The sequence below is a fragment of the Corallincola luteus genome (assembly GCF_004336975.1).
GTDB lineage: Bacteria > Pseudomonadota > Gammaproteobacteria > Enterobacterales > Neiellaceae > Corallincola > Corallincola holothuriorum.
Genome location: NZ_SJXE01000004.1, coordinates 1 through 57671, shown reverse-complemented (window position 1 = coordinate 57671; position 57671 = coordinate 1). Strand labels below are relative to the sequence as shown.

Sequence of the window (57671 nt, the reverse complement as noted above, 5' to 3'; positions counted from 1 at the left end):
GATAAATTGCTGCATATGTACGAATTAAATCGTCGTCACCGTCCTCAAATGCATAACTCATCCCTACTGAGACTGCCTGTTCATTTACCGCTAGCGCTTGACTGATAAACTGTCGGTCGTCATCTTCATCTGGCGTGGCGAGCATGCCCAATTCTTTTGCTGATAAAACGCTTCCCTGATCATCTAACTGCCATTGATAAGCGCGTAGCTGATAGTTTAGCGCTCGAGTACATACTGCTAAGGGAACATCCTGATCGGGGCAGCTATCTTCCGCGTATTCACGGCTCGATTCTGTCAGATCTATGCTCGCATAACCGACAACTAAGTTACTGTTATTGATATCTGAAGCTACACTGACACCACCATATTCTATATTTGGTGCCAACAGAGGCAGGGCTTCATCGGTGACATAGACATAACCGCGAGCCTGGAAGTCACGAGCAAAGTAGGTGAGCTCATCGCCGTCTTCCTCTGTGTAAGGAATGGCATAATAAGGAGCGGTACCCATGCCGACGAGCATTTGCGCATCGTTAATAGCAAAAGCGATATCATTGGTGCTACCCGAAAGCTCGCCGGTCTCCTCTTCTATGACGTCAAAAATAACCAATCGCTGTGTGACATTACCATCTGTGGCAAATGCAACTTCATTACCTTGAGGAGGCTCTAAATAGTCAGAGTCTTCGTCCTCATCGTCTTCGTTATCTTCGATTTCGTCGTTGATGTCGTCGTTAATGTTGTCGTCTATATCATCGTCAAGTTCATCATCACCATCCTCCGGATCTGTGCCGAGGTTGGGCTCGAATCGATCCTTTGCGGTTGCGGCAACGTCGCCTGCAGCATTACTCTTCATTGCGTAACTGCTTTTTACATTGTCCACAGTGCCAAGGTCTTCGACTGTGTAGGTAACCGCTGTTGCGCTCAGAGGAATAAAACTGAGAAGAAAAGAAGCGGTTGATAATTGTTTTATACGCATTGGTCTACCCTAAATTTCAGCTAACCGTTGGCTTGTGAATCAAGCTCTTCCCATCGTTCGAAAGCACTTTCAAGCTCTTTCTCCACTGCATTGAGTGAATCAAGAACCGGCTGCGTTTTAGCGACAGGTTGGGAAAAAAATTCGGTCTCACTGATCTGTGTTTGTAATTCGGCTACTTGTTGCTCTAAGACCTCAATGCGTTGCGGCAATCCGTCCAGCTCAAGCTGCAGCTTGTATGATAACTTTTTGGTTTTTGGTGCAGAAGCCTTAACCGTTGGTTTTGGTTTCGTTTCGGCGCTTGCTTCACGTTTTAGGCCATTTTCCAACATCGGCAGCTCTGAATACCCGCCGACATGAATATTAAGGCCTGCGGTACCTTCAAAGCGCCAGCAACTTGTTGCCACATTATCGATAAAAGCACGGTCATGACTTACCAATAAAACCGTACCGGGATACTGAGCAACCAACTCTTCTAGCAACTCCAGCGTTTCGACATCCAGATCATTTGTAGGTTCATCAAGAATTAACAAATTAGAAGGCTTTAGGAAAAGCTTTGCTAACAGCAGTCGGTTTTTTTCGCCGCCGGATAGAGCTCTAACGGGTTGTAACGCCCGTTTCGGTGCAAACAAAAAGTCCTGAAGATAGCCAAGCACGTGACGCATACGCCCTTGGTACTCGAACTCTTGGCGACCGTCAGCGACCGTATCGACTACAGTTTTATCCGGGTCTAACTGATCACGGTATTGGTCGAAGTAGGCAGTTTGCAGTTTCGTGCCACAACGGAATGCACCTTGAGTGGCGGAGATTTCGCCAAGAAGCATCTTAATTAAGCTCGATTTACCGCAACCATTGGGGCCAACCAGTGCGATACGATCACCGCGCATGATTTGTGTCGTCATACCATCAAACAGCAACTTATCCCCACGGGACAATGCGACCTCTTTAAGCTCGAAGACCAATTTACCCGACTTCTCACCTTCATTAATCTGCATCGCTGCGCGACCCTGGCGTTCGATACGTTCGCTACGCTCCTGCCGCATCGCTTTGAGCGCCCTCACCCTTCCTTCATTTCTAGTGCGTCGCGCTTTGATCCCTTGGCGGATCCACTTCTCTTCTTCTGCTAACCGTTTATCAAACTCAGCTTGATGTTTCGCTTCAGTCTCCAGCCAGGTCGCCTTACCTTCCAGATACTTGTCATAATTTCCCGGCCAGCTCGTTAGCACGCCTCGGTCAAGATCAACGATACGAGTTGCCAGCTTACGGATAAATGTTCGGTCGTGACTAATAAAGATGATCGCACCCTTAAACTGGGTGATAAATTGCTCTAGCCAGAGTACTGCGTCGATATCCAGATGGTTAGTTGGCTCATCAAGTAGCAACAGATCGGGTTGCGTGACCAATGCGCGAGCAAGCGCGACTCGCCGCAACCAACCACCACTGAGGCTGGCCAGATCAGCGTTAATATCCAATTCAAGTCGCTTCGCAATTGTTTCAATCTGGCTTTGAAAGCTCCAACCATCAACTGCATCGAGTTTACTTTGCAAATCAGCAAGTTTCGACATGGCGGCCGCATCATCAGCATCCATCGACAGGCTCAATGCCTGAAAATCACGCAGATGATTACCAGTGTCTCCTAGTCCGCCAGCGATGTAGTCGAAGACGGTAACATCAGCTTTCGCCGGCGGGTCTTGATCTAAGCGTGCCATGCGCACATCGCTTCGCAATTGCAGTCGGCCATCATCCAGCTGGACATCACCACAAATCACTTTCATTAAGCTGGATTTTCCAGCGCCATTGCGGCCAACCAAACAAACTCGCTCGCCAGCTTCAATGGTAAAGTTTGCGTTTTCTAACAAAGGTACCTGGCCGTATGCCAGGCAAGCGTCCTCTAAAACAAGCAGGGTCATGAAATACTCTCAATAGAATGCTGGACACGCTGAATATCAAACGGCCAATCAAGTTCAATAGAATGGTTTAGTGCCAATACTGGAATACGAATGCGGAAACGCTGCAAGTCGTCATCATTATCCATTATGTCAACGACTCTCAGCTGCATGCCATTATCAACCAAAGGTGCTAATAACTGCTGCGCCTCCTGACAAAGGTGACAACCATCAGTGCTATAGAGGATTGCCTCAATCAACGCTCACACTCCAATAGGAAACAGTGGTGAATTCGTTGATTTCGTTTAAAATCTTCTGGCAGGCTGGCCTCTGTCACGTCTTGTATAGACAAGTCGTATTTTGCCAGTTTTTCGCTATCTAGCTTAAAGCCGCGAAGGTTGTTAGAAAATACGATCACCCCTCCAGGGGTTAACAATTCTCTTGCGTAAGCTAGCAATTCCACATGGTCACGTTGCACATCAAAATGCCCTTCCATCTTCTTCGAATTGGAAAAGCTTGGCGGATCTATAAAAATCAGATCAAAACGGTCAGAAGTTGAAACTAACCACTTCATGCAGTCAGCCTTAATTAGCTGGTGCTGTTTTGGATCCATGCCGTTGAGTTCAAAGTTTCGAGCTGCCCAGTCCAAATAGGTGCGGGACATGTCTACGCTGACTGACGAAGTTGCGCCGCCTTTGGCTGCATGGCAGGTCGCAGTGCCGGTGTAACAAAAAAGATTCAGTACCCGTTGGCCCTCGGCCATGGCACCAAGTTCCATGCGCACGGTGCGATGATCAAGGAATAGACCAGTGTCTAGATAATCAAGCGGGTTGATCCAGAAGCGGCACTGTCCCTCGTTAACTTTAAACCAGACGTTAGCTTGTTGCTGGCGCTCATATTGCTGTGCGCCCCGTTGCCGCATTCGGGTTTTCAGTGCGATCTGGCGACTGTCCACTTGCGGTAGGTCTGCTAGTGCGACTAGCGCATCATTTAGCCGGTTTTGGGCTTTCTTTTCATCTATCGTTTTTGGTGCCGCGAACTCCTGAACAATCACCCAATCACCGTAGAAATCGATAGCCAGGTTATATTCGGGTAAATCTCGGTCATAGACACGGTAGCAATCGGTATCCGACTGTTTAATCCACTTATTCAATCGCTTCATGTTCTTTTTCACACGATTGATAAAGTCTTCTGCGATAGGTTTCGGCTCACTGCTACTGATCTGATAGCTGGCTAACGTGCCTTTCAGTTGACCGTTGTATAGTGTGTGCCTTTTATCTGCCCGCATGCGCAACTGGTTCAATAAGCTGCCATCAACGTTATATATCAATGCACGCCAGTCACCAAAGTGTGCCTTTAACTGGGTGCCGAACTGATAATGCAAGGCAAGCACTTCAGCCAACGTACCAAGACGTTCGCCATATGGCGGATTAGAGATAACCGTCCCTTGTGCGCCGTACTTATTGGTCAAGTCTGCTATGTCACCATAAGCGAAATTGATCAGGTGACCGACACCTGCTGCATGGGCATTATCTTTTGCCAGCCCGAGTACGCTGCGGTCGAGATCTAAGCCAAAGAAGCGTTTGCCAGTTGTTGCGCGCCCTTCTTTCGCCTTTATCTCTGCTTCATCTCGTACCGACTTCCATTCATTTTGATTTGCCAATGGCCAGCGTTGAAATGGGAAGAAATCTCGTAGCAAACCTGGGCCAACATTCGCCGCCATCATGGCCGCTTCAATCAGAATAGTGCCACTACCGCACATGGGATCGACTAAAGGCTGCTCATCACTTGCTTGCCAATTACCGCGCATCAACATGGCTGCGGCAAGTGTTTCGCGCATCGGTGCTTTACCTGCTTTGTCGCGATAGCCGCGCATATGCAGTGGCCCGGAGAGATCGATCGCCAAACTGATCCGATCACGATGCAAATAAGCATGAATACGCAGGTCAGGATGGGTTTTATCAACATTAGGCCGTGGCAACCCTGCATCACGCATATAGTCAACAACCGCATCCTTAACTGTTTGCGCACCAAATTGGGTATTCCGCATCCAATCATTGGTACCATCGAAATGAACTGCGATCGTCGCATCTGCATGCATATGCTGTTGCCAATCGATCTGTTTTGCCGCCGCATGCAGTGAATCAGCGCTATTAACGTCATATTCACCTAATCGAAATAGTAAACGAGAAGCGACTCGGCTATTAAGGCAAAAACGATAAATGAATGCCGTTTCCGCCTCGACTCTAACGCCAGCACGCGTAACTTTTACTTCGGCGGCACCGTACTGTTCGGCTTCGCGCGCTACAAGGTCTTCAGTGCCTAAAGGGGCAGTAATAAAAAATGGCAGGGTCATAAATGTTCGGCTGCGAGAAAAAGGACAGCGCATTATAGAGAAAACCACATAGAATGTCTTTGTCTGGCTAAAGATGCAGCAAACGATTAACTAGTGCTTGCATCTCACAGATCACTTCCCTATGATGCGTCCCTCTCAGACGCGGGATGGAGCAGTCTGGTAGCTCGTCGGGCTCATAACCCGAAGGTCGTCGGTTCAAATCCGGCTCCCGCAACCAATTTCCTGAATCATTCAGGTATTTGGTTGCCGAATATATGCAAAGAGTAGTGTCTTCGGACGCGGGATGGAGCAGTCTGGTAGCTCGTCGGGCTCATAACCCGAAGGTCGTCGGTTCAAATCCGGCTCCCGCAACCAATTTCCTGAATCATTCAGGTATTTGGTTGCCGAATATATGCAAAGAGTAGTGTCTTCGGACGCGGGATGGAGCAGTCTGGTAGCTCGTCGGGCTCATAACCCGAAGGTCGTCGGTTCAAATCCGGCTCCCGCAACCAACTACTTGCTTACAGTGATACACCTCCTCGGACGCGGGATGGAGCAGTCTGGTAGCTCGTCGGGCTCATAACCCGAAGGTCGTCGGTTCAAATCCGGCTCCCGCAACCAATTTTCAGCAATATCCACCTTAACTCAGCAATGAGTATTCTCCCCTTACCTTAAACTAGCTATTCCCTGCCATAGCAGTTATGCGTTAACAAAATGTGCGTCCCTGCGCATAAACATAAACGATCGGGCTGCCACCTTTTCCCGCTGACTTGTATACTCTGTTTTAATATTGTTAACAAAACTCTTCTAAAGTAGCTAATAAATGAATGCGGTTGACCATAGCGAGCTAGATAACCTTCCAGGCCTAAATGTCCTGATCATTGATGACAACCCTATCGTTCATGACACGCTCAAAGCTGCATTCGAAGGAATGGGGATAAGGAACATCAAAAGTGCACAGAACGCCTTCCATGGTCTGCGTCTGTGTGAAGAAAATAACTTTCACGTCGTTGTCTGTGCTTTCAATGTAAATAGTGATAAAGATGGCTTCCACCTGCTGGAAGAGTTGAAGTTTAAAGGGTACGTCAATAAGCGAACCGTACTTATCTTCCTTAGCTCTGAGACCAGTGAAGCGCTTGTTAATAGCATTGTTGAACTTCAGCCAGATGATTTTTGGGTAAAACCTCTATCCGCAAAAGCAGTGCAATCACGACTAGAGGCGACACTGCTGATCAAGCAGAAGCTATTCAATATCTATCAAGCTATAGATTGTGGTAACTACTCTAAGGTCATCTATTATGCGGAACGCCATCTTCTTTCTCCTGAACTAAAAAAATATCAGGCCAATTTGCTGCGCATGAAAGCGGAAGCGCTGTTGAATTTGCGTGAATTCGGCAGTGCCGAACTATTCTACCGTGATCTTCTTTGTAGCTATAAATACCCCTGGACCTACATCGGTTTTGTTAAGTCATTGCTAAAGCAGGAGAAGTTAGCTGAAATTGACGAGTTACTGGCGAAGCTAACCACCCAGCCGGAGACGCGCTTTGCGACTTATGAGATGTTAGCTGAGTACTATATTGAAGCGGAAGACTATGAACGCGCCTACAGCGAGATAAAAAAGGCAACCGCCCTCGCCCCTCGAAATATTTAACGCAATAAGAAGTCATGGGACTTAGCTCGTTTAACCCATGATCATGAAGGGCAATATATTGCGACTAAAAACATGGCGCAATATGCACGCAACTCAATACATGACTCACCGGAGCTACAGCTGAACGTGATACGTGCCGGGATCGATTTTGCTAACTCATTGACAGATAGCCGAGCGACAACGATCTTGGCAGAAACAGAACGGAAGCTAAACCAAATTGAACAAGATTACGAAGATGCTCATTACTTTAAAGAACAGATAGTGATCTCAAAGGCACGCTTGCACAATGCACGCAACGAAGAAGATAAAGCTAAAAAAATGGTCGAAAACCACGTTTCCTTGCGTCCAAGCATCTCTATCGAAGATAATCTTGATAAAGTAAAAGTCTTCCACGAACTCAACATGCGCGAAGAATCCATGAAGCTACTTGAAGCGATAAAGCGTCAGATAGGCGGTGACACGCTGACCAGCCAGGTGGTAGGAAAGTATGTTGAACAGGAAACCGATGAGCGTGAAGAGATCCACTTTACGCCGAAGCGGCTTAATTCCATGGCCGTGGAGTTCTATAAAAAGAACAAACTGACTCCCGCCGCCAATGTCCTTGAGCAAGCACTTCAGTTATCACCGAAAAACTATAAGTTAGCCATTAGCTTATTAAAGGTGCTTATTAAAATCAGGCGCAGTGAGCATCACAATCAAAGTCAGCTCGATCTCGCAGAATCTACTATCTCGCGGTTAAAGCTTTTAGAACTGCCCGGCAGCGATGCGCAGGTGTTCAATGAGTTAAGTCAAATGTGGGAACGGATAAATAAGTTGCACTAACTAATATAACTATTTTTTTTATAACGTATTGTTTAGCTTAAAGGATTAAATTGAAGTGAGCGTTATTCGGTTATCAGGGAACAGATCGTTTTCAATGGCACTCTTATTGGCTTTGTGGCAGCTAGCGTTGCCATCTAATGCAGCAGAGAGTGTCAGTTTTTCCGAAGCATGGCAGGCGCTGCTTAAAAACAACGACGGCCTCGCCGCTGAGCGTGCCAATATTGATAAGAATAAACACTTACAAGACGCTGCAGGTGATCTCTACCTACCTAAAGTCGATCTCCGTGGTCGATACACCTACTTTGATGACGACATAGAATTAAAGCCTTCTCAAATCCTTGATCGCATGAACAATGCGCCAGATCTTGGTGAGTTGTTCCCAAATGTAGCTGGTGAACTTAATGAGGCCCTCACGACACAGATCGCCAAACAGAGCCAGTTCAAAAGCTCTGTGACGGCTATTTGGCCTGTTTTTACTGGGTTTAAGATCGAAGCAGCACAAGATATTGCCCACTATCGGACAGAAGAAGCTAGGCATCTGTTAGAGATGGAACAACACGCTAAGTTTGAAGACTTAGCAAAAATCTATTTTGGGACGGTATTGGCGAAAGAGGTATTACGCACACGGGTACAGGTCGAAGAAGGCCTGCAAAAACATCGCAACATCGCCTTGAAATATGAGGCACAAGGTCAGATCGCTAAAGTTGAACGGCTGCAGGCTGAGGCTTCCCTTGATAGAGCAACCGTTGAGCGGAAAAAAGCGGAGCGCCAAGTCGAAATTGCTCAAATAGCATTAACGCAAATGATTAAGTCACAGGACAATACCATCCCCAGCAGTACGCTGTTTACCAATGAAACTATTCCGCCAAAGTCAGACTTCTTACGCAATACTTTAGCGACCTACCCCGGCCTCAATTTATTATCAGCCAAACGTGAGCAAGCCAAGGGATTAGTGAAAGTAGAACAAGGTAATTATTATCCCGACGTTTACCTCTTCGGTGAGTACAATGTTTATGAAGATGACTCCATTGTTTCCGACCTAAGACCAGACTGGATTGTCGGTGTTGGAGTCAGTGTGCCATTGTTGGATCCTGGTGGGCGTTCCGGCAAGCTTAATGCGGCACACAGCACAGTGACGCAAGTGGATTACCTGCGCGCTCAGGCGACACGAGACCTGACGACGCTGGTAGAAAAAACATACCGTGAGTCGCAGCAGGCACTCGAAGAGTATGCGGGTTTAAAAAGCAGTATTGAGTTGGCAGAAGAAAACCTTCATCTACGTAGCAAAGCATTTTCCCAAGGGTTAGCCACTTCTATCGATGTTATTGATGCAGAGCTTTTTTTAGCCTCTATAAAAACTCAACGTCTTGTCGCCTCATATCATTATGTTATTTCACTCTCTCAGTTAATGGCCATCAGTGGTGGAATTAACAACTTTGAAAGCTACCAAAACAAATCTGCGCCCGAGGTTCAGTAATGCGCCAATTTAAAATAGTCGCCATCATTACAGCTCTACTCCTGATAGTTTGTTGGCTCGGTTACCGCTTTTACCTCGCCTATCAACCGCAACCGATGCGACTACAAGGCCAGATTGAAGCGCGTCAGTATAGTGTCTCTTCCAAGGTGCCCGGTCGTATCGGTGAACTTCTGGTAAAGAAAGGGGACTCTGTCACGGTCGGCCAAGCAATATTTACCATCAACAGTCCTGAACTCGCCGCTAAGCTGTCCCAGGCAAAGGCTGGCAACGAGGCTGCGTCAGCGCTGGCTGATGAAGCCCTAAATGGTGCCCGCCGCCAGGCGATCGCAGCAGCAAAAGATCAATGGCTTATGGCAAAAGCCGCCGCCGAACTATTTGAGAAGACTTATCAGCGGATCGATAACCTTTACCAAGATGGCGTTTTGGCGGAGCAGAAACGCGACGAAGTGTATACCGAGTGGCAGGCAGCAAAATATACCGAGAGTACAGCACGGCAGTTATACGAGATGGCGCAGGAAGGCGCGCGGAAAGAAACACAACGGGCGGCGCAAGCCAATGCCAGAATGACGGCAGGCATCGTTGCCGAGGTTGAAGCCTATGTTGCGGATACTCAGGTTAACAGTCGTCACAGTGGTGAAATCAGTGCCATTTTATTGCGTCCAGGCGAACTTGCGCCCCAGGGGTTCCCTGTCGTCACACTGATCGATATGAACGACGCCTGGGCGGTGTTTAATGTTCGCGAAGATCGCCTTAAACACTTTAATAAAGATAGTGAATTTGAAGCCGTTATCCCGGCGTTAGGGGAGCAAAGCATTACCTTTAAGGTGCACCATGTTGCAGTCATGGGCGATTTTGCCACGTGGCGTAGTACGGACAGTAGCCAAGGTTTTGATATGCGCACATTTGAAGTTGAAGCTAGGCCTGTCACACCCATTCCAGGGTTGCGAGCAGGCATGAGTGTGCTTGCTAGCTATTAATATGGAAGGGTTTAAATCAAAATGGCATGCAGAGTGGCAGCTTATTCGCGGCGACTTTTGGCTTAAGGCGCTCCTATTTTGGTTACCACCCCTGCTGTTTCTAGCCTTCTGGTATATTTTTTCCGCCAGTGTGGCCAGTGATGTCAAAGTAGGCGTGGTTGACCTCGATAAGTCGGCCATGTCTCGGCAGCTTGTGCGTTACTATGATGCCAACTCGGTGATCGCTATCAGCGATGAATACGATGATGTGGCATCAGGCACACTTGCGCTGCGGGGCGGTGAAATATATGCGCTGATTGTTGTGCCGGTTGGTTTGGAAAAGAAGACCATCAAAGGTTTCCCTCCCCAAGTCACTGCATTTACTAATGGTCAGGTGCTACTGGTTGCCAAGTTAGTTAATTCTGCATTGATGCAAGCCCATGGCACCTTTTCTGCTGGCGTTGATCTGTTTAAAAACATGGCTAATTCAAGCCCAGAAATTAAACAGGCTTTCGCGAAAGCGGTGCCGATCCGCGGACAAATATCACCACTGTTTAACAGCAACAGTAACTACGGGCACTTCCTTGTTACCGCTGCAATCCCGGCCATCTGGCAAATTGTTATTGTCGTAACAGCCGTTCTGGCGCTGAATGCGAGTATCAAGGCTGGTCAGCTGCACACTTGGTTAAACGGTACACCGATCTTAACCTTAACGGCTAAATTACTGCCATACACCCTTCTTCATCTGGCAATGGGCGTTGCTTTTCTCATCTTTATGTATGATTTACTTGGCTGGCCAATGCATGGCAGTTGGCTAATTTTATTGCTTGGACAACTGCTAATGATTATTGCCTGCCAGGGTGTGGGGTCGATGCTCTTTCTGATATTTAAAAATGCATCACATGCCATGAGCCTTGCTTCTGGCTACACAGCCCCAGCGTTTGCATTTATGGGGGTAACTTTCCCATCCTCCGACATGCCGTTAATGGCTCAGATCTGGCGCAACATGTTACCGGTGAGCCATTATGTTGAACTTCAGATTATGCAGGCTAATTACGCTGCGACATTGATGCAATCTTTGCCGCAGCTGGTTTGGTTAGGAGCACTGTTTACACCGCTTTGCGCCGCGTTTGTTCTGGTGATTCTCACCGACAAGGCGAATCAACATCAGTCGGTGGAGTGCTAAATAGTGACTTGGTTACAGTTATTGCGACTCGAATTTAGGGCGATTTTAAGTGACTTCTCAGTTGCTTTTACCATCTTCGGAGGCATTGTTGCCTATTCGTTTCTTTACCCCTTGCCCTACTCCAACCAAGTGCCACGTGAACAGCATACTGTGATTGTTAATGAGGATGGCAGCCAACTTAGTCGCAAGTTAGAACGGATGCTAGATGCCACGCCGGAAGTTAAAGTGGTGAAGCGCGTGCATACCATCGCGGAAGCGCGAACAATGCTGCTCAGTGGTGAAGCCGGTGGCATATTGGTCATACCAAGCGACTTCTACCGCGACCTGTTGCTTGGTAAAAGCCCCGTGCTTGGCTATGCTGGCAACGCCAGCTATTTTTTGATTTACAGCACCGTCGTTGAAGGGATGGCGAAAGCTGCAGGTACGCTGGGAGCTGAAGTTAAGGTGTTAAACCACATACTATCCGGCGATGCACTACCCCGTGCAGAAAAACAGTACTCACCGCTACAACTCAATGTTAAACCGGTATTCAACACCACCATGGGTTACGTCAATTATGTCGTCCCTGCAGTCTTTGTACTTATTTTGCATCAGACGTTGTTGATGGCCGTCGGCGAATTAGGCAGTCATCAAAACCACAGCAAGAAGCGGAGCGAAGGTTATTGGTTGCAAGTACCAATATGGCGGTTACTTATCGTTCGTGTGCTGACCTTTGGGGGAATTTATGCACTCGGAGCGCTCTACTATTTTGGTTTTGCCTTCGAGTTTTATGACATCACCCGGTTAGCTTCGCCATTAGAGCTGTGGGGATTAATAATTCCATTCATCTTATCCGTGATTGCTTTGGGCGTTGTACTTGGGCAGCTGATTCGACGACCAGAGATCTTATCTCTACTAGTGCTACTCAGTTCTTTAATTCTGGCCTTCAGTGCTGGCTTTATCTGGCCACTATCCTCAGTCCCGCCGCTGTTAGTTTGGTTAACCAATCTCGTACCATCAACCCCGGCGATCCAAAGCTTTCTTATGCTCAACCAGATGGGCGCAGATTTTTCGCAGATCCTTCCTCAATACTCGTTGCTTTGGTTACAAACGATTGGCTACGGAGGATTAGCTTATTGGCTGCTTAACAGAAGGGATATTGAAGACGCCTAACCGGATAGAGATAAAAATGGTTAGGCGATTTGCGAGCCGGTAAAAGATTGACTGGTACTTACATAACCCACTACGCGATCGTTCATCACTTTGATGCAATCAAACATCTGCATCGATTTACTATCACTCAAAGCGATTGAATCATCTAAAAGCATACACAGACATGCCTGCTCCGTTGTTTCCAACACCAAAAATTGCCCAACCGCCCCACTCAGACACTGCAACTCAACCAACAGATCGTTATGAACATTAAGTTGTGCTGCACCAGGAGTAAAAAACCAGCTTTTCGGCATCATGGGCAATAAGAAACGTTTTGCCGCAACGGCATTAAGCGCACACTGGACAAGCAGCGGCTGAGGCAACAGCTTATAGGCCAGAAGCACTTCCAAAATCTGGTGGTACTCTTTTGCATCATCCGTTGAGAATGGTTGCGACTGAAGCGCAACGGGACAAAGCTGTTTACGACGAAAATGCGTCTTAAAATGCATATCATCGTCTAGAGCGACACATAAGCGATCTGCCGACTCATCGAAGTACCAGCGCCATCCCTGTCTAGGCTGCATTAACATCTATTTACTCTATTCTATTAGTTTTATTGTATTTTTTATATGCGGCCATTGTCTTTACCATGGCCAAGTTAAGCAAGTGTTTTAATAAAAAAGTGTGATAAAAAATAACGTGGCCGTTAAGCCACGTTATTTAATTAACTATCAGTTTAGAGTTTCAGTCGGTTGACGATATCTTTAATTAGCGGTGGGCCTTCATAAATAAAGCCGGTATACAGCTGTACCAAACTGGCGCCAGCGTTGATCTTGTCTTGTGCGGCTTCAGCACTGTCGATACCACCGACACCAATTATCGGTATTTCGCCTTTTAACAGGGCACTTAGTTTACTGATTATTTGTGTGCTGCTTTGTGCTACTGGACGCCCGCTAAGCCCCCCTGCTTCATCGGCATGCTTATGTCCTGCTACCGCCGATCTTTCTAGTGTCGTGTTCGTCGCAATGACACCATCGATATTGTGATTGATCAAGGATGTCGCCACTTGCGCGAGCTCCTCATCATCAAGATCGGGGGCGATTTTAACTGCCAACGGCACGTATTTACCGTGGATTTTAGCTAACTCGCTTTGTCGCAGCTTTAATGCAACGAGCAGCTCATCGAGCGCTTCACCATATTGCAGGCTTCTTAAACCCGGCGTGTTAGGTGATGAGATATTGACAGCGATATAGGATGCATGCGGATACACTTTATCCATACAGATGAGATAGTCATCTTTGCCCTGCTCGACTGGTGTGTCTTTATTTTTACCGATATTTATTCCCAAAACACCTTTGAAGTTGGACTTTTTCACTTCATCAACAAGGTGATCAACGCCTTTGTTATTAAAGCCCATGCGATTAATCAACGCATGATGCTCCACTAAGCGGAAGATCCGAGGAGAATCATTACCCGGCTGTGCTCTAGGAGTAATGGTGCCTATCTCCACGAAACCAAAACCTAACGCATCCCATACATTGATGCATTCACCGTTCTTATCAAGGCCCGCAGCCAAGCCCACGGGATTAGGGAATTCGATCCCCATCACCTTGACCGGTTTAGCTGGCAGGTTTTGGCGTAATAGCGACAACAGACAGCTATCACGCAATTGGCTGAAGCGGTGGATCGTAAAATCGTGAGCCCATTCCGGATCACGAGCGAAAAGAAAGGCACGCGCAAAATTATACAGCATCATTAACCGTTATCTGTTGCGGGTGCCGCGATGGCACCCAGCTCTTATTTCGGTTCGCAATTGTGACTCAGAAGCATAAGCTCACGCAAGGCGACTGAGAACTTAGCGAACTCATGGCTTTGACTGGTACGGAACTCACCGAGCATATGGAACCAGCGCTGGATCTCTTTTTCATGCTCGGTAAACCAGGTATCCAGCATTTTTAAAGGCTCGCATAGGCCGCTACAGTATCGCAACACCACAATAGATAAAGCGCGCTGCTGCCAATCAAGTTCCTCTCTAAAAGAGGCTCGGGCTAACGCTTGCCAGTGGTTCGAGACGGGTTGCTCCGAGATCTGTTTCAGGAACCAGTGCAGATCAAGTCGGGCACCGAGTTTGAAATAGACATCCGCCACCAATGTGATTGGACGGTCTGATTCAATGACAACTTCGGCGATGTCCAACGCTGAAAATAGTGTACTAAGCTGCCCCATGTGGGTAGCAACCTCTGTCGACAGTCCTTCGCGCTCCAATTGCGAAATGGCTTGAGAAAGCTCTGCAACCTCATCATCAATCAGGTACATGGCGAGGTTGTTGCGCAGTTCATCAAAGGTCGGTTGATAACGCTTTATCGTCTGCTCAATAGTGAGTGTTCTATCGCGGTGGCGCAGAAACCAACGTGTGGCGCGGCGGATAATTCGACGCATTTGAAACAGTAATTCACTTTGTACGATCGCCGGGATCTTATTGTCGCAAACAGACACTGCTTGCCATAAGTGTTCCAGCTGAAACACTTCGCGGGCCATGGTATAGCAGTTCGCGATTTCGGCCTCTGATGCACCCGTTTCGTCTTGTAGTCGGCCGACAAAATTAAAGCCCACATCATCAACCAAGGCATTGGCGATCTGTGTCGCAATGATCTCTGCCCGAAGCGGATGATGCTGCATCTGCTTTTTGTATTTCTTTTGCAACTGAGCTGGGAAGGCCCCTACCAGTGAACGGTTATGGTAGGCGACATCTGTCACTTCCGGCACCAATAAACGCTCTTTAAGGTACATTTTGCCATAAGCCAACAACACGCAGAGTTCAGGTCTCGTCAGTCCTTTCCCTGCGAGTAGTCGTTCTGCTAACTCTTCGTCGTTAGGCAAAAACTCTAGGTTGCGATCGAGCAATCCTTCTCGTTCCATTGCATGGATAAAGCGCTGGTATTCTTTTACTTGTTCTTCGTCACGTAGCTGCGATACCGACAAACCTTGGGTTTGACGGTAACAGTTGTCCAATACAATACGGCTCACATCATCAGTCATTTCGTACAACAGTTTGTTGCGCTGTTTTACCGTTAGATCGCCATTATTCACTAAGGTGTTTAGTAGAATTTTAATATTCACTTCGTTGTCGGAACAGTCAACACCGCCAACGTTATCAGTGAAGTCGGTGTTAACCCGGCCCCCCTTGGCGGCGTATTCAATACGTCCAAGCTGCGTGGCGCCAAGATTTCCGCCCTCACCAACAATTTTCGCTTTTACCTGCTGGCCATTAACCCTCACGGCGTCATTAGCACGGTCGCCAACATCACTGTTGTTCTCAGCTTCGGATTTGATGTAGGTACCGATACCGCCGTTCCACAACAGGTCAACAGGCATCTGCAGCAGTTGCTTTATCAACTCTGTCGGCGTTAATGACCGTTCAGTGCTACCTAAAAGGGTTTGGATCTCTGCACTTAAAGGGATCGCCTTGGCGCTGCGTTCGAATATGCCACCGCCTTTCGAGATCAATGTTTGGTTATAGTCGCTCCAACTGGATCGAGCTAAATGAAACAAGCGCGTGCGCTCGGCAAAGCTACTAGCGGCATCAGGGGCGGGGTCGATAAAAATATGTTGATGATTAAACGCCGCGATAAGCCTGGTTTTGTCACTGAGTAACATGCCATTGCCAAACACGTCCCCTGCCATATCACCAACACCAACGCAGGTGAACTCATCCTGCTGACAATCGACACCGATCTCTCTGAAGTGACGTTTTACCGATTCCCACGCCCCTCTAGCCGTAATCCCCATCTTTTTGTGGTCGTATCCTACGCTACCACCTGAGGCAAATGCGTCCCCTAACCAAAAGTCGTACTGTGCGGATATTTCATTGGCGATATCAGAAAAAGTGGCGGTTCCTTTGTCTGCCGCGACAACCAGATATGTGTCATCTTCATCATGGCGAACCACGTTACTCGGCGGAATGACCTTGCCTTCAATTACGTTGTCAGTGATATCCAATAAACCGCGAATAAAGGTGCGGTAGCACGCTTGCCCTTCGGCTAGAAATGCTTCGCGGTCATTGCTGCCAGGTAATTTTTTACAAACAAAACCGCCTTTCGCCCCGACGGGCACAATCACTGTATTTTTAACTTGCTGAGCTTTAACTAAGCCGAGCACTTCGGTACGAAAATCTTCCCGACGATCAGACCAGCGCAATCCTCCACGGGCTACTTTACCGCCGCGTAGATGAACCCCTTCCACCCGCGGTGAATAGATAAACACTTCAAATCTGGGTAGCGGCAGTGGAACATCAGAGATATGTTCAGGCGACAATTTGAAAGAGATGTACGTTTTATCACGGCCATCGCTTAACGCCTGGTAGTAGTTAGTGCGTAATGTCGCTTCAACTAATTCGGCATAGCGGCGAATTATTCGGTCGTCATCTAGGCTGCTGACACTTTCAAGCGATGCTTCGAGTTCAATCAATAACAGAGAGAGATCTCTTTGCTGAATAGCAGGGCTAAACTTAGTTTCAAATATTGCCAACAGTTGACGGGCGATCGCTGGATAGCGCGAGAGTGTTTCTTCAATATATTGCTGGCTAAAACTACTGCCAATCTGGCGCATATACTTGGCATATGCACGTAACATAGAAACCTGTCGCCCAGTTAGACCGGCACTTAAGATCAGCCGATTAAATCCATCATTTTCATAAATCCCATCCCATACGCCGCTCAGCGCTTCAACAAAGCGCCCCTGGACTTTACTGATATCGAGTGGCTTTTCATTGGTATGGGCCATATGAAACTCGAGCACCCAATGCAGCAACCCGCTGTTATCGCGGATCTTATATGGACGCTCACCAATTACACGTAAGCCCATGTTTTCTAATAGCGGCAAGATATCCGAAAGATGCAACGGCAGGTCTTGATGATAGAGCTTTAACCTCACCTCTTTTGAGCTCTGTTTTTCCTCCTGAGCGCGGTAAAACAGCATACCCAAACGGTGTTGTTCAGTCAGACGTTCTAGCTGTTCAATATCTGCGAGTACACTACCAGGAAGCACATCATCTTTGTAACCGCGAGGAAAGCCGTCAGCATATTTCTGATGCAGCCTTTTGCCCTCCTCCTCACCAAATTGCCCAAGTAGTGCATCCTGGAATTTGTCTTCCCATGAGCGCGCCGCTTCGATTAAGTTCTGTTCAATCTGCTTCACATCGATATCCATCGTATTATCTTTGACATGCACTATGTAGTGGGTGCGCGCGAGTACCGACTCTGAAAAGAACGTCGTAAACTCAACCGGTTCGACGCTGTTAAAGTATCGCTTCAAAATCGACTGCGTTTGTTGTCGCAACAATGTGTTGTAACGCTCCTTCGGTACATAAACCATGCAGGAGAAGAATCTGCCAAAAAGATCCCGGCGCACAAACAGACGAGTCATGTCACGCTCTTGCATTTGCAGCACGCCGAGCCCAATGTTCAACAGTTCGGACTCTGGGCTTTGCAATAGTTCGTCGCGTGGGTAAGTTTCAAGAATATTCAGAAGCGCTTTGTAGGCATGGGAGCCAACGGCGTAGCCAGAGCCTGCCATCACTCTTTCAAGCTTATTACGGATCAGCGGTACCTGTGTCGCACTCTGGTTATAAACTGACGCCGCATAGAGGCCGATAAATCGGTGCTCGCCGATCACCTTACCTTTACCGTCAAATTGCTTGATACCGATATAATCAATATATGCCGGTCGATGAACGCGCGATTTTGAGTTTGTCTTAGTTAGTACCAACAGGCTGCTATCTAACGCATTTTCTCTGGCGCTGGTCGGCAATGAGCTTAAATTACGTGAGCGTTTAGTATAGCTGGAGCGCATCAAGCCCAAGCTAGAGCCATCCACCTGACTTAAGATGTGATCGCCTTTCACCGCCTCGACTTTGTATTCTCGATACCCCATCAGAGTGAAGTTATGGTTTTTAACCCAGGCTAAGAACTCGATCGCCTCGTGGCGCTCCTCCTCATTTCCTGGAAACGGAGCGCTTTCAAGGCTGGCTAGCACCGATTGCAGTTGCGTCTGCATTGGCATCCAATCTGCCACCGCAAGTGCTACGTCGCGAAATACTGATGCCAACTCTTCGGCTATCTTATGCCTATCACTCTCTGAGGTTTGCCGATCTATCTCGACATGAAATGCGGTTATGTTGCGCTCAGCGTTGGCATCAAGCTGCTGCAACGCGGATATTTCGCCGTCTTTCACCTCTATCGAGAGCGGCGCATTGAGCAGTAAGTGGGCGGTGATCCCCAGGCGTTTTAACGCCATCCGCAACGAATCCACCATGAACGGTGTATCTTGTTGAATTAACTCTATGATGGTGTGGTTTGAATGCCAGCCATGGCTTGCTACTTCTGGGTTAAACACTTCAATGCTTGGATGCTCAAGGTCATGGGATTGCATCAGATGCCAAAGGCTCATCACGCCGCCATAAAGATCACTGTCACTGCGGCCAGCGAGATCCTCTAAAGAAATATTGCGATATAAACGTTGAGCTAACTGCTCGACCATAACGGCTTCCTGTTGTGGAAGCTTGGTATATATCAGTGAATTCAATCGTTCTAGGAGTACAGAGAAGTTGGCTTCATGTTGGGCCATAAATATCACCTTGCAGGCTTGTTGTTATAAGACCAGTGCCTTGTTTTTGTCTTTACTATTTTGAACTGGTCTTTAGCTCTTAGGTTAGCTTAGATATGAGATCCTACAATGTGTCCAATCACTTGTTTTGTTTCGCAAACTTTACAAAAAAGGCCGCAAATGCGGCCTTCTCGATTACTTGCTTTGTTTTGGCCAAAAGAAACTGGCCAATGCGGGGAGTAAAATGATCGCACCGAGCATGTTCACCAAGAACATAAAGGTTAACAAAATACCCATATCGACCTGAAACTTAAGCGCCGAGAAAAACCAAGTACTGACACCGATAGCGAGGGTAAAGCCGGTGAAAAGTACGGCATTACCACGCTCTCGCAGTGCTTCTAAATAGGCCGTCTTAACCGATACGCCCTGGCTTAACCGCCCGACCATGGTCGACAAAATATAGATACCGTAATCAACCCCAATGCCAACACCAAGAGCGATCACCGGTAACGTTGCGACGGTCAAACCAATGTCTAATATGGTCATCAATGCCTGAGCCATCGTCGACACGACATAAAGCGGCAACACAACTGAGATCGTTGCGCGTAAAGAACGGAAGCTGATCAAGCAGAGAATAATCACTGCGCTATAAACGTACAGCAACATTGGCGCTTGTGCTGCGCTGACCGCTTCATTTTTAGCAGCCATCACCCCTACCGGACCCGATGCTAACCTAAATCTAAGATCCGGACGTTCATATTCGCGACGTAGTTCTTTTACCGCGTCAACCACGTCTTGTATCGTCTTAGCTTTATGATCCTTAAGGAAAATATAGATAGGTAGCACACTGCAGTCACCATTGAGCAATCCTGAAGAGGTCGGGACCCGGGCGACAGTTTGAACCAATGAAGCGGTTTCAAACGGCAGCGTTCGCCAGCGAGCACTGCCCTCGTTATACCCTTCATTCACCTTCTTTGCGATGCTAGGCAAACTAACAACTGATTGCACCCCAGGTAAGCTACTTAGGCGCCATTGAAATTCATCAATGGCATTCATGTACTCATGGTAAGTACAGGCTTCCTCTTTGGTTTCCGTAATCACGGTAATAATGTCAACACTGACAGAAAATTTTTCTGTGATTAAGAAAGTATCCTGATTATAACGACTATCCGCATGTAACTGCGGCGCCCCCGCCTGTAAGTCACCAATTTGCATCTTCTCAGCGTATTTCCATGATGCGCCAAACAAGACAGCTGCACCTATCAGGATTACCGCAGCGACCCGTTTATCGGCACACATAGCTGCGATCTGGAACAGCCAGTTCACTCTAGAAACCCGAGGTTCCGTATGACAATCTGCGTTTGCTGATTTGAACGTATAACTAAGTAGTACTGGCAGTAAAATGAGGTTGGTTAAAATAATAACGGCAACACCTAAGCTAGCTGTAATCGCTAGCTCACGGATTATTCCGATATCTATAGAAAGAATGGTGAGAAAACCGATCGTATCGGAGAGTAAGGCTATCCCACCTGGTACCAGCAATCTGCGGAAGCTGAGTTGTGCGGCTTCTTTCCCTGTCATTCCCTGACTGCACAGCCGACCAACCGAATTGATCATCTGCACGCCATGACTCACACCAATAGCGAACACCAGAAACGGCACTAATATCGACATAGGATCTAAGCCGAAGCCAAGCACAGTCAGCAATCCGACCTGCCAAACGACAGCGACGAGAGAGCATGACAACGCCAATACAGTCATCGGCAGTGAGCCACTAAAAATAAACACCAAGACCGCCGTGATGGCAAAAGCGATAGCAAAAAACGTCACGACAGATTTTGCGCCATCGGCGATGTCACCGATCATCTTTGCAAAACCGATAATATGAATGTCTATATCGTCATCGCCATACTCCGCGCGTATCTGTTCCTCAAGCTGCGAAGCTAGCGCCAATACATCGAGCTTCTCTCCTGTTTCAGGGTTAAACTCAAGTAAACTCGCCCGAACCATGGCCGCTGAAAAATCTTCAGAAACAAGACGCCCGACAATACCGGCCTTATTAATATTCTCCCTTACCTTCTCCAAATCCTGCAGATCATCAGGATCAAAGTCAGCAGGAATAACCGGGCCACCGGCAAAACCGTCCTCTACAACTTCGACAAAACGCGTGCTTGGTGAATAGACAGACGATACAGCTGTACGATTAACACCGGGAATAAAGAACAGTTGATCATGAACTTTCTTTAATGTTTTAAAAAATTTCGGGTTAGATATATCACCGGACTTTGCCCTTACCGCGACCAACACGGAGTTCGCACCACCAAAATCCTTTTGATGCTTCATGTAGGTTTTCATATAGGGGTGATGCAACGGGATATTCTTTATAAAACCAGCATCCATACGAAGCATGGTGGCTTGGTACAACAGAAAGCCGGTCATCAAGGCAAACAGCGTAATCACGGCCCCTCTGTGACGAAAAATAGCTAACTCGCAGAGGTCGACCGTTCTAGAAAGTCCCATTTTTACTACCTTAATTTGCCGCTTTTAGCTGCGGTTCGATCAATATGCCATCGGCGCTTGCCATCACCGGTACTGTGCCGGAGAACAAAACATCGAGTAACGCCGGGGTGGTTGACAGCTGGAAGTGTTGATTGCGCCCACTATCTCCATCAACAATATAGTAATGACCTCCATTACCTAACGCCCATACACCCGTTTCAGAATTAACCATATTGTTGATCGTGATGGGTTGGTCCAACGAGATGTTTGACCACATCCCTGCTTGATATCGCAGTACCGTGCCTCGTAAACCCGCCACCATGAAATCGTGATTATTAAGCGCCAATACCGAGAAGAACGACCCCTCGTAGCTTGCCTCTAAACTATGCCAACTGGCACCATTGTCATCACTCGCTGCAACCAGCCCCATTTCACCAACCATCACCAAACGCTCTCCCACTCTGGTGATCGCATTAAAGTGCGGTAGCAAACTGTTTAGCTCTTCAAGGTATGCTTGTTCATCCTCTAGCCGGATCTCAGTGAGATACTCACGATCTTCCTCATGTAGCAGTTCCGTGAGAAATCTTTGGTGCCAATTATTACCACCGTCGGTTGTCTCTAGGTATAAACCGTAAGCGCCGACCGCAATACCGTGTTGTTCAGTGAGGAATACCAGATCCAGTAATGGGCGATCCTCTTTTAACCAGGCATGCTGGATCTCCCACGACTCACCGCCATCGATTGTGTGCAGTACGGATGCTTCATGACCAACTACCCATCCTTGGCCATCATCGACAAAAAACGAACGTGTTAATGTGGTTTTTATTGGAACCTCTAGCTGGATCCAGTTGACGCCATCATCAGACTTGAGGATATGCCCCCTCTCACCGACGGCATAATGTTGTTTCTGCGCGGAGAAAAAATCTAATGTTAACGCCTTAGTGACATTAGGCACCATAAGTGCCTTCGAATCGGAACCTGCAATTGATGAAGCAGAAAAAAGGGCTGAAGCACCAATAAGGCTCACCCAAAAACTAGCTATGCGACCCATGAAATACTCAAATTGTCAGAAAAGAAAAGCGGGTCGTCCGACCCGCTAGTGCACTTGTTTAACGGCGACCCTCTTTACGAAGTGCCGACGCACTAAATGCATTATCCTTTAGTTCTACGCCGAAGTTATACATCGCCTCCTGATTATCTAAGCCAATGGCGATATAGCGCTTGGAGTTCAAGTCATGAAAGACTTCCAATGTCGACCAATGGGCAGGCAATTCATAATAGTTTAGCCCGTGCGCCATCGCGACCCGATAGAGTTGGTCACGGTTGTCGTACATATCGGCAACACTCACCTGCCAGCTATCTTCATCGATATAAAACACCCGCTTCTTATAGATATGGCTGATGCCTTCTTTCAGGTTAGCTTCAACCACCCATACACGATGCTTTTCGTAGCGCACATACTCAGGATTAATATGTCCTGCTTTCAAAATGTCGTCATAGGCAAGTTTGTCACTATGTAGCTCATAAGTATTGTAAGGAATAAGCAATTCCTTCTTACCCACCAGTGTCCAGTTGTAACGGTTTGGCGAACCATTAAACATGTCATAGTCGTCAGTCGTTCTTAAGCCATCTGCCGCTGTGCCTGGGGCATCATAAGCAACATTAGGGGCACGACGCACGCGACGTTGACCGGTGTTGTAGGTCCATGCTTGGCGCGGCGTTTTTATCTGATCCATGGTTTCGTGAACCAACAACGCTGTGCCTGCAAGGCGAGCTGGTTGGGTTACCTTTTGCTTAAACTTGAAAAGAATGTTTGTCTCTTCAAGTACTGCTGGATCGGCATTTGAGTTGTTGTAGGGTAACAACAGAGCCTCATCCAGGCCGATATAGGTATAAGAGCCATTAGCCGTCGGTGCCGCTTGCCCTGCTTTCCTGGTTAAAGCTTGGCCACGATAACGGGTCAGGTGATTCCAAATCACTTCCAGACCGTTGGCAGGAATAGGAAATGGAGTACCAATAGCGGCATTCTTTAAACCATTACCTCCATCAACCAATTCCGCTCTCGTGGCATTGGTTTTTGTCCAATCGTAGGCCACTTGCGGAAATGACGCGCTGCGCCGAGTCGGATACACGCTCATTTTAAAGCTGTCTGGGTAGGTATTAAACAGCGCGATCTGCCCTGGTGTGAGGAGTTCCTGGTGTTCCGCCAGGTTCTCTTTCGTGATGGTGTACAACACCTTATCATCAGGATAAGGATTAGGGTGATGCATACCCGCTTCGTAAGAAGCTGGAGGGGCCGTAATGCCCCCTTCCCAAGGCGGGATACTGCCATCGGCGTTACCCGCTTTTTCGGCACCAATAGGTGTAAGAGTGTCACCCAATTTTGCCGCTTCAGCCTCTGAGACCTTGGCTTGAACAGACACTGCGAACATCATCGAAATTGCTGACGCAACGAGAGTAATTTTTATCATTGTTGTTCTCTTCCCCGTTAGATCGAATACTTGATATTAAAAGAAACGAAGTCACGATCTTCCATACGATTGGATGTGCCTTTACCGTCCCAAAAGGTGTTGTAACTAAAGTCAGCACTCCAACGCTGTAGATAGTCAAAGCCTACACCTAAACCGGCTGATTTGCGTTCTTCAATGAACATGAATAACGGATCGGGGGTGGTACCCGATACATCGTGAGCAAAGAACAAACGCGGTGACATATTTACGCCAGAGAACACATCATTGAAAACAAACTGTGTGCGTAAGCGGTAACCCCATGAAAAATCATCCGGGAATGGGTTTGTTTCAACACCATCCTGAACGGCCAGCTCAAGGCCTTGTTTCTCTGGGAAACCACCACTGCGATCGGTACCCGGTGCATTTAAACGAAGATCATCATGGTCTGGCATGTCATGAATATAGATGCCGCCAAATTCAACTAACGCGAAGAAATTATCTGCGCCCCATGTAGGACCAAACAGGTGCGTCAATGTAAACTGCATCTGAGTAGTATCTGACTCGACATAGCCATCAACCCAACCGCCGGGCGCCGGCGCATCAAGCTGCGAAATACCGGCTAATGCGCCGTAGGTGTCAGGGTCCGCATTTGCCAACTGCTCTGGCATAAACGCAAATAACAATTCCACATCGTCGATCTGAAGAGGTTCATCTTGGCGGTGACTCACCTCACCAGCAACAGACGTATCACCAATACCGGTGTTGAAGCTCAAACCGAACATATTGATATCTTCAGGGTAAACTAAAACCCCGCGGGTAAATGCAGTCAGCTCGCTGACGTTGTCATTATCAATCGTGTTCGCTGCGATCATATTCAGATCATCAACAACACTGCTATCGCCAGCACACACGCCAGAGTTAGGATCTACACAAAAATTAGATGCATAGCCTGAGATAATCGGACGACGGCTGTGATAGTTAACATAGTAGAAGCCAAATTCAGTATCGTTTAACTCGGGAACGAACCAGCCCAGCTTAATACCATATTGGCCGCCATCATCAGGCGTCTCCGTACCGATTTTCAGTGCTTGTTCCGTACCGGAAGCAATATACAAACCGGCTACCTGATCCTGCACTTCTGACGGCAAAACATCCCAGTTATCCATGAGCTGCTGGAGGCTCATCCCTGTTAACGCTTGGTACTGGCCATCCAAGCCGTTCAGGCGTGACACTAAGCCATCCAGATCTTGATCGGGGTTTTGCGCGAACTGTAACTGTACAGTATTCAAATGGCCGCCCGAACCAGCGAAGTCATTGGTTGAAAAGTATGAGCCGGGCGGTGGTAAGACTGACTTTTCCCAATCATATTGGTAAAAAGCTTCTAAAGTGACGTTCTCCGTCAGGCCCAAGGAGGCAAACAACATGCCTACAGGAATAAACGCCTCTCGCAGTTCTGCGCCTGGGGTTCGTAACTGTGCAATATCAACAGGAACAATTTCACTAAGACCGTGAGGAATAAAGGTACTTTCACCCCAGTTAACTACTTGGTCACCTAAACGCAAAGACAACGGCATATCGCCATTTTCGCCTAAATCAAAGTCTGCGGTAATGTAGGCATCCAGCAGTCGAATATCGCGGCAAACTTCATCTTTCGCTTCACCGTCGCGACAAGGATCATAAGACTCTCCTGTTACCGGATTATCCCATTCATCTGTGTCCATCATGGCAAAGTCATAGAAATACATGCCACGAACAAAGAGCCCGAAGTTTTGATAGTTCAACTCAAGCTCATGGACACCTTTAACGATCTGAGAAAATGAATCCCCAGCGTCATACGTCAGGTTCGCATTATCGCTGTTGGTTGAATATATCCCCGTTGGGTTGGCCCAAACTGTCGCAGGATCAAATATCGGATTAGTGACAGGATCATAACCCTGCCAATTATTGGTTGAATTATTGAATTCAGGTTGGTTTGACTTACCAATCAGATCATAGTCACGATCTTCAACCCGCCAGCTTGCACCGACGGTGAAAGTAGAGTCAAAAGAGCCCTCAATTTCACCCCAGTCGAAAGTCACTGCATTTGCGGCTTGATGGCCAGATAAGGCCAGCAGTGCGATAGAAATACCTTTGGCGATGGGTCGTCTGATAAAACGGGATTGCCCTGTTGTCATTATATGTTCTCCCCAGTAAAGCAACCCATTTGTTATTTTGAATTTCTGTATGGTTAGGTTGCATTAACACAGCATAGTTACAACAAAAGGATAACATTTCAAGTCATTAGACCAGTCTCAACGCGTGGGTTTTTAACGAATTTTTGAGCTGTGTATCGTTTTTTGAAAAACCGATTTATACACCTGTTTAAAATGCACCAACTGAGTCACGCTAGCCATGATGTTCTGCATGAAGATGGCGTTTGAAGTGAATACTCTAATATTAAGTTTTTTTGAGGCTTACGAATCTGTTTTCACTGTCTGTCTGTAATTCGAATCGCCCTTCAATCCCTCTTTGGCTTAAAAATGGGCGAAACCTGGTGGCGGGGAGCTGAATACGACGACCGTATTGATCAGAGACCAATACGGTACTTGCTTGCCCTTTGTAGAGCGCTTGAAACTCATGGAAGCTCAAACGCACATAAAAATAGTAAACAGCCATCAGTAAAACCAATTCTTCTACAAGAATACTTGGCGCTACTGCGCCAAGCTTTTATCTACTATTTCAAACAGGTCTTTCGACAGTTCGGGCAACGCTAAAACCTCTTGCAGACATCCTTTCATTAACCCTTGTCGCGTTGCATCCATCTTTTTCCATTGGGTTAAAGGCGTGATAATTCTAGCTGCTACCTGTGGGTTGAGCTTATTCAGCTTAATCACGACCTCGGTTAGCAACTTATACCCCTCACCATCAATACGATGGAACTGGTATGGATTGCTTGCCGCAAATGTCCCGACCAAAGCTCTTACCCTATTCGGATTAGAAAAGCTAAATACCTCGTAATCAAATAAGCGGCGTATTGTAGAGATTGCGCTATCTGCAGGGCTTAAGGCTTGTATAGACAACCATTTATCCATCACCAGCGGGTCGTGCTTCCACGCCGCCTCATAACTAGTTAACAGACGCTCTTTACAGGTGAGCTGCCAATGATTTGCTGCCGCCAGTAACGCCAGTTTCTCGGTCATATTGTCTACGCGGTTAAAGCGCTCGACGATATCCGGCAAATGCGTTGGAGCACCTGCGGCTAAGTAGCTAATCAATACCCCTGACAGTGAACGCTGTGCGACATCTTTAGCCTCATATTGATATGGCCCAGGTCTTAGCGTAGCTAGCCGCGCAGAGATAACGTCACTCAGTCTTTCACCCAGACACCGGACGGCACTGTCACGCAACATAGCAAGACGGCTGATATCGCTAAAACTGCGTTGTTCAATGAGTGTTGCTACCGATGGTACCGAAAGGATTTCAGCGACGATCGCCTCATCGAGTTGCGTCGTTTTAATTAAAGCCTCGCACGCTGCGATAATAACGTCAGACAGCACCAATGAATCCATGCCTTTCTGTTCTGCAGCAAAGATAGCCTCAGACAAAAGTGACTGCAGTGCCGACCACTTAACATAAGCGTCGCTGGCGTGCTTAACCAAAAAGGCCAAGTCCGCTTCAGTGTAATCAAAATGCAGTTTTACTGGCGCTGAAAAGTTTACGAGTAAGGCTGGTGTCGGCTTCTGCTTGATCCCAAAGAACTCAAATGTTTGTGCAGTCTGCTTGAAATCGAGTACCGAATGTTGCAGCTCACCAACTTGATCGTTTAGAGGAAGCTCCTCGCCGTTGTCGGCATATAGCGCAATAGCTAAGGGGATATGCTGTGGCGCTTTCTCTGTTTGATCTGCGGTGGTCGGCGTTACTTGAGTACAGTTTAATGTATAACACTCGCGCACCTCGTCGTAGCTATCCGTCACGGTTACTTCAGGGGTACCCGACTGGCTATACCAACGTCTAAATGTCGTTAAGTCGATCCCTGACGCATCTTCCATTGCCAACACGAAGTCATCACAGGTTACAGCTTGGCCATCATGACGTTGGAAATACAGATCCATCCCTTTTCTAAACGACGCTTCGCCCAACAAAGTGTGGATCATACGGATCACTTCCGAACCCTTGTTGTAAACAGTGACCGTATAGAAGTTGTTCATCTCGATCACTTGCGCAGGTCTGATCGGATGCGCCATAGGCCCGGCATCTTCAGCAAATTGCTGGGTCTGAATAACCCGAACATTCTGCAAGCGATTTACAGCAGGGCTCCCCATATCGGCACTGAACTCTTGGTCACGGAAAACTGTCAGCCCCTCTTTCAGTGATAATTGGAACCAATCGCGACAAGTGACCCGGTTACCGGTCCAGTTGTGGAAATACTCATGACCGATTACCGCTTCGATATTGTGATAATCCGTATCCGTAGCGGACTGCGGCTCTGCCAAAACGTATTTACTATTGAATACGTTAAGCCCCTTGTTCTCCATTGCGCCCATATTGAAGAAGTCGACAGCAACGACCATGTAAATATCAAGGTCATAAGCTAGACCAAAGCGCTGCTCATCCCACGCCATTGAACGCTTTAACGCGGCAAGCGCAAACTCGCCTCGTGGCTTATTGCCCTTATCTACAAACAGCTGCAATGCAACATCACGGCCTTCCGTCGTGCGATAACTGTCGCACAACAGATCAAATTCACCCGCGACGAGAGCAAATAGATAACAGGGCTTGGGATGAGGATCATGCCAAGAGGCATAATGTCTGCCGTCCGGCAGGCGACCCTCTTCGGTCTTATTGCCGTTGGATAGCAAGTAACTACATTTTTCGTCAGCTTCAATGCGGGTAGTAAACACAGCAAGCACATCTGGACGATCAAGATAATAGGTTATTTTGCGGAAGCCCTCGGCCTCGCACTGCGTGCAATATGAACCTTCAGATAGATACAGCCCTTCTAGTGACGTATTGGCTTTAGGGTCAATTTCAGTGACAACAGTGACTTCAAAACACTCTGGTAACGATGATATTGTCAGTGTGGTGTCCGAACATTGAAAACGCTCAGCTGGTAACGGTTGACCGTCGATAGCCAATGACACCAACGTTAAGCCTTCACCGTCCAATACCAAGGGTTCATTGTGCCTCCCTGCTCTGCTTACTTGCATGCGGTTGGTAACGATCGCCTTGCTCTCGTCGAGTACAAAATTAAGCTCCACCGTGCTAATGGTAAAATTCGGTGGGCGATAATCTACAAGCCGTTTTACCGTTGGGGTTTGTTCTGTTTTCATCAGGCGTTATGACCTCTCGCAGCGACAACTTTGGCGTCTTTTAATGGCTTAATTTTGAAGCCGATATAGCCGTATAGCAAAGCGACCAAGGGGCTGGTCCAGTTGAAGAAACAATACATAAAGTATTCAAGCGGGTTGACCAATAATACGCTCTGCATATAGGCACCGCAGGAGTTCCAAGGGATCAGCGGTGAGGTAATCGTTCCCGCATCCTCTAACGTGCGCGACAAATTCACTGGGGCCAACCCTTTTTCAGCATATGCATCCTTGTACATACGCCCAGGCATGACGATAGCGATATATTGATCCGCAGTAATGATGTTTGTACCGAAACAGGTCGCTAAGGTACTGGCGATAAGTGAACCAGTGCTTTTAACCGAGCGAAGCAGCGCCTTCACGATACGTTGCAGAAGACCCGTTGATTCCATCACTGCGCCGAACGTCATTGCACTGATGATAAGCCAGATAGTATTTAGCATGCTCGACATACCGCCACCACTCACCAGTTCATCAACATCGCTATTTCCAGTGTTTACCGAAATACCATCAAACATCACCGTCCAAACCGCGTTAAGTGTTGCCATACCGCCGCGTAACTCATCGGTAGCGAACGTCGCTTGAATGAGGTCCTGTTGAAAAATCGCTGCCCACACCCCGCCAACTAAAGCACCACAAAAAACCGCAGGAAGCGCAGGTACGCGACTAATTGCCAAAGCTAATAAAACCAATAACGGCACGATATTCAGGATACTGATACTAAACTGCTCGTTTAGACCGTCACTTATCGATGCGATCCGCTCTGAGGCCACGTCAGCACCTGCTCCCATGCCCATAAATGAAAAGATGATAAGCGCCAATACGATGCTTGGGATAGAGGTCCACGTCATATGACGTATATGTTCAAACAGCTCACTGCCAGCAACTGCCGGAGCTAAATTGGTTGTTTCCGATAAGGGCGACATTTTATCGCCGAAATATGCGCCTGAGATAATTGCACCCGCAGTCACCGGCAACGACAAGCCAAAACCATTTGCTACGCCGATAAATGCTACACCAACAGTGGCAGCAACTGTCCAGCTACTGCCAATACTGATAGCCACAATCACACAGATAAGACACGTCGCGGCATAAAACCAGTCCGGATGCATGATTTGTAAGCCGTAGTAGATCAACGCTGGCACTGTACCCGCCAACAGCCATGTCCCGATTAACGCGCCGACGGCCAGCAGGATCAAAATGGCACCCATAGCGATAGAGATCCCCTTCACGATCCCTTGCTCTAACTGATCCCATCGATAGCCATTCTTTAGCCCCACCAATGCCGCAATAGTGGCAGCCAATAGCAGCGCAATTTGATTCGGCCCATAGGAGGAGTTATCTCCGTAGAGCGTGACTGATGTTGCCAACATCACCACCAAACAAACAATGGGGATTAATGCGTCGACAATCGATGGCGATTTAACCGTATCGTTTTGATTACTCATGAATTACGTCCTGGAGTGGAGGCTTTTGTGGCGGTACATCTAAAGTGTTCCGCTCAATTTTTGTATTATTTTTTATTGGTATCTATTTATGCAAAAAGCCGCAGATCTGACGATTGCGGCTTTCTAAATTAAGACTGTTTCCTAGTTGGCCTTCGCCAACCGCCCTGCTTCCACCAGATCCAGTGTGATGTAAACTGTCTCTGAAAGATAAAGGTCTTGGTCAGGCACTTTTTCTTCGTCCTTTAAGTCATCGAATGCTTCGAGTGACTCTAATGGTTTCAGCTCGTGCCGTACCCGGCGCTCATTCAGCCGAGCCAAACGTTTCTTCTCTTCAGCTTCGCGTTGAGCTAGACGTTGCTTCTCATTGAGCGAGATTGAAGTGTCGTCTTTTCGTGCCCGGTACTCTTCAATATCTTGATACACATATACGAATTCAGGGTTTTGAGTTAGCCTCGATTCATGCTTCTGAACCAGGCTGTCCAATGCCGGCGTCGGCTCGCCATAACTCTTGTATCGTGCTCGAGTGATTTGGTCATAAGGCAACGCATTGTCTTCTGTGCTTTCACCAAACTCTCCAGGGCGAACTTCACTAGGGAATTTGATGTCAGGAACAACACCTTTATTTTGCGTGCTGCCACCACTGATACGGTAGAACTTAGCAATGGTGTACTGGATATCACCCATAGGAGAATCGTACAGGTCATATATTCGACCGATACCTTTATGCTGTTGCACAGTCCCCTTACCAAACGTTTGCTCACCGACAACCAAGGCGCGACCGTAATCCTGTAATGCCGCAGCAAAGATCTCAGAAGCAGAAGCGCTGTAGCGGTTAACCAAGACAGTCAACGGGCCTTGGTAAAGCTTCTCATTGTCGACATCAACTTTTTCTTCAATGCGTCCGTTCTGCGAACGAACCTGTACCACAGGGCCGCTATCAATAAACAGACCCGTCAGCAGTTTGGCCTCTTCTAAAGAGCCTCCGCCATTATTGCGTAGGTCGATAATCAAGCCGTCAACGTCTTTAACTTCATTAAGCTCAAGCAGCAATTTTTGTACGTCTTTACTGAGATTGACATAAAAACCCGGTATCTCAATCACCGCAACTTTCTTGCCCTCGTACCCTTCAAGTTCTGCTTTCTCATACGTCAGTTTTGCGGCACGATCTTCAAGGCGGATCTTGTCACGTACGATAGTGACAATCTTGCTCTTAGCATCACCACCTGCATTTTCTGTCATGATCTCGAGTCTGACTTCGGTACCCTTAGGACCCTTAATCAAATCAACCACATCATCTAAACGCCAGCCGACAATATCGACCATCTCTTTGCCCTCTTGGGCAACTCCCACAATCTTGTCCTGTGGAGCCAACTGCTTACTTTTTTCAGCAGGGCCACCTTTGACAAGACTTCTAATCACTGTGTAATCATCTGTCGATTGCAACACAGCACCAATGCCTTCAAGTTGAAGATTCATCTCCATCTTAAAACGATCAGCATTTCTCGGGGAAAGATAAGATGTATGCGGCTCTATCGAGCGGGCGAATGCATTGATAAATGTTTGGAAAACATCTTCACTCTGAGCTTGTGTGAGACGCTTAATGGCATAGTTATAACGCTTACTTAATAACTCTTTGATCTCATCAGGCGTCTTACCAGCAAGCTTTAAGTTTAACGCTTCATACTTAACCCACTGTCGCCATAGTTCATCAAGCTCTGCGCTATTTTTGGCCCAGGGCGCATCCTCACGCTCATAGACATATTTGTCGTCAGCATTAAAATCGAAAGGCTTATCCAACAAACTCAATGCATATACGTAGCGATCATAGCGGCGCTTTTGAAAAACGTCGTAGATCTCGTAAGCAGGTGCCAATTGCCCTTTCTTCAACGCGCTATCTAGTTCAAAGCGGTACTTTTCAAACGCCTCAATATCGCTGGCGAGGAAGATATTCCGCCGAAAATCTAATTGCTTAAGATATCGGTCTAATATCTGCGAAGACATCTCATCATTTAACGCGATCTTTTTGTAATGCGAACGTTGAAACGTATTAGTGATCCGCATTGCAGCATCTTTATGCTGACTTTGCTGCACCAATGCTGGCAAGCTCGATTCGTCATACTTTGGCGCAAGCGCATAGGCGGACGCAGATAACAAGCCACCGATGAGCAGCGAAGTAACGCTATGAGTGATGAGTCTCTTCAAAAGGAATCCTCTATTTTTCAACTTTTAAGTGCGTTGGTTGCACTTTTAACACCATACCAGTGCTCAACCGTACCTGCACTTCGTCTTTACCAATGTCTGTAATGATCCCTTTTACAGGACGAGTCCCTAAGGTCATCACTACCGACTGATCAACAGAAAGCGCATCTATTGATACGTCTTTAAGCTCTGGGGCTTTAGTCTTAGGGGACGAAGATTTAGGTTTGGTTCCCCGCTTGGGGATAGATTTTGCTACTTTGGCCGCTTTTGCCTTTTTCTCGGCGCTTTTTTCAGCCAGGCGCTGTTTTCTGCGTTCAGCTGCACGCTGCTTACTTTCGGTAACCTGCACAGCGGCATGCTCTGCATGTTCTAATGACACCACCCCGGCAGATGCGCCGTCGAGGTCAACTCGTTCAACACCCTCTTTTACGCATTCTAAATAGCGCCACCCGCTGGTGTAACGGCGCAGTGCGACCCTGAGTTGAGTTTTGCTGACAGTTTCATTATCAGCAAAACGCTCTGCCAAATCTTGAAATATGCCAATCTTAAGAGGCTTAGCTTCACCACTTGTTGTAAAACAACTAGGGAACGTATCCGTTAACAACTTAAGGGTGTTCTCAATCGACTGAGCTTTACTTTGGTTTTCCATTAAACTTTTCCGTTAGGTCCTTATTTGCGTTTGTCTGTCTCACTACTGAGAGAGTGCGCTCTCAATAATATCGGCAAAAACGCTCAAGCCTTTTTCATCTTCTAGATCAAATCGGGCAAGGTGTGGGCTATCTATATCCAGCACCGCAAATACCGCCCCATTTAAGTAAATAGGTACAACCAGCTCAGAATTACTGGCTGCATCACATGCTATATGACTTTCAAACTGTTCCACGTCGTCGACACGGATAACTCGCCGCTCACGCGCTGCAGCACCACAAACACCTCGATTAAAAGGGATTCGATAACAGGCTGGTTTGCCTTGAAACGGCCCCAGCACAAGCTCTTCGCCCTTGGCGAAGTAAAAACCAGCCCAGTTGATGTCTGGCAAGCGCTGCCATATCAACGCAGACAAATTAGCCAACACCGCTATATGATCCGTTTCACCTTCGATTAATGCCGCAGCCTGCAGCTGAAGCTCCCGGTAAAATTCTTGTTTGCTCATAATTCCGCCATGTTACATCGCTAGCCGGACAAAACTACCCGATTTTTTGGGCAATGGGAATGGACATGCTAACCTCTCGCGCCTTATTAATGCATTTTTAACGTAAATAATTCGATAACTGGATGAAAGATAGACAACCCCGCCTGCTAAGTTGGCAGTGGATAAGCAATGAGATCCGCGGTTTTAAGCGCCCTTTACTAATCGCTAATGTCGTTGCCATTCTGGCAACTGCGTTAAGCGTCCCAGTGCCTCTGCTTATGCCATTAATGGTTGATGAAGTACTGCTAAATAACCCGGGAAGCACACTAGATACCCTCAATATGCTGCTGCCAACTGGTTGGCAAAATGCGACGGTTTATATCAGTTTAATATTCTTGCTCACCGTGGCGCTGCGGATCAGTAGCGTACTACTGAGTGTGTTACAAAGTCGCCAATTCACCATCATATCGAAAAGTTTGACCCTAAAGCTCCGGCAACGCCTGCTGCAGCAAATACAACAGATCTCTTTAAAGGGCTATGAAACCATCGGTAGTGGTGGCCTTAGCTCCCACCTAATCACCGATGTCGACACCATTGATCGGTTTGTAGGTGAAACCCTAAGCAAACTCATTATTAGCGGCCTGACGATACTCGGTACGGCGGTGATCCTTCTGTTGATCGATTGGCGCCTTGGTCTTTTCATCTTGCTGTGTAACCCGATCGTTATCTATTTTTCTAAGATACTGGGAAGCAAAGTTAAAGAACTAAAAAAGGATGAAAACTCCGCCATCGAGCTGTTTCAGCAGTCACTGGTAGAGACGCTGGATGCGATTCATGAGATACGCACGGCGAATAGAGAAAAGCATTACCTCAAGCGCATCGCCGAGCGTGCTGGTAACGTCAAACATCGGGCAATTGAATTTGGATGGAAGAGTGAAGCGGCGGGCAAGCTAAGCTTTCTTGTTTTTCTCATTGGTTTTGAGCTGTTCAGGGCGGTTGCCATGTTGATGGTAGTTTTCTCTGACCTCACGGTGGGCCAGATATTTGCCGTGTTTGGCTACTTATGGTTCATGATGACACCGGTCAATGAGTTACTCGGTATGCAGGTCGCCTTCTATAGCGCTAACGGTGCCCTGCAGCGACTCAACAAGATCTTTACTTACCCAACTATTCCCGAGCAAAACGGTAACGCAGATCCGTTTACAAAAGGAGAGCCCGTTGCTATCAACGTGAAGGGGCTTACCTTTAACTATGAAGACGACAGAGAGATCCTACGCGGTATCAATTTGGACATTGCTGCCGGCGAAAAGATCGCTATTGTTGGTGCCAGTGGCGGCGGAAAATCAACCCTGATCCAACTGCTACTCGCGCTTTATCCCAAGAGCAGTGGCAGTATTAGCTATGGCGGCTGCGAAATATCCGACATAGCCCCCGACGCCTTGCGTGAAAATATTGCCACCGTCCTGCAACACCCTACGCTATTTAATGACAGCATCCGTAATAACCTATGCATGGGGGAGCATTACTCTTCTGATGCCTGCTGGGACGCACTTAAGGTTGCCGAGCTCGCCGATTTCGTAGCCGAGATGGAATTAAACCTGGATACACCTATCGGCACGCGGGGGGTCAGACTTTCCGGTGGTCAGCGTCAGCGTATAGCCATAGCCCGCATGGTATTGCGTAACCCTGCCATTGTGATTTTAGATGAAGCGACATCTGCACTCGATACAGAAACCGAAGCTAAAGTTCATAGCAATCTAAAAAGCTTCCTTCAGCAGCGTACAACAATTGTCATCGCCCATCGCCTGAGTGCGGTTAAACAAGCCGATACTATCTATGTATTTGAAGATGGACAGATCTGTCAGTCGGGGCGCCACCATGAGTTAATCAGTGCCGAAGGCGTGTACCGGACCTTATATGGCGGCGAAGATACTTAGCAGGGTTGCAGCAGGCAATCTCTGAGTTCGGCCACCGAATCAACCAATGCTAAGCTCGAAAATGGCAGCAAGCGCTCCTTTGGTTGAGCCCCATAAGTTACCCCGATGCTTTTTGCGCCTGCATTTTCCGCCATCTGCAGATCATAGTCTGTATCGCCAATCATCAAGGTCTTCTCTGGCTTAACATTAAAGATAGCCATGAGTCGGTGCAACATGTCGGGGTGAGGCTTTGACTCCGCTTCATCAGCACAAATAGTAGCGTGAAAATATTGCCCTACCCCAGTATCTTCCAACACTCGGTCTAAGCCTTTCCGCGATTTACCTGTGGCGACAGCAAGCTGCTTTTGATTGCGCTGAAGTAACGCCAGCAGAGCGGAAGAACCAGCAAACATGGGCATGGGTTGAGGATTATCGACAACAAATTGTTGTCGATAGTGGTCCATCAATTCGCCACGCTGTTGCGCTGTGATGGACGCAGGCCTAAATAACTCTGTAAATGCTTGATCGAGGCTCAAACCGATAATGCCTGCCGCAGCCTCGTCTGACGGCACAGGCAATCCACTTAGCGCAGACGCTTTCTGTAAACTGGATACGATACGCGCCGTTGAGTCCATCAACGTGCCGTCCCAGTCAAAAACGATCAGATCAAACTTTCCAACCACTATTTCGCTTTCCTACGTTGATTTGCCCGTTTACGGGATGGTTCACGTGGTATTTGCGGGGCGTGTTCCTCTACGCCAATACGCTCCACTACCTTTAATAAGGGGGCGTCTAACGGCGCTTCTATAAACAGTGTGGTTTCATCTTTGGGGTGAGCAAAGCGAATCTCGGCCGCATGGAGAAACAAACGTGAGCAACCAAGTTCAGACATCGCCTTGGTAAAGGGCTCACTACCATACTTAGGGTCACAGGCAATAGGATGACCAGCGGCTGCCGTATGAACGCGTATCTGATGAGTACGACCAGTCACAGGGCTTGCCTGAATCAAGGTGGCGCCCTTTAAGCGTTTAAGGATCTTAATTCGTGTTTCAGAAGGCTTCCCGTCGGGGTTCACTCTGACCACCCGTTCGCCGCTTTGCAGCTCATTTTTTTGCAGCGGATAGTCACACACTTTTCGACGTTCCGGCCAACGTCCCTTTACCAAGGCGAGGTAATTTTTCTGCACCGTTTTGTCTTGCAGTTGACGGTGTAACGCACGTAACGCTGATCGCTTCTTAGCGACTAACAAAATGCCGGACGTTTCCCTGTCAATACGGTGAACAAGTTCCAAATATCTGGCATCAGGGCGTAACGCACGCAATGCCTCAATAACGCCAAATTTCAAACCGCTGCCGCCATGAACAGCAATACCTGATGGTTTATTGATCGCCAGTAGCCAGTCATCTTCATACAAGATGCATTGCTCTAACTTAGCAACCTGATCCAGTTTGGCCGAAATATCGGGCGTTTCTCTTTCAGCAACGCGCACCGGCGGGATACGAACTTCATCGCCCGATGTCAGTTTATACTCAGCTTTTATCCGTTTGCCATTAACACGAACCTCACCTTTTCTGATGATCCTGTAGATCAGACTCTTTGGTGTGCCCTTAAGTTTTAGGCGGAGATAATTGTCTATACGTTGGCCCACATGATCATCGGTGATGACCACTTTTTGGACCTGGGGACGTGGTAAATCTGTGCTCTGTGTCATGGCGCGAGAGTCTATCAGAAAGCGTTTAAGATTGCCTGTTCCAAGTGGGGTTGCTATAGTTCGTCGACGTTCGCCTGATTAACGCCCAAAAACAACCGGCAAGCAGGCAACGCTTAGGCATCATATCGCGTAATTTAGCCGCACGTTAAGCTTGGTTCCATGAATTTATCGCCCATTTGTATTCGTTCCGGGCGGAACCAACCTACCTCGTCGGATTACGCCTCTGTGCTCTGCCAAAGAAAAGTTTCGTCCTTTAAGAGACGCCATAGCGCATTATGCTGGACGATTTGCGAGCTACTGGAACCTATTCCTGATCGTTGCTTCCCTGAATATAGAGCAGCGGTTTTAAAAATTGGAGCCGACCATGAGTCGGCAAGCACTGTGTCATACAACCGGGAGGTTGCAAGGGACCGGCGTAATACCAGCGCACGTCATAATCGGCGTAATGGGCTGTGGCTACAATATATGAGAAGTTGAGCCACACGCATGAAAAGAATGCTTATTAATGCAACGCAGGAAGAAGAACTCCGCGTTGCACTTGTCGACGGTCAAAAGCTGTACGACTTAGATATTGAAAATCCAAATCAAGAACAGAAAAAAGCCAATATCTACAAAGGTACAATTACCCGCGTAGAACCTAGTCTTGAAGCTGCTTTTGTAAACTATGGTGCTGAACGCCACGGTTTCCTGCCTCTAAAAGAGATTGCTCGTAGCTATTTCCCTAAAGGTTATGAGTTCCAAGGCCGCCCTAATATTCGCGAGATCATCAAAGAAGGCCAGGAAGTACTCATCCAGGTCGACAAAGAGGAACGCGGTAATAAAGGTGCTGCACTGACGACCTTTGTCAGTTTGGCAGGCTCTTATCTGGTACTTATGCCAAATAACCCTAGAGCAGGTGGTATCTCTCGCCGTATTGAAGGTGATGAGCGCTCTGAGCTGAAAGCGGCACTTAGCGAACTTGATGTGCCTAACGGTATGGGCCTCATCGTACGTACTGCCGGCGTTGGTAAGTCAGCGGAAGAGTTAAAGTATGATTTAACTAACCTGCTTAACCATTGGACGCGCATTGACGAAGCGGCCAAAGCCACTAAAGCCCCTGCCCTTATCCATCAGGAAGGCAATGTCATCGTTCGCGCTATCCGTGATTATCTGCGTCGCGATATTGGCGAAGTGATTATTGATAACCCACACGTTTACGAGCAAGGAAAAGCACACATCTCGCAAGTGCGTCCCGACTTCGTACAACGAGTGAAGCTTTATTCCGGTGAAGTACCGCTGTTCTCTCACTACCAAATTGAAAGCCAGATCGAATCAGCGTTTCAACGTGAAGTTAAATTACCTTCTGGTGGCTCTATTGTTATCGATCCGACAGAAGCATTGACGTCTATCGATATCAACTCGGCTAAAGCGACCAAAGGTAGCGATATTGAAGAAACAGCAGTCAATACCAACCTGGAAGCTGCTGACGAGATTGCTCGCCAGTTGCGCCTGCGGGATGTGGGTGGCTTAGTCGTTATCGACTTTATCGATATGTCTCCTGTACGTAACCAGCGCGCAGTAGAAAACCGTCTTCGTGACGCCGTTCGCCAAGACAGAGCAAGAATTCAACTAGGTCGTATTAGCCGTTTCGGCCTGTTAGAGATGTCACGCCAGCGACTGCGCCCATCACTGGGTGAATCAAGCCAAAATGTCTGTCCTCGCTGTGATGGCGCCGGTAGCATTCGTGGTGTGGAATCCATTGCACTGTCTGTGCTTCGTCTCATCGAAGAGGAAGCGATCAAGGAAAATACCGCGCAGTTACATGCCCAGGTACCTGTAGAAGTCGGAACTTATTTACTCAACGAAAAACGTGCTGCGATCAGGGGTATTGAAAAACGTAACCGTGTTGGCGTGATCATCATTCCAAACCAGCATATGGAGACACCCAAATATCAGGTGACTCGTTTACGTAAAGACGATATTCAAGAAGATTCGAGCTACGCGATGATTATGCCGGCTGAACAGCCGGAGCCGACAGTTTCGGCTACCGTTGGCGAAGTAGCCACCCGCGCACAGCCTGTGCTGCAAGGGTTTACAACACCAGCAGCGAGTGCACCCGCACCGACCGAAACAGTCACAAAGACAAAAGCACAACCGCAAAAAGCAAAGGCCAACGCTAAAAAGGCAAAGGACAAGAACCCCGGCATCATCGCCGTTATTATTGCTGCTATTGCCTCTCTGTTCGGCGCTAAGCCAAAGAAAAAGAGCAATAAGAGTAAGCGCCCCCATGGTGACAGAGGGCGTCAGCAATCCCGTGGCAAAAACAGCAGTCGCCGCCGTAATAACGAGCGCGATAACAGTCGTCGCCAGCCGCGAAATGAGCGCAAGAAGAGTGATGACACAAAGCCAGCTGTAACAGCCAAAGATAGCCGTGGCGCATCGGAAGATAAGCCGCAAAAGAACGAACGTCGCCGCAATCGTGGTAGAAAGCAGCAAAACCGTGTTGAAGGCGCACAACAGTCGACCACTGATTCAGTGACTACTGATAAGAGCGAAAGCACAGCTAAACCTGCAACACAAAAACAGGAGCAGGTCGCAAAGCGTCGTCAGCGCCGTAACTTACGTAAGAAGGTTCGTGTAAGTTCAGAAGCCACACCAGTGCCAAGCAAGAAAGAGCAGTTACCAGAACTCGCTCCTGTTGCTGAGCAGGTCTCTGAAGATCCGGTAGGCGCCCGTTATCCTGAAGTTGCTGCCGAGCAAGTTGCTAAAGTAGCCGCTAACGAGACGCCAGTAGTAGAAAGCAGTGCCGACAACACCCAAGACGCACCTGCGACTGTTGAACAGACAGCTTCTATTGAAACTAAGGCGAACGTTGCGAGCGAAGAGCATACAGCAGCTGAAACCGTTGACGTTACCGCAGCAGCTCCTGAAGAAGTGCCAGTCAAAGAGACTACAGCGACTGACAGTGAAGTTTCGATCGAGGTCTCTGAGCCGGAAGTCACTGAGCAGGTCGAATCGACTAGCGTAGAGGTTGAGGCACAGCAAGGATCTGACGTAACAACAGATCCTGTTGTTGAAAAAGCCGCTGAAGTGGCATCGGTTGCCTCTGATGACAAAGCTAGCGAAGTAGTCGAGTCAGCGATTGAGCCAGAAGTGGAAGCCACAGAGCAAGTGGTCGCAAGTGACACGCCTGTGGTAGTTGAGGCAGCAGCAGAGCCAGTTAGCTCCGACGCTAAATCAGCCGATGATATTGTCGTTTCTACCACTCCAGTCAGTCGCTACGCAACTGCGGTATCTAGTCAAATGGCGAAGCCGACACCTGCGACATTATCAGGTGTGGATGCCTCGATTATTGAGCGCCGTTTCGGCCAAGGTGCCGGCGGCAGTCAAGGCGTATCGACGTTAAAAGCCAAAGATCAGGCTACAGCAGGTCCAACCAAACCTGCAATCTAAGGGCCGTTGCCAAAGCAAAAAGCCGTGCTATTTAGCACGGCTTTTTAATTTCCACTGATGGCGTACAGCCTAGTGATTCACTAGATCCTTTATATTTAGGTTGAGTTAAATACGTACCTCACTCAACACACGCACTATTGAACGACATTAAGATAAGACTATGTTGATTGTCCCAACGGAAGATAAGCTTGACTGGCACCAACCACCCTTTGTGACGATCGCCATCGCCTTTCTTTGCTTCGCCGTGTTTTCAACTGAAACAGATGCCACGATTACCAAATATGCGCTAATACCTAGCCAGATGGAGTGGTTTCAATTGGTTACTCATCAATATCTCCACGGCGACTGGCTTCACCTACTGGGAAATCTATTGTTTCTGCTGATATTCGGCAGCGCTTTGGAAAAGCACTTAGGCGCCTTAAATTTTTTCACTCTTTATCTCTTTACTGGCGTATGCAGCGGATGGGGATTTGCGCTGCTCCACACAGACAGCAGTACACCATTGGTTGGGGCTTCAGGGGCGATATCAGGACTGATGGGAGTCTATTTGGCGGTTTATGGATGGCGCCGGCGTGAGTACTTTGCCGTTTTGGGTCCTATCGTTACTAGCTTCCGCGCACCGGCGTTGGTTCTGCTGCCTGTTTGGCTTGGCTATGAGCTACTAAGTGCCGCTCTTAGTGATGATAATGTCGCATATATGGCACACGCCTTTGGGCTTATGTCGGGTACCGCTTTCTATATCATCGGTAGCTGGTGCGGATTATTTCATCGGCGCGTGCAATCAAGTATTAACCAAAGCGACATTGAAGCGAGCGCCGCACCATTAACGATATCGGCAAAGGCAATCAAGCTAGAAAACGAGCTGAGGTTGGTTGAAGCTTTGGCTGTTTGCCGTCAGCAATTAAAAGAACAACCTACTTATGAAGGATTATGGTATTACGCGTTCACCCTCGCAAAGCGCGTCAGTGAAGCACAAGTAGTAGCGCTTTACCGACTGCTTTTAGCTTTTCAAAGTGATGCCTCTGTAGGATTTGGTTGGGCGTACCCAATATGGCAGGAACATCAATCTGTACTGCTCGGCGACAGCCATCTATGGACAGCAAAAGAGCGTATAGATCTGGTTCACACGCTTCTAATACATAACGACCATAAACCAGCAAGTCATGTCGTCACCGAACTGGTCAACTCAAATCTATGGTCGACAGATGTTGCAACCAACACACACGCTTCACTCTTGCCTCTACTCAGAACAGCCTCTGCAGCCCATAACGCCGAGGCTGCAGCAATCCGCACTATTTTGAATGCTCAGCCATCTTCAGCGCCATCTGATTAAGTTGCTGCGCTTCCAACTGCTGTTGGCTTGCCGGTGTTGCTAACTTACCTGCGGTCGCCGCAAATTCGGCAACGCTTTGCAGCGGTCTACCGCTCTCTAATCCCGCTTTTGCAAGTAACAGATAGAGCCCGGCGCGATCTGTATAACTTGCTGGCCAAGATTCAGGTTCACCGATCAATGCTTCCGCTTTATCAAAGCGCCCCTGCTGAAAATAGATATTAGCGATGGCATAGCGTAGTTCTGGCTCAGGCTCAAAACCCGGGATCTTAGTGATCACTTCATCCAATGTTCTGGCTGCGGCACCGATGTTGCCTTTTTCATGCAACAGGGCTAGGTAGCGTTGAGAATGTTTATCAAGCAGCTCCGTTTGTTCACTCAACATCAACAAACGGTGCATACGCTCTCTTAAGCGCATCTCATTTGGATACCGACGCAAACCATCTTTAACCATTTCAAATGCTTGTTTTTTGCGGCCTTCAAACAACAATAGATGGGAGTAACCAAGCACACGTTGGCAGTCGTATTCAGCAGGCTCCAACGACACCCCCTGCTGCTCTGCGTTGCCTAGCCCCAATTTATTACGATTAACGAAGAGTGTGTATCCCATCATGGCATACGCAACGAGTGAAAAATACGCGCTACCCACCACCAAGAGAGTGACAAGAAACTTGATAGATTCAGTCCCCTCAAATAGCCAAACCAACGCAGTACCACCGTTCGACACTGCCGTGTAGGCAAACCAAAGCAATAAGTAGCTCCAGCCAATACGTACCATCACCCTAGCAAGGATCGCCGGATTCGTGGCATCGCGTAAACTATGCGTAAGGGCAATAACCATAGTGACAGCGGGTATCGATAGTGTCACCAACACAGAAGCAATAACGGCTAAAGAGTGCGAGACCATAGACAGGAGGCCCGCAAAAAAGTACATCACAAACAGCGCAACCAGTAGTTTAAAAGTGAGCAAGATATTGCTTTCACTATCAAACAGCTTTGGCGCCTGCCACTGCTCTTCAGATAACGCTGCGATAATCGCTAGGCCATAATGAATAACCATAATAAACAGCGCCAGCGCTAACACGCCGCCAACCACCAACTGTCCAGCTTGCTCCGTGACAGTAGCAGAGAGATCGGACATCGCTATCTGTGTCACCAGGAACAGTAGCCCGAGTAGGATCATCGGCTGCAACTGCAACGGATAACGGAAAAACTGCCAGCTGATACGCCAAAACGGCGGCAAATCCTCATCTTCAACGCTGAATGTCAGTTCACTACGACAAAGCGGGCAGCGCGCAGACGTACCATCAAAGTTCTTTTCACCACCAGGAAAACAGGTTGTACAAAAGCTTTTAATACAGGAAGGACAATGCCAACTACCTTGTTTATCGGCATGATAACTACAACTACTCATCCTTGAACCTCAGGAATACGGGAAATTAAAACTAAAAGATTAGGATACGATGATTTAATGAGGGAGTAAATGAAGGTTGAGCGCAACATGTTCCCGCTCAACCTTCACTGAATGATACAACTTACGAATTAGAAGCGACCTCGTCCGAAGATGAGTACCTCTACACGACGATTTTGTGCTTTTCCTGGTTCTGTGGCGTTAGTTGCGACAGGCATTGTTTCACCTGCACCACGCATCACAATTTTGGACGAATCAACACCAGCTTCAATAAGATAGAGCCCGACAGATTCTGCGCGCTCAACAGAGAGAGCCATATTGTAATCATCGTCACCCACATCATCCGTATGACCAACGATCTCAATAAAGGCTGCGCTACGCAGTAACTCCCTAGCCTCTTCTATGTGAGTTCGCATGAGGCCAACACCCTCACCTGTCAGTTCACCTTTGCGCCGTTCAAACAAAGCGATACTTGGGAATACTAGTCGATCCAACGCGCGCAGTTCACCCACTACAAAAACTTCAACACGACGGTTTTGGGCACGACCTTCAACGGTATCATTCGTAACCAAAGGATCGTTTTCGCCACGACCAAGGGTATTCAAACGCCCTTCCGGTACACCTATCGACTTAAGATAGTCACCGACGGCATTGGCACGGCGCAGTGATAAATCCTGGTTATAAGTCTCGTCGCCGGTACTATCGGTATGACCAATGACGGTTACTGAGTAGACGCCGTTGAAATCCTCTGACAATTCAGCCTTTCGACTCAACAGATAGGCCTTACCCTCTTCCCCCATCTCTGCGCTGTCAAATGCAAACAGTTCCGCCTGTGGCAGTGATAAGCCGGTGATCAAGCCATCACCTTCACCTTTAACAAACTCAACATCGGTGCTAAGTGCGTAACCGTCACAGCCAACTACCTTGGCCTTTTCTTCACTCCAACCGCTGTGGCGTACACAAGCGCCAGTGCCCGACAATACAACCATGCCATCGGCGCCAAGAACATAAGCCTCTGCTGCGTCAATCGGGCCATCCTCGGCGACAGAACCAGCCACCAGCCCGACCATGAGACCCGTGACAATCAACACTCTTTCCCCAATCCTTTTCAACATCTACATTTCCCCATCAAGTCAATTAGAAAAGTGCCGTCCGCGATCAAGACAAACGCGCAACTATCAATAGCATAGATGACTTTTTGCCGAGTGTTACAAAGTTAGGGCTTGGTGTCATAAAAGGTTAATGAAGCAAGGAAGAACAGGAGAATAAGTAAGGGCGCCAGCAGGCGCCCTTACTTATTATGTCAGAGAGGTAAGGCTAAGCCAGTTCAGCGTTGTGATACACCTCTTGTACGTCATCACAATCTTCCAGCATCGCTAGAAATTTATCGAATACCTCGGCATCCTCTCCGCTGACAGGGCACGCGGTTTGCGGCACGAAACTGATCTCGTCAACCTCAAACTCAAGCGCTTCATCCGCTTCCAACAGCGCCGACTTCACCTTATAGAATTCGGCTGCAGGGGCAAAAACAGTGATCTTGCCATCGTCAGCTTCAATATCGGTGACATCGACATCAGCCATCATCAATGTTTCCAACACCGCTTCTTCATCTTCACCAGCGAAGATAAATACCGCCAGATGATCAAACATGTGGGCAACGGCGCCCGGTGAACCTAACTTAGCGTCGTTTTTTGTGAAACAGTTACGTACATCAGAAAAAGTGCGTTTGCCGTTGTCTGTTAAACAATCAACAATCACCATGCAACCGCCTGGACCAAAACCTTCATAACGCGCTGTCACGTAGTCTTCGCCACCCGCACCATTGGCTTTATCTAGGGCGCGCTCGATGACGTGGGCAGGCACCTGATCTTTCTTTGCCTTTTCGATCAAGCGACGTAAGGTGAGATTGGTATCCGGGTCCGTGCCGCCATTTTTGCCAACAACATAAAGCTCTTTGCCGTACTTCGAATAAACTTTCGTTTTAGCCGCAGCCGTTTTTGCCATCGAATCCTTACGGTTTTGATACGCTCTTCCCATAGTACTTAATTCTCTCTGTATTTAGTGGCGACCAGAATATGGGGAGCGAGTTTAGCGCCCTCTCCCTTACAAATACCAGTCAGGCCTTACAACAATTCACCAAATTTTGATCTTAACGCCATCAAAGTGGCACAACAATCAATCAATAGCCGAGCCACTGCTGTGCTCTACAAACATCATTTTTAGATGTGGACCAACCCCTGGAATTTCAAACGACGCGCCGATACCCGCAAATCCAAGCTTCTGGTAGAAGCCACAGGCATGACTTCTGGCGTTACACCAAAGCGGCGCGCTGCTGCCATGCTGCGCCAGTGCATGTTGCACCAGAGCCTTACCAACACCTAGGCCACGCACTTGAGGATGCGTAGCCATGGCGCGCAACTGCCAACTGAAATCGGCTTGCTGTGCCGTTAACTCTTCGTTGTCGACCCGATAGATCGATACAATACCCACCAACTGCTGCGCAACAAAAGCACCATAGTGGTAGGTTGTCGCTTCATCATCGCCGGCAAAGATGCAGGTAGAAACAGGTAAGCCTGTTCGTAATACCGCGCTTCTAAGAGGATAAGTATGGGAAGCCGCGATAGCAGAAATTACAACTGATGACACCGCTTCACCTCATCGATCGCCTGCATGACACGTTTTTCCGATATCGGATATGGCGTCCCCAGCTGCTGATGGAATAACGAGACACGAAGCTCCTGAAGCATCCAACGCAGGCGTTCCATTTCACTGCGTAACCCTGGTTTTTTTTGTGCTTTTTGTTGCACCAGATCAAACGCATTTTGCACCTTATCCAGGGTGACTTGATGCAACCGATCCCGTTGCGGGTCAACCTGCATCTTCTCTAAACGTTTGACCACTGCTTGCAGGTATCTGGGTAACTCTTGCAAATGCGTCACCCCGGTATCAGCGACAAACCCAGGGTAAACCAACGCTTCAAGTTGGGCCTTTACATCCGCCTGAGAACGCACAGTTTCCAGGCTCATCTTGCCCTTAAGCTGTTTTTGCAGCTGATTAGCCAATGTTAGAACTTTCTCAACCTGTAACGCCACAGCCATGGTGGTGTCAGCGAGTTCAGCTTTAACTGTTTCTAGTAAGCGCTTAAACGTCTCTTCGCTGCGCACAGTAACAGGATCCGCAACCAAACTGTCTACCGCGCCATTAATACAATCTTCAACCAGCTGTTGTACCTTGCCAAAGCGATTGTAATGCATCGCCAACTTGGCTTTATTGGGTAAGCCGTCACGAAGATATTTAATCGGTGATGGCACGTTCATTAATAGCAGGCGCCGCACGCCGTTAGCCATCGCTTCGTCAGCTGCTGATTTATTATCAAACAGTTTCACAGCTACTGAGTCATTTTCATCAACGATCGCCGGAAAAGCACGCACCTCATAACCACGTTTTTGCTGCACGTATTCTTCAGGTAAGGTATCAAACACCCACGTCACACAACCACTTTGCTCAATAGCATCATCCGCGGCATCGCTAAGCGTCTGCTGCACATGGTCCTGCAGGCTCGCTTTTAAATCGTCGAGATCTTCCCCTTCGGCCAGCGCCTGCCCCTGTTCATTAACCACCCTAAAATTGAGTTTCAGGTGATCGGGCACCAAATCCCAGTTCCATGCTTCATCAGGTATCGTTATTCCGCTTGCGCGTCGCAATACCCGCGTCAACGCTTCAAGCGGCGACTCATCTTCTGGTACCGCTTCATCTAACACCCGTTTGGCATAATTGGGGGCAGGCACAAAGTTGCGCCGTATCGGTTTCGGTAGTGACTTAATTAGCGCCACCAGTAATGCTTCACGATGCGCAGGCACGCCCCAGGCAAAGGTATGCTCGTCAACCTGATTTAGCACGGCCACCGGGATCTCGGCACTGACGCCATCGATCTTCTTTCCTGGCTCAAACAGGTATTTAAGACTGAGGTCGATATTGCCGCTACGCCACTGGTCAGGATAAAGCTGACTGAGATCATCTTCATGCCTCTGCAGCAAGGTCTCGCGGTCGTAAACTAACACCTGTTTGTTATCTTTGACGGCTTGGCGATACCATTTTTCCAGCGTGACACGAGCATATATATTTGCCGGCAGGTCGGCATCGTAAAGCGCATACAATTGATCGTCGTCCACCAAAAGATCCCGGCGGCGGATCTTCTCCTCTTCCTTGTGGATGACGTCGATTACCGCGTTATTCTTTTGATAGAAAGCTAAGTTACTACCCAGGTGACGCTCAACCAACGCTGACCGTATAAAGATCGCCCGCGATTCAGTTTCATCGATATGGCCAAACAACACCTTACGTTTGGTAACGATAGGCAGGCCATAAAGTGTTTGCTGCTCAAATGCCAACACGTTGCCCTGCTTTTTGCTCCAGTGGGGTTCGCTGTGCGTCCGGCTAACTAAATGCTGCGCTGCAGCCTCAACCCACTGCGGTTGGATCTTCGCGGCGACACGAGCAAATAACCGACTGGTTTCCATAAGCTCTGCAGCCATCAGCCACTTCGGACGCTGCTTACCTAAGGCGCTGCCGGGAAACAGATAGAAACGCCGATTGCGTGCGCCCAGGTACTCCTGCTCCTTATCAAGCATACCAATGCTGCTTAATAAGCCGGTTAGCAACGCTTGGTGAAGGTTGTCATAGCTGGCTTCTGTGTCGTTCATGGTCAGATGCAACTCGCGACAACTTTGCCTGAGTTGAAAGTGCAGATCTTGCCACTCCCTGACACGCACATAGCTAAGAAACTCTTTCTTGCACAGCTTACGAAACTGGCTTGACGACAGTTCCTCTTGCTGTTGCTTGATATAGCGCCAGAGATTAACCAAGGTTGAAAAGTCAGAGTCCTTATCATAGAAACGACGATGCTTTTCATCAGATGCTTGTTTTGAATCCATAGGTCGTTCTCTGGGATCCTGGATCGACAATGCCGATGCCACAATCAGTACTTCATCCAAACAGCCGAAGTCATTAGCAGCCACCACCATACGGGCTAACTTAGGATCCACCGGGATACGAGCCAACTGGCGGCCGAGAGGGGTCAATTTCTGTTGCGTACCAACCACCGCACCCAGCTCTTCAAGCAGCTTAATACCATCACGTATGTGCTTTTGATCCGGCGGCTGCATAAATGGGAAGGCTTGAATATCCCCCAGTTTAAGCGCAATCATCTGCAGGATAACGGCGGCTAGGTTCGTACGCAGGATCTCGGGATCGGTGAACTCCGCGCGACCAAGAAAGTCTTCTTCGCTATACAGACGAATACAGATACCCGCGGCAACACGGCCACATCGTCCTGCCCGCTGGTTGGCGCTAGCCTGAGAGATCGCCTCAATAGGCAAGCGTTGCACTTTAGTGCGATAGCTGTAACGACTAATACGTGCCGTGCCCGGGTCAATCACATAGCGGATCCCTGGCACCGTCAGGGATGTTTCTGCAACATTCGTCGCCAACACAATGCGCTGCCCGCGGTGCGATTTAAAGATACGTTGCTGCTCTTGCGCCGACAGACGAGCATAAAGCGGCAAAACTTCCGTATTTCGTAGCTGCCTTCTATTTAGGGCATCTGCGGTATCGCGGATCTCGCGTTCGCCATTGAGGAAAATAAGAATATCGCCCTGACCTTCCCGCTGAAGCTCATCGACAGCATCAAAGATCCCTTGCAACGGGTCCACCTGCTTCCCTTCAACCAGCGGGCGATAGCGCATCTCCACCGGAAAGGTACGGCCAGAGACAGTGATCACTGGCGCATTGTTAAAGTGTTTGGAGAAGCGTTCAGTTTCAATGGTGGCAGAGGTAATAATGATTTTTAGATCGGGGCGCTTAGGCAGCAGTTGTCGCAAATAGCCGAGCAAGAAATCGATGTTTAGACTGCGTTCATGAGCTTCATCGATGATCAACGTGTCGTATTGCCGTAACAGGCGATCATTCTGCATCTCAGCAAGCAGAATACCGTCTGTCATCAACTTAACCCGCGTCCGTGGCTGAGTGTGATCAGAGAACCTGACTTTAAAACCAATCACATCGCCAAGGGATGTGGCCAGCTCGTCAGCGATGCGATCTGCGACGCTGCGTGCCGCTAAACGACGGGGCTGAGTGTGACCGATCATGCCACCAATACCGCGGCCTAGCTCGAGACAGATCTTTGGGATCTGGGTGGTTTTACCTGAGCCTGTCTCACCGGCAACAATGACCACCTGATTGTCACGGATCGCTTCGGCTATCTCTTGCTTGCGCTCAGATACAGGTAAGGCTTCAGGGAATGATATCGATTCATTCCATGTCGCACGAATGATCGCCTTTTCCAGATCGGCATTAAGTGATTTCTGGATCTTTTCCCGACGCTTGCCGTCGTCAATGCGTTTTAAGCCTTCAAAACGTCGCCGCAAACCGGCCTGCGCTTGTTTAGGAAGGAGTGATAAGGTGTCCAGAAAAGTATCAGCTTGCACGATCAACGCCACATCAAAAAATGTGGCGCGATCCTACCAAGCTTGGGATGGCGGTGAAAGCCTCAGTTTAACTGGCTTTACCAAAGCATGTATCGAGATGGGTCGACAAGGCGCGCAGAATGTCACGGCGAGCGATTAAGCCGATAAGAAGACCATAATCATCAACCACTGGGTACAACTTAGGCTTTTGTCCCAACATTTGCTGGGCCAACTCCAAAATGGAGTCTTCCGGACTCACCGTCAGCACCTCGGTACGCATCAGCTCTTTCACCAATGCGACGCCCTCGCAGTGATAGGAAGCTTCCACCGCAGCTCTTAAACAATCCTGCTGTGAAATAAAGCCAACCAGCTTCTTCTGTTCATCAATAACCGGGCCACCAATGCGCTGCGCTGTGAGCAGTCGTTGCACAGCCTCAGCCACTGTCTGACCAGGTTCAAAGGTGACAGGTCGACGATCCATGTGATCTTTTACTTTTAATGATTGCATAACTTCCCCCATGTCTATGCGATGCGTCCTGTCCAAATATTGGGGCGCTATCGCAAGCTTAGACCAGGCTGATTTATTTGTCTTAATATGGCTGCCTGATCGCTACTTTGTCCTTTTATAACAGCCGCTAGCTCAAGGGTGTACAAATTTTGCCCCAACACCTCGAACAGATCACGAATGCGTTAACAATTCTCATTGCCAATAACCCACGGCGATATTGCGCTATCACCGCGTTTAACATATCAATCCAAGCCTTAGGAGTAACGCCTGAGACAACCAGACAACATTAAAACGATGATCGGGTAAGTTAATATATTTGGCAGAATGGTACGGACGGGTTAGCTTAATCCATACCTCACTTGCCTGTGGATCTCACGCGTAATACGCCGAAACAGCACCAATATGGCCAACTATCCAACGTTAACCCATTACAGCCTCATTGCATCGCTTGGCTTGTTTACCACGGCACTGCTACTCGGGGCTATTGACCTGTATGGTTTGCTAGCATCACTAACATTTTTAGGCTTAGCACATCAGCTCAGCCGCCAAAGTCATGGCAACAATCCGCTATTTGTCTGGTCGATGTTACTGATCAGCGCCGCTTTAATGTTGCATCTACTGCCGGGCTTTTATAACCAACCGATTTGGCAACAGCGGTTAATCTCATCAGGAGCAGTGCCGCACTCTTTAACGTTTAACTACGACAAGCTACTGATCGCCATCGTGCTATTACCGTTACTGTTAACACGCGACAGACAGCAGACCCGTTCCGCTAACTCCAGCAAGCTTGGTTGGCAGCCAATTGCCCTAATCACCCTATCCACTGTTTTAGTGACTGCGAGCGCCGGTTATCTAATGGGCGTATTAGGTTGGGATCTCAAACTGCCAGTGCAATGGTACTGGTTTGTGCTCATCAATATCGGTATTACTGTCACGGCTGAAGAGGTGATGTTTCGTGGGCTGCTGCAACACTATCTAAGCAAACAGTTAGGTCGTTTCGGTTTGGTACTGGCGGTACTCACCTTTGCTATCGCCCATATCGCTGGGGGCTGGCAGTGGGTGATTCTGGCTGGCATAGCCGGGTTAGGATATGCATTGGCTTACCATTATTATAGAAATCTGGTCGCCCCCATGTTCGTGCACGCCACGGTCAATCTAATCCATTTCTTCTGTCTAGCTTATCCAATGAAGATTAGCCAATGAACAACAGCTAACAAAGCCACCGGCAACATAATGCATTTAAATCAAACAACTACACCGCTTGTATATACAGCGATAATTACACTGTAACCGGCAAATTCCACTACCTTTAGTACCTATTCCACGTTACTACTGGAGATAGAGATTGAGAATGCGTATGTTAATTGCTTGCATTAACTGATGACCGCTTCTTCTTTATGACAAATCCTGAAAATTCACATTCTAAACTTGGCACGCAAAGCGGCCTGTTCAGCCGATTCCTCAACGGTGTCGAGTTTCTTGGTAACCTCCTGCCCCATCCGATCACCCTGTTCGCCATTCTCACGCTCACAGTGATCGTCGCCTCGGGTATCGCCTCTTACTTCGGGCTAAGCGTATCTGACCCCCGTACAGAAGGTGCCACGATAGAAGTGTTCAGCCTACTGAGCGCTGAAGGTCTGGCTATCATAGTGACGGGTCTAGTGCCGAACTTTACCGGTTTTGCCCCCCTAGGTACTGTGTTAGTTGCGTTACTAGGCGTAGGTATCGCTGAGCGTGCGGGCCTGCTTTCTGCTGCAATGCGCGGAATGGTAATGAGCGCCTCACCACGTATGGTGACCGTGATCATCGTGTTTTCAGGCATCATCTCTAATACAGCATCAGAACTCGGCTATGTCGTGATGATCCCACTTGCGGCGATGATTTTTAAATCATTGGGCAGACACCCCTTGGCAGGATTAGCCGCTGCATTTGCTGGTGTTTCCGGCGGCTATAGCGCCAACTTGCTGATCGGCACGGTCGACCCACTGCTTTCAGGGATCACTGAATCAGCCGCACAGATGATCGACCCAGACTACGTTGTTGGCCCGGAAGTAAACTGGTTCTTTATGATGGCAAGCACCTTTTTGATCACCCTGCTTGGCACCGTAGTGACAGAACGCGTAGTTGAACCGCAATTAGGTAAGTGGGATCCCAGCGAAGGTGATGAGTCAGTTCAGGAAGACGACACCAGCCAATATCAACTCACCGCCGATGAGAAGCGCGGGCTCAAAAACGCCGGTATCGCCGTATTGGTACTAAGCGCTGTGCTGGCACTGACGATCGTACCGGAGAGTGGCATTCTGCGTCACCCCGACACCGGCGCGGTCGCGGGCTCCCCCTTCCTTAAAGGGATCGTCGCCTTCATCTTTATCTGCTTTGCCATTCCCGGTTATGTATTCGGCCGTACAGTGGGCAAAATGAAAACAGACCGCGACGTAATCCATGCAATGAGCGAATCAATGAGCACCATGGGTATGTATATCGTACTGGTTTTCTTTGCCGCCCAGTTCGTTGCGTTCTTCAAAGTCACCAACTTTGGTACCGTCACCGCGGTAATGGGCGCAGAGGTATTACAATCCATCGGCATGACCGGACCGATGCTGTTCTTTGCCTTTATTCTGGTCTGCGGTTTTATCAACCTGATGTTGGGCTCTGCATCTGCGCAATGGGCGGTTACCGCGCCGATATTTGTACCCATGTTGATGCTGGTGGGCTATGCCCCTGAGACTATTCAAGCGGCCTACCGTATCGGTGATTCAACAACCAATTTGATCACGCCAATGATGAGCTATTTTGGTTTAATTATGGCGACAGCAGCACGTTACAAAAAAGACCTAGGGATCGGTACCTTGGTGGCCACCATGCTGCCCTATTCCATCGTCTTTATGTTGGGCTGGAGCCTGTTCTTCTTCTTGTGGGTTTTCGTCATAGGGTTACCCGTAGGCCCTGGTGCCGCTACCTATTACACGCCTTAATTTCTAGACGCTGAAAGTGCTTTCACACACTTACACAGCACTTGGTAATGATCAGCTATCAGATGAAATTTGCAGATGGGGAAAGAAACACCTCATTCTGATTTCAGGGGCTTCATACTCGCTAAGCGACTAACTCAACGCAAAAATGGGGGGGTCGCGCTCGCCAATAAGTGGGTACGTATCGCTTGGAGCCTCATCCACCATGGCGGTGATTTTGATATGAAAAAGGCATTTCATGCCGCTTAACTGAGTAACAAGAGAGTATACCAGCAGTAAAGCTACACCTAGATTTGCAACAGCTTGATGGATAAACGGTCATCCGGCCTCGCAAGAGCCTGACGAAGGACATGAGTTGAAGTTGAAACTGTGTCAGTGATAAGGCGGCGGGATTCGGAACACATCATGGCGCGAAGGCGAATAAACGTCCTTCACAAAGACGCCGGATATATGTCCCCTTGCACTTTATTCGGCCTCTTAGACCTTGCTCTAATTCGCAATTAGCGGACATGTTTAAAGGGCATCATCGCAACTCTGCGTGACTCGAGTTTTGGTTACAGGTAACGCTTTCAATAGTCGCCGCATCTCTTTTGCGACAAAAGCGCCGTTATTGCCAGCCAACAGCGCTATCATAAAGTGCGTATTATCTTGTTTATAATACTCGGCATAGAACTCACTTGGGCCAACCTTTTCGAATAGCTCTTCCAATAGGTCGCCAGCATTGGGGGCGAGTTCGTCTAACATGTCTTGCAAAAATACGCCACTTTTCCCCTGTGCTAGCAGTTCAGAAATACCTTTCCAATGTGATATATCCTGCTCTCGGCAAGTAAATGTCAGTTTTACAATATCCGTCATTTCAGGCTCCTTTAAGTTAAATGGCGAGTCTATACCAACTTTCTAACGCCGATACACCTAAGCCGGAAAACACGTCTCTTAACCCAAGTTCAACCCTTTCAGGATGTATTGTATTCAAACTTACCAAAAAAATAGTTTTTCCTCCTGACTTCTCTATTTGAAAGCCACTTCTTTCAACCTCTGGATATTCTTCTAACAATCGCATCCAATCAGGCTTTTTTTCAGCGGCATAGACATCAAGCAGCGCTGAAATGTTAATAGGAAACGTATGCTCTGGCATCCAGATGTTCTTATCGTCAAAAAATGATAGATATTCTCCTTTGAACTCTCGAACAAATATTTCCCTTGATATGTTCCGCCACTCGGAAGCGCGTTCATCAGGTAAAGAGAAGGCAATATAAACCGTAGATTCTTTGGCAATACAATCGGCAGTAATACTATCCATCGTTTCCGCCAATCTCGGCTTATTCGTCCGTAACGGTGTTAATACCTCTCTGATAATTTGCTCGCGCTCTTGATTGAGTTTGGCTAACCTTTGAGGAAGAACCCCACTGGCTGTATGGTAGTTATCAAGTAATAGCGCCCAAATTTTTGGTTGAATCTCAAGTTCAACACACCCCGTCGCTTGGCAGTCATCGATAGAAAAATACGTTTCATCTAATTGGGAAAACACCGTTTTGACAAATGAAAGCCGCTTTAACCAGGGTAAGTCTTTAGGTGCATCGAGCGCGCCTTCTAGGTATTTTTTAAACGTTGATAAAATGTAATCGGCTAATTTTGGCAGGGAATGCTCCCAAAATATTAATGGTTCTTGCTGACCGACCGGGTGAGGGATTTCAGAAACGGCTTTAAACTCTTCCCCCCAAAACCAATCGAATATTTTTAACGCCGCTTCATCATTATCTAGGGCTATATAGTTAACCCCATCCCACTGCATTGCCATCAGGCGATAAGCAAGGCTATATATAAAGGTTTTAGAATTCCATCCACTGACTTCATCTTTTGATGACTTTTCTAAAAAAAAGCCAATAGAATCGATTGTCATAATAGGAAAAAAATCTAAAGAAATTAAAAAAAGATCCCATTTAAATTCTCCTAGCCCTTCTCCCGTCATAAAATAGTTGTAGATTTTCTTATAATCACGGCGGCCGTAACTTTCGGCAAATCTTTCGCTATAGTCGCGCTCCCACAGCGCTTGTCGCTGTGCTTGCCACTCAGGATCATTTACCACCGCCATTTGTTGACGCAGTGGTTCTGGATAATAACTCAAGTCAACCTGTTTATTCGGGATCATATGCATCCTTTAATTCGTCCGCTGTCATCTTAAGGCCGGTTTGTAGTATCCCCTGTAGGACAGCCATATCTGGATATTGTTAACTGACCATTAATTAACAACGTCAAGTGAATGCCCCTGCCCTAGCTCGTTAATCGACGCTACTCTTAACCTCAGCGCATCGCATGAACAACGCCTTACGCTCCAAAATATTCTGGCACAGGTCTAATAATTTATGATCTACTTTCTTTTCCATCAGTGTGTTCTCCACCTGCGTTAAGAACTTAATAACGCGGTCAGATTTCACCTTCTTCTTCGCTGCGTATTCTACAAACGAAAATAGATATTCTTGTGATTTTACTATTTGATCAAAATATAGGTTATCTTCAATAATTACAGAAAGTTCGCTCAGCGTTACTTCAAAGTTGAACTCGGCAGAGGGGCTTAATCTGCGAACTCGACCTCCGCTTTCCTCATAAAACGTGCGATAGGTATCACCTAATACCCCTTGCTGAAAGAAACTGGCGTACTCCTCCGCCCAGCTAACTACTATATTCATTTTTGTGGCATAGCCAAGAAACCCAGAAATAATAGTCGCACGTCCATCAAAACCAAAAACGTCGGAATAAAAAAAATCAGAAACCTCTTGTGCACAGGTCAATGGCGTCATGAAAAACTTATCATTTGGTGGAATATAGCCGTCGATATCCCCTCTTAAAAAATAATTTTCAAATTTCTTAAGGCTCTTAGCGGATGTGCCACCAGCAGCGATGACCTTTCTTATTTTTTTCCAATCACTAGTTCTTACCTTACTCCACTCAGCATCATCAGATCGCCAAAAGCTTTTAAATGGCAGCAACCTATCTCGCTTAATATTTTTAGTTTTCGTAAATGGTTCCCAAAAATTCATGCTAATAGCCTCACAAGGCTTGTAGAACAGCCATATCAATGATCTCCTTTGAATAGGGTTGATTCAATACCCCTTCGATGGAAAACATGACTTCAGTCTCATTAACTGACTATTTTTTAGGGGATATTTTACGATTTAAAGCTGAACTTCAGGAGGCAAGACACTCCAAACTCTTTCCTTTGGGACTGAACTGTGACGTGATTCTTCTGGATTCTTCTGGACAGCCATCTCTAGATAGATAAATCGGAGCAGCTTTGAGGACAGCCATCTCCTACTACGTATGAAGAATCACCTTTGAGCACTAAGAATTCAATAGTCATTGAGTAAGAAACATGACTTAGACTTGTTAATTGACCATTTTTTAAGGGATGTTTTACGATTTCAAGCTGAACCACAGGAAGCAAGGCACGCCTACCTCCCCCTTGAGGGAATGAAGAATGATGCATTGATGAAAGTGGTGCGTTTCGGTTTAGCCGGTCGATGGCGTTAACTCAGGACCATGCACCCTGCTTCTAGCGTTGGATTGCGCGTAGCGCTTTCTGCTCGCAGGGTTGCCTATCACGGTACCTCGCGACAAGTTTTGCTTTTGAATGGCAGCAATGAAGGTTTCCGCATCTAAGCCTAATCGTTGCAGAATAGGCGGTGTGTCTTTCGGGATACTGCCGCGTTTGTCTTTTCGTTGTGCCCTACCCGTCCAATCAACCAGTTCAAGGTAATCAGCGAAGCTAAACGGAATACCCTCAGGCTTATCTTGGTGGTGATTGCCTGAGAAATCTTGCAGTAAGGGTGTTTTGGCTGT

39 protein-coding genes, 4 tRNA genes and 1 pseudogene (1 of these 44 running past the window's edge) are annotated in these 57671 nt (G+C 47.8%); 15 read left to right on the top strand and 29 right to left on the bottom strand.

The genetic code is table 11. From position 1 onward, the window contains the following. The 4 genes in view from EZV61_RS09815 to rlmKL are tightly spaced (at most 20 nt apart) and all read right to left on the bottom strand, a layout consistent with a single transcriptional unit that may run on beyond the window. On the bottom strand, positions 1 to 973 hold the 5' portion of the coding sequence (locus EZV61_RS09815; protein WP_131415346.1) for a DUF3466 family protein. The gene continues 701 nt to the left of window position 1, outside the view; 973 of the gene's 1674 nt are visible here — the first part of the coding sequence; its start codon is at positions 971 to 973; its stop codon lies beyond the left edge, outside the window. Between the two features lie 20 nt (positions 974 to 993). Then, on the bottom strand, positions 994 to 2880 hold the full coding sequence (uup, locus tag EZV61_RS09810; RefSeq protein ID WP_131415344.1) for an ATP-binding cassette ATPase Uup: 1887 nt from the start codon (positions 2878 to 2880) through the stop codon (positions 994 to 996). Beyond that, positions 2877 to 3116 carry a glutaredoxin family protein gene (locus EZV61_RS09805; RefSeq protein WP_114336580.1) on the bottom strand — a complete coding sequence of 80 codons (240 nt, stop codon included), beginning with the start codon at positions 3114 to 3116 and terminating at the stop codon, positions 2877 to 2879. The genes uup and EZV61_RS09805 overlap by 4 nt, the downstream gene beginning before the upstream one ends. After that, a complete protein-coding gene (rlmKL, locus tag EZV61_RS09800) occupies positions 3113 to 5212 on the bottom strand; it encodes a bifunctional 23S rRNA (guanine(2069)-N(7))-methyltransferase RlmK/23S rRNA (guanine(2445)-N(2))-methyltransferase RlmL (protein WP_165569568.1) in 2100 nt (699 codons plus the stop codon). The genes EZV61_RS09805 and rlmKL overlap by 4 nt, the downstream gene beginning before the upstream one ends. Positions 5213 to 5352: 140 nt before the next feature. On the opposite strand from rlmKL, the gene EZV61_RS09795 reads away from it, so the two are divergent. The 10 genes from EZV61_RS09795 (at position 5353) to EZV61_RS09750 (ending at position 12435) form a co-directional block, all read left to right on the top strand. Next, positions 5353 to 5429: transfer RNA gene (locus tag EZV61_RS09795), tRNA-Met, on the top strand. Positions 5430 to 5489: 60 nt separating this feature from the next. Further along, positions 5490 to 5566: transfer RNA gene (locus EZV61_RS09790), tRNA-Met, on the top strand. Between the two features lie 60 nt (positions 5567 to 5626). Further along, positions 5627 to 5703, top strand: a tRNA-Met gene (locus EZV61_RS09785). A 32-nt stretch (positions 5704 to 5735) separates the two neighbouring features. Continuing rightward, positions 5736 to 5812: transfer RNA gene (locus tag EZV61_RS09780), tRNA-Met, on the top strand. 202 nt (positions 5813 to 6014) lie between these two features. Next, positions 6015 to 6842 (top strand): response regulator, encoded by an 828-nt coding sequence (locus tag EZV61_RS09775; RefSeq protein ID WP_131415340.1) that lies wholly within the window; start codon positions 6015 to 6017, stop codon positions 6840 to 6842. A gap of 72 nt (positions 6843 to 6914) precedes the next feature. Next, positions 6915 to 7664 (top strand): hypothetical protein, encoded by a 750-nt coding sequence (locus EZV61_RS09770; protein WP_131415338.1) that lies wholly within the window; start codon positions 6915 to 6917, stop codon positions 7662 to 7664. Between the two features lie 94 nt (positions 7665 to 7758). After that, positions 7759 to 9141, top strand: coding sequence for a TolC family protein (locus EZV61_RS09765; RefSeq protein WP_131415336.1), 1383 nt, complete (start codon positions 7759 to 7761; stop codon positions 9139 to 9141). After that, a complete protein-coding gene (locus EZV61_RS09760) occupies positions 9141 to 10118 on the top strand; it encodes an HlyD family secretion protein (RefSeq protein ID WP_131415334.1) in 978 nt (325 codons plus the stop codon). Before EZV61_RS09765 ends, EZV61_RS09760 begins: the two co-directional genes overlap by 1 nt. After that, a complete protein-coding gene (locus EZV61_RS09755) occupies positions 10105 to 11283 on the top strand; it encodes an ABC transporter permease (protein WP_131415332.1) in 1179 nt (392 codons plus the stop codon). Before EZV61_RS09760 ends, EZV61_RS09755 begins: the two co-directional genes overlap by 14 nt. A 3-nt stretch (positions 11284 to 11286) precedes the next feature. After that, entirely contained in the window at positions 11287 to 12435 is a 1149-nt protein-coding gene (locus tag EZV61_RS09750) for an ABC transporter permease (RefSeq protein ID WP_131415330.1), read from the top strand. A gap of 20 nt (positions 12436 to 12455) precedes the next feature. On the opposite strand, the gene EZV61_RS09745 is transcribed toward EZV61_RS09750, so the two are convergent. The 13 genes from EZV61_RS09745 to EZV61_RS09685 all read right to left on the bottom strand — a co-directional run bounded on the left by EZV61_RS09745 (position 12456) and on the right by EZV61_RS09685 (position 34111). Beyond that, entirely contained in the window at positions 12456 to 13004 is a 549-nt protein-coding gene (locus tag EZV61_RS09745) for a cell division protein ZapC domain-containing protein (RefSeq protein WP_131415328.1), read from the bottom strand. A 146-nt stretch (positions 13005 to 13150) separates the two neighbouring features. Further along, positions 13151 to 14167 (bottom strand): quinone-dependent dihydroorotate dehydrogenase, encoded by a 1017-nt coding sequence (gene pyrD / locus EZV61_RS09740; RefSeq protein ID WP_131415616.1) that lies wholly within the window; start codon positions 14165 to 14167, stop codon positions 13151 to 13153. Between the two features lie 44 nt (positions 14168 to 14211). Beyond that, positions 14212 to 19038 (bottom strand): NAD-glutamate dehydrogenase, encoded by a 4827-nt coding sequence (locus tag EZV61_RS09735; RefSeq protein WP_131415326.1) that lies wholly within the window; start codon positions 19036 to 19038, stop codon positions 14212 to 14214. 174 nt (positions 19039 to 19212) lie between these two features. Continuing rightward, positions 19213 to 21537 (bottom strand): efflux RND transporter permease subunit, encoded by a 2325-nt coding sequence (locus EZV61_RS09730; protein ID WP_114336571.1) that lies wholly within the window; start codon positions 21535 to 21537, stop codon positions 19213 to 19215. Positions 21538 to 21547: 10 nt separating this feature from the next. After that, positions 21548 to 22567: a WD40/YVTN/BNR-like repeat-containing protein gene (locus EZV61_RS09725; RefSeq protein WP_114336570.1), complete on the bottom strand. Its 1020-nt coding sequence runs from the start codon at positions 22565 to 22567 to the stop codon at positions 21548 to 21550. A gap of 58 nt (positions 22568 to 22625) precedes the next feature. Further along, the gene (locus EZV61_RS09720) at positions 22626 to 23987 is read right to left on the bottom strand and encodes a DUF1329 domain-containing protein (protein ID WP_131415324.1); all 1362 of its coding nucleotides are present in this window, start codon (positions 23985 to 23987) and stop codon (positions 22626 to 22628) included. A gap of 17 nt (positions 23988 to 24004) precedes the next feature. Beyond that, positions 24005 to 26140, bottom strand: coding sequence for a DUF1302 domain-containing protein (locus EZV61_RS09715; RefSeq protein WP_114336568.1), 2136 nt, complete (start codon positions 26138 to 26140; stop codon positions 24005 to 24007). A 262-nt stretch (positions 26141 to 26402) separates the two neighbouring features. Continuing rightward, entirely contained in the window at positions 26403 to 26621 is a 219-nt protein-coding gene (locus EZV61_RS09710; protein ID WP_131415322.1) for a DUF2835 family protein, read from the bottom strand. 35 nt (positions 26622 to 26656) lie between these two features. Then, positions 26657 to 29275, bottom strand: a complete 2619-nt coding sequence (gene pepN / locus EZV61_RS09705) for an aminopeptidase N (RefSeq protein ID WP_131415320.1) — start codon at positions 29273 to 29275, stop codon at positions 26657 to 26659. Beyond that, positions 29275 to 30759, bottom strand: a complete 1485-nt coding sequence (nhaC, locus tag EZV61_RS09700; RefSeq protein ID WP_131415318.1) for a Na+/H+ antiporter NhaC — start codon at positions 30757 to 30759, stop codon at positions 29275 to 29277. Before nhaC ends, pepN begins: the two co-directional genes overlap by 1 nt. A gap of 141 nt (positions 30760 to 30900) precedes the next feature. Then, a complete protein-coding gene (gene prc, locus EZV61_RS09695) occupies positions 30901 to 32961 on the bottom strand; it encodes a carboxy terminal-processing peptidase (protein ID WP_240695182.1) in 2061 nt (686 codons plus the stop codon). A 10-nt stretch (positions 32962 to 32971) separates the two neighbouring features. Continuing rightward, the gene (proQ, locus tag EZV61_RS09690; protein ID WP_114336564.1) at positions 32972 to 33607 is read right to left on the bottom strand and encodes an RNA chaperone ProQ; all 636 of its coding nucleotides are present in this window, start codon (positions 33605 to 33607) and stop codon (positions 32972 to 32974) included. Between the two features lie 42 nt (positions 33608 to 33649). Then, positions 33650 to 34111, bottom strand: coding sequence for a GAF domain-containing protein (locus tag EZV61_RS09685; protein WP_170308606.1), 462 nt, complete (start codon positions 34109 to 34111; stop codon positions 33650 to 33652). 122 nt (positions 34112 to 34233) lie between these two features. Here EZV61_RS09685 and EZV61_RS09680 point away from each other — a divergent pair, with 122 nt between their 5' ends. Continuing rightward, positions 34234 to 36027, top strand: a complete 1794-nt coding sequence (locus EZV61_RS09680) for an ABC transporter ATP-binding protein (protein ID WP_131415316.1) — start codon at positions 34234 to 34236, stop codon at positions 36025 to 36027. Here the strand turns inward: EZV61_RS09680 and EZV61_RS09675 are convergent. Together EZV61_RS09675 and rluC are read right to left on the bottom strand one after the other, a co-directional pair. Then, positions 36024 to 36689: an HAD-IA family hydrolase gene (locus EZV61_RS09675; RefSeq protein WP_205695364.1), complete on the bottom strand. Its 666-nt coding sequence runs from the start codon at positions 36687 to 36689 to the stop codon at positions 36024 to 36026. The two genes, EZV61_RS09680 and EZV61_RS09675, sit on opposite strands and share 4 nt — an antisense overlap. Further along, positions 36689 to 37717, bottom strand: a complete 1029-nt coding sequence (gene rluC, locus EZV61_RS09670) for a 23S rRNA pseudouridine(955/2504/2580) synthase RluC (RefSeq protein WP_114336560.1) — start codon at positions 37715 to 37717, stop codon at positions 36689 to 36691. Before rluC ends, EZV61_RS09675 begins: the two co-directional genes overlap by 1 nt. A 486-nt stretch (positions 37718 to 38203) precedes the next feature. Between rluC and rne the strand changes: the two genes are divergently transcribed. Together rne and EZV61_RS09660 are read left to right on the top strand one after the other, a co-directional pair. Beyond that, positions 38204 to 41149, top strand: coding sequence for a ribonuclease E (gene rne / locus EZV61_RS09665; protein ID WP_131415314.1), 2946 nt, complete (start codon positions 38204 to 38206; stop codon positions 41147 to 41149). A 160-nt stretch (positions 41150 to 41309) separates the two neighbouring features. Beyond that, positions 41310 to 42482: a rhomboid family intramembrane serine protease gene (locus tag EZV61_RS09660; protein WP_131415312.1), complete on the top strand. Its 1173-nt coding sequence runs from the start codon at positions 41310 to 41312 to the stop codon at positions 42480 to 42482. Here EZV61_RS09660 and EZV61_RS09655 read toward each other — a convergent pair. The 6 genes from EZV61_RS09655 to EZV61_RS09630 all read right to left on the bottom strand — a co-directional run bounded on the left by EZV61_RS09655 (position 42442) and on the right by EZV61_RS09630 (position 50862). Further along, positions 42442 to 43893: a tetratricopeptide repeat protein gene (locus tag EZV61_RS09655; RefSeq protein ID WP_131415310.1), complete on the bottom strand. Its 1452-nt coding sequence runs from the start codon at positions 43891 to 43893 to the stop codon at positions 42442 to 42444. The two genes, EZV61_RS09660 and EZV61_RS09655, sit on opposite strands and share 41 nt — an antisense overlap. A gap of 128 nt (positions 43894 to 44021) precedes the next feature. Beyond that, positions 44022 to 45005, bottom strand: a complete 984-nt coding sequence (locus tag EZV61_RS19655) for an OmpA family protein (protein WP_114336556.1) — start codon at positions 45003 to 45005, stop codon at positions 44022 to 44024. 202 nt (positions 45006 to 45207) lie between these two features. Next, positions 45208 to 45927, bottom strand: coding sequence for a YebC/PmpR family DNA-binding transcriptional regulator (locus EZV61_RS09645; RefSeq protein WP_114336555.1), 720 nt, complete (start codon positions 45925 to 45927; stop codon positions 45208 to 45210). A gap of 138 nt (positions 45928 to 46065) precedes the next feature. Beyond that, positions 46066 to 46536, bottom strand: a complete 471-nt coding sequence (locus EZV61_RS09640; RefSeq protein ID WP_131415309.1) for a GNAT family N-acetyltransferase — start codon at positions 46534 to 46536, stop codon at positions 46066 to 46068. After that, a complete protein-coding gene (hrpA, locus tag EZV61_RS09635; protein ID WP_205695363.1) occupies positions 46521 to 50381 on the bottom strand; it encodes an ATP-dependent RNA helicase HrpA in 3861 nt (1286 codons plus the stop codon). The genes EZV61_RS09640 and hrpA overlap by 16 nt, the downstream gene beginning before the upstream one ends. A 61-nt stretch (positions 50382 to 50442) precedes the next feature. After that, positions 50443 to 50862 carry a CBS domain-containing protein gene (locus tag EZV61_RS09630; RefSeq protein WP_114336552.1) on the bottom strand — a complete coding sequence of 140 codons (420 nt, stop codon included), beginning with the start codon at positions 50860 to 50862 and terminating at the stop codon, positions 50443 to 50445. 402 nt (positions 50863 to 51264) lie between these two features. Here EZV61_RS09630 and EZV61_RS09625 point away from each other — a divergent pair, with 402 nt between their 5' ends. Both EZV61_RS09625 and EZV61_RS09620 read left to right on the top strand, forming a co-directional pair. Continuing rightward, the gene (locus EZV61_RS09625) at positions 51265 to 52065 is read left to right on the top strand and encodes a CPBP family intramembrane glutamic endopeptidase (RefSeq protein ID WP_114336551.1); all 801 of its coding nucleotides are present in this window, start codon (positions 51265 to 51267) and stop codon (positions 52063 to 52065) included. A 194-nt stretch (positions 52066 to 52259) separates the two neighbouring features. Then, the gene (locus tag EZV61_RS09620; RefSeq protein WP_131415612.1) at positions 52260 to 53837 is read left to right on the top strand and encodes an AbgT family transporter; all 1578 of its coding nucleotides are present in this window, start codon (positions 52260 to 52262) and stop codon (positions 53835 to 53837) included. A 510-nt stretch (positions 53838 to 54347) separates the two neighbouring features. On the opposite strand, the gene EZV61_RS09615 is transcribed toward EZV61_RS09620, so the two are convergent. The 4 genes and pseudogenes from EZV61_RS09615 to EZV61_RS19440 all read right to left on the bottom strand — a co-directional run. Next, positions 54348 to 54689 carry a hypothetical protein gene (locus tag EZV61_RS09615; protein ID WP_131415305.1) on the bottom strand — a complete coding sequence of 114 codons (342 nt, stop codon included), beginning with the start codon at positions 54687 to 54689 and terminating at the stop codon, positions 54348 to 54350. A gap of 16 nt (positions 54690 to 54705) precedes the next feature. Continuing rightward, positions 54706 to 55983, bottom strand: a complete 1278-nt coding sequence (locus EZV61_RS09610; RefSeq protein ID WP_131415303.1) for a hypothetical protein — start codon at positions 55981 to 55983, stop codon at positions 54706 to 54708. Positions 55984 to 56113: 130 nt separating this feature from the next. Beyond that, on the bottom strand, positions 56114 to 56872 hold the full coding sequence (locus EZV61_RS09605) for a hypothetical protein (RefSeq protein WP_131415301.1): 759 nt from the start codon (positions 56870 to 56872) through the stop codon (positions 56114 to 56116). Between the two features lie 469 nt (positions 56873 to 57341). Then, a pseudogene (locus tag EZV61_RS19440) lies at positions 57342 to 57671 on the bottom strand (hypothetical protein); the annotation flags it as partial.

Bases quoted from the DNA above. Each gene is read 5' to 3' on its own strand.
- uup (WP_131415344.1), bottom strand. From the start codon at position 2,880: ATGACCCTGCTTGTTTTAGAGGACGCTTGCCTGGCATACGGCCAGGTA.
- rlmKL (WP_165569568.1), bottom strand. From the start codon at position 5,212: ATGACCCTGCCATTTTTTATTACTGCCCCTTTAGGCACTGAAGACCTT.
- EZV61_RS09775 (WP_131415340.1), top strand. From the start codon at position 6,015: ATGAATGCGGTTGACCATAGCGAGCTAGATAACCTTCCAGGCCTAAAT.
- EZV61_RS09770 (WP_131415338.1), top strand. From the start codon at position 6,915: ATGGCGCAATATGCACGCAACTCAATACATGACTCACCGGAGCTACAG.
- EZV61_RS09765 (WP_131415336.1), top strand. From the start codon at position 7,759: ATGGCACTCTTATTGGCTTTGTGGCAGCTAGCGTTGCCATCTAATGCA.
- EZV61_RS09760 (WP_131415334.1), top strand. From the start codon at position 9,141: ATGCGCCAATTTAAAATAGTCGCCATCATTACAGCTCTACTCCTGATA.
- EZV61_RS09745 (WP_131415328.1), bottom strand. From the start codon at position 13,004: ATGTTAATGCAGCCTAGACAGGGATGGCGCTGGTACTTCGATGAGTCG.
- pyrD (WP_131415616.1), bottom strand. From the start codon at position 14,167: ATGCTGTATAATTTTGCGCGTGCCTTTCTTTTCGCTCGTGATCCGGAA.
- EZV61_RS09735 (WP_131415326.1), bottom strand. From the start codon at position 19,038: ATGGCCCAACATGAAGCCAACTTCTCTGTACTCCTAGAACGATTGAAT.
- EZV61_RS09730 (WP_114336571.1), bottom strand. From the start codon at position 21,537: ATGGGACTTTCTAGAACGGTCGACCTCTGCGAGTTAGCTATTTTTCGT.
- EZV61_RS09725 (WP_114336570.1), bottom strand. From the start codon at position 22,567: ATGGGTCGCATAGCTAGTTTTTGGGTGAGCCTTATTGGTGCTTCAGCC.
- EZV61_RS09720 (WP_131415324.1), bottom strand. From the start codon at position 23,987: ATGATAAAAATTACTCTCGTTGCGTCAGCAATTTCGATGATGTTCGCA.
- EZV61_RS09715 (WP_114336568.1), bottom strand. From the start codon at position 26,140: ATGACAACAGGGCAATCCCGTTTTATCAGACGACCCATCGCCAAAGGT.
- EZV61_RS09710 (WP_131415322.1), bottom strand. From the start codon at position 26,621: ATGGCTGTTTACTATTTTTATGTGCGTTTGAGCTTCCATGAGTTTCAA.
- pepN (WP_131415320.1), bottom strand. From the start codon at position 29,275: ATGAAAACAGAACAAACCCCAACGGTAAAACGGCTTGTAGATTATCGC.
- nhaC (WP_131415318.1), bottom strand. From the start codon at position 30,759: ATGAGTAATCAAAACGATACGGTTAAATCGCCATCGATTGTCGACGCA.
- proQ (WP_114336564.1), bottom strand. From the start codon at position 33,607: ATGGAAAACCAAAGTAAAGCTCAGTCGATTGAGAACACCCTTAAGTTG.
- EZV61_RS09685 (WP_170308606.1), bottom strand. From the start codon at position 34,111: ATGAGCAAACAAGAATTTTACCGGGAGCTTCAGCTGCAGGCTGCGGCA.
- EZV61_RS09680 (WP_131415316.1), top strand. From the start codon at position 34,234: ATGAAAGATAGACAACCCCGCCTGCTAAGTTGGCAGTGGATAAGCAAT.
- rluC (WP_114336560.1), bottom strand. From the start codon at position 37,717: ATGACACAGAGCACAGATTTACCACGTCCCCAGGTCCAAAAAGTGGTC.
- rne (WP_131415314.1), top strand. From the start codon at position 38,204: ATGAAAAGAATGCTTATTAATGCAACGCAGGAAGAAGAACTCCGCGTT.
- EZV61_RS09660 (WP_131415312.1), top strand. From the start codon at position 41,310: ATGTTGATTGTCCCAACGGAAGATAAGCTTGACTGGCACCAACCACCC.
- EZV61_RS09655 (WP_131415310.1), bottom strand. From the start codon at position 43,893: ATGAGTAGTTGTAGTTATCATGCCGATAAACAAGGTAGTTGGCATTGT.
- EZV61_RS19655 (WP_114336556.1), bottom strand. From the start codon at position 45,005: ATGTTGAAAAGGATTGGGGAAAGAGTGTTGATTGTCACGGGTCTCATG.
- EZV61_RS09645 (WP_114336555.1), bottom strand. From the start codon at position 45,927: ATGGGAAGAGCGTATCAAAACCGTAAGGATTCGATGGCAAAAACGGCT.
- EZV61_RS09630 (WP_114336552.1), bottom strand. From the start codon at position 50,862: ATGCAATCATTAAAAGTAAAAGATCACATGGATCGTCGACCTGTCACC.
- EZV61_RS09625 (WP_114336551.1), top strand. From the start codon at position 51,265: ATGGCCAACTATCCAACGTTAACCCATTACAGCCTCATTGCATCGCTT.
- EZV61_RS09620 (WP_131415612.1), top strand. From the start codon at position 52,260: ATGACAAATCCTGAAAATTCACATTCTAAACTTGGCACGCAAAGCGGC.
- EZV61_RS09615 (WP_131415305.1), bottom strand. From the start codon at position 54,689: ATGACGGATATTGTAAAACTGACATTTACTTGCCGAGAGCAGGATATA.
- EZV61_RS09610 (WP_131415303.1), bottom strand. From the start codon at position 55,983: ATGATCCCGAATAAACAGGTTGACTTGAGTTATTATCCAGAACCACTG.
- EZV61_RS09605 (WP_131415301.1), bottom strand. From the start codon at position 56,872: ATGAATTTTTGGGAACCATTTACGAAAACTAAAAATATTAAGCGAGAT.